This is a genomic window from Bacillus sp. OV166 (assembly GCF_900177675.1).
In the GTDB taxonomy this organism is placed as follows: domain Bacteria; phylum Bacillota; class Bacilli; order Bacillales; family Cytobacillaceae; genus Neobacillus.
The window spans coordinates 5,343,946-5,401,616 of sequence record NZ_FXWM01000001.1 but is presented as its reverse complement, the minus strand read 5'-3'; the positions used below and the strand labels follow the sequence as shown (position 1 = coordinate 5,401,616).

At 40.2% G+C, this 57,671-nt stretch carries 50 protein-coding genes, 21 tRNA genes, 2 rRNA genes, 1 riboswitch and 1 other annotated feature (2 of these 75 only partly in view); of the genes, 55 read left to right on the top strand and 18 right to left on the bottom strand.

The window, feature by feature from the left end; all coding sequences use genetic code 11:
• The 28 genes from CCK98_RS26660 to CCK98_RS26525 form a co-directional block, all read left to right on the top strand.
• Positions 1 to 2,247 (top strand): 23S ribosomal RNA (locus CCK98_RS26660); it begins 689 nt to the left of the window's first position.
• 127 nt (positions 2,248 to 2,374) lie between these two features.
• A 5S ribosomal RNA gene (gene rrf / locus CCK98_RS26655) occupies positions 2,375 to 2,491 on the top strand.
• 9 nt (positions 2,492 to 2,500) lie between these two features.
• A tRNA-Val gene (locus CCK98_RS26650) sits at positions 2,501 to 2,576 on the top strand.
• Positions 2,577 to 2,608: 32 nt separating this feature from the next.
• A tRNA-Thr gene (locus tag CCK98_RS26645) sits at positions 2,609 to 2,684 on the top strand.
• 56 nt (positions 2,685 to 2,740) lie between these two features.
• Positions 2,741 to 2,816 (top strand) — tRNA-Lys (locus tag CCK98_RS26640).
• A gap of 13 nt (positions 2,817 to 2,829) precedes the next feature.
• Positions 2,830 to 2,914: transfer RNA gene (locus tag CCK98_RS26635), tRNA-Leu, on the top strand.
• 14 nt (positions 2,915 to 2,928) lie between these two features.
• Positions 2,929 to 3,003: transfer RNA gene (locus CCK98_RS26630), tRNA-Gly, on the top strand.
• Between the two features lie 10 nt (positions 3,004 to 3,013).
• Positions 3,014 to 3,102, top strand: a tRNA-Leu gene (locus tag CCK98_RS26625).
• A gap of 22 nt (positions 3,103 to 3,124) precedes the next feature.
• A tRNA-Arg gene (locus tag CCK98_RS26620) sits at positions 3,125 to 3,198 on the top strand.
• Between the two features lie 6 nt (positions 3,199 to 3,204).
• Positions 3,205 to 3,281: transfer RNA gene (locus CCK98_RS26615), tRNA-Pro, on the top strand.
• A 17-nt stretch (positions 3,282 to 3,298) separates the two neighbouring features.
• Positions 3,299 to 3,371 (top strand) — tRNA-Ala (locus tag CCK98_RS26610).
• Between the two features lie 21 nt (positions 3,372 to 3,392).
• Positions 3,393 to 3,469: transfer RNA gene (locus tag CCK98_RS26605), tRNA-Met, on the top strand.
• 8 nt (positions 3,470 to 3,477) lie between these two features.
• Positions 3,478 to 3,554 (top strand) — tRNA-Ile (locus CCK98_RS26600).
• 19 nt (positions 3,555 to 3,573) lie between these two features.
• Positions 3,574 to 3,666, top strand: a tRNA-Ser gene (locus tag CCK98_RS26595).
• 22 nt (positions 3,667 to 3,688) lie between these two features.
• Positions 3,689 to 3,762: transfer RNA gene (locus tag CCK98_RS26590), tRNA-Met, on the top strand.
• Positions 3,763 to 3,764: 2 nt separating this feature from the next.
• Positions 3,765 to 3,841 (top strand) — tRNA-Asp (locus tag CCK98_RS26585).
• A gap of 159 nt (positions 3,842 to 4,000) precedes the next feature.
• Positions 4,001 to 4,076 (top strand) — tRNA-Phe (locus CCK98_RS26580).
• Positions 4,077 to 4,103: 27 nt separating this feature from the next.
• Positions 4,104 to 4,179, top strand: a tRNA-His gene (locus tag CCK98_RS26575).
• 17 nt (positions 4,180 to 4,196) lie between these two features.
• Positions 4,197 to 4,270 (top strand) — tRNA-Gly (locus CCK98_RS26570).
• A 6-nt stretch (positions 4,271 to 4,276) separates the two neighbouring features.
• Positions 4,277 to 4,353, top strand: a tRNA-Ile gene (locus tag CCK98_RS26565).
• 31 nt (positions 4,354 to 4,384) lie between these two features.
• A tRNA-Asn gene (locus tag CCK98_RS26560) sits at positions 4,385 to 4,459 on the top strand.
• Positions 4,460 to 4,462: 3 nt separating this feature from the next.
• Positions 4,463 to 4,553: transfer RNA gene (locus tag CCK98_RS26555), tRNA-Ser, on the top strand.
• An 8-nt stretch (positions 4,554 to 4,561) separates the two neighbouring features.
• Positions 4,562 to 4,633 (top strand) — tRNA-Glu (locus CCK98_RS26550).
• 588 nt (positions 4,634 to 5,221) lie between these two features.
• Complete coding sequence (gene glgB, locus CCK98_RS26545; protein WP_088089349.1) at positions 5,222 to 7,165, top strand: 1,4-alpha-glucan branching protein GlgB; 1,944 nt, start codon at positions 5,222 to 5,224, stop codon at positions 7,163 to 7,165.
• Positions 7,113 to 8,258 carry a glucose-1-phosphate adenylyltransferase gene (locus tag CCK98_RS26540; RefSeq protein ID WP_088089348.1) on the top strand — a complete coding sequence of 382 codons (1,146 nt, stop codon included), beginning with the start codon at positions 7,113 to 7,115 and terminating at the stop codon, positions 8,256 to 8,258. Before glgB ends, CCK98_RS26540 begins: the two co-directional genes overlap by 53 nt.
• 22 nt (positions 8,259 to 8,280) lie before the next feature.
• A complete protein-coding gene (locus CCK98_RS26535) occupies positions 8,281 to 9,312 on the top strand; it encodes a sugar phosphate nucleotidyltransferase (protein WP_088089347.1) in 1,032 nt (343 codons plus the stop codon).
• Positions 9,309 to 10,760, top strand: a complete 1,452-nt coding sequence (gene glgA, locus CCK98_RS26530) for a glycogen synthase GlgA (RefSeq protein ID WP_088089346.1) — start codon at positions 9,309 to 9,311, stop codon at positions 10,758 to 10,760. The genes CCK98_RS26535 and glgA overlap by 4 nt, the downstream gene beginning before the upstream one ends.
• Positions 10,750 to 13,146 (top strand): glycogen/starch/alpha-glucan phosphorylase, encoded by a 2,397-nt coding sequence (locus tag CCK98_RS26525; RefSeq protein ID WP_088089345.1) that lies wholly within the window; start codon positions 10,750 to 10,752, stop codon positions 13,144 to 13,146. The genes glgA and CCK98_RS26525 overlap by 11 nt, the downstream gene beginning before the upstream one ends.
• A gap of 256 nt (positions 13,147 to 13,402) precedes the next feature.
• Here CCK98_RS26525 and CCK98_RS26520 read toward each other — a convergent pair.
• Together CCK98_RS26520 and CCK98_RS26515 are read right to left on the bottom strand one after the other, a co-directional pair.
• A protein-coding gene (locus tag CCK98_RS26520; RefSeq protein ID WP_088087180.1) for an IS3 family transposase occupies positions 13,403 to 14,733 on the bottom strand; the annotation gives its coding sequence in 2 pieces (ribosomal slippage) (positions 13,403 to 14,361 and positions 14,361 to 14,733; 1,332 coding nt in all).
• Positions 14,734 to 14,868: 135 nt separating this feature from the next.
• Positions 14,869 to 15,804, bottom strand: coding sequence for a 1,4-dihydroxy-2-naphthoate polyprenyltransferase (locus tag CCK98_RS26515; RefSeq protein ID WP_088089344.1), 936 nt, complete (start codon positions 15,802 to 15,804; stop codon positions 14,869 to 14,871).
• A gap of 357 nt (positions 15,805 to 16,161) precedes the next feature.
• Between CCK98_RS26515 and CCK98_RS26510 the strand changes: the two genes are divergently transcribed.
• The 6 genes from CCK98_RS26510 to menC all read left to right on the top strand — a co-directional run bounded on the left by CCK98_RS26510 (position 16,162) and on the right by menC (position 23,653).
• Positions 16,162 to 17,562, top strand: coding sequence for an isochorismate synthase MenF (locus CCK98_RS26510; RefSeq protein ID WP_088089343.1), 1,401 nt, complete (start codon positions 16,162 to 16,164; stop codon positions 17,560 to 17,562).
• Between the two features lies 1 nt (position 17,563).
• Positions 17,564 to 19,312, top strand: coding sequence for a 2-succinyl-5-enolpyruvyl-6-hydroxy-3-cyclohexene-1-carboxylic-acid synthase (gene menD, locus CCK98_RS26505; RefSeq protein WP_088089342.1), 1,749 nt, complete (start codon positions 17,564 to 17,566; stop codon positions 19,310 to 19,312).
• On the top strand, positions 19,313 to 20,125 hold the full coding sequence (gene menH / locus CCK98_RS26500; RefSeq protein WP_088089341.1) for a 2-succinyl-6-hydroxy-2,4-cyclohexadiene-1-carboxylate synthase: 813 nt from the start codon (positions 19,313 to 19,315) through the stop codon (positions 20,123 to 20,125).
• Between the two features lie 18 nt (positions 20,126 to 20,143).
• Positions 20,144 to 20,962 carry a 1,4-dihydroxy-2-naphthoyl-CoA synthase gene (menB, locus tag CCK98_RS26495; RefSeq protein ID WP_088089340.1) on the top strand — a complete coding sequence of 273 codons (819 nt, stop codon included), beginning with the start codon at positions 20,144 to 20,146 and terminating at the stop codon, positions 20,960 to 20,962.
• A gap of 91 nt (positions 20,963 to 21,053) precedes the next feature.
• Positions 21,054 to 22,547: an o-succinylbenzoate--CoA ligase gene (locus CCK98_RS26490; protein ID WP_088090550.1), complete on the top strand. Its 1,494-nt coding sequence runs from the start codon at positions 21,054 to 21,056 to the stop codon at positions 22,545 to 22,547.
• Positions 22,547 to 23,653, top strand: coding sequence for an o-succinylbenzoate synthase (menC, locus tag CCK98_RS26485; protein ID WP_088089339.1), 1,107 nt, complete (start codon positions 22,547 to 22,549; stop codon positions 23,651 to 23,653). Before CCK98_RS26490 ends, menC begins: the two co-directional genes overlap by 1 nt.
• Before the next feature lie 237 nt (positions 23,654 to 23,890).
• Here menC and CCK98_RS26480 read toward each other — a convergent pair whose 3' ends face one another.
• Positions 23,891 to 24,826 (bottom strand): metal ABC transporter solute-binding protein, Zn/Mn family, encoded by a 936-nt coding sequence (locus CCK98_RS26480; protein WP_088089338.1) that lies wholly within the window; start codon positions 24,824 to 24,826, stop codon positions 23,891 to 23,893.
• A 214-nt stretch (positions 24,827 to 25,040) separates the two neighbouring features.
• Here CCK98_RS26480 and CCK98_RS26475 point away from each other — a divergent pair, with 214 nt between their 5' ends.
• The gene (locus CCK98_RS26475) at positions 25,041 to 25,613 is read left to right on the top strand and encodes a carbonic anhydrase (protein ID WP_088089337.1); all 573 of its coding nucleotides are present in this window, start codon (positions 25,041 to 25,043) and stop codon (positions 25,611 to 25,613) included.
• Here the strand turns inward: CCK98_RS26475 and yidD are convergent.
• A complete protein-coding gene (gene yidD / locus CCK98_RS26470; RefSeq protein WP_088089336.1) occupies positions 25,610 to 25,837 on the bottom strand; it encodes a membrane protein insertion efficiency factor YidD in 228 nt (75 codons plus the stop codon). The genes CCK98_RS26475 and yidD overlap by 4 nt on opposite strands.
• Positions 25,838 to 25,978: 141 nt before the next feature.
• On the opposite strand from yidD, the gene CCK98_RS26465 reads away from it, so the two are divergent.
• Positions 25,979 to 26,452 carry an S-ribosylhomocysteine lyase gene (locus CCK98_RS26465; RefSeq protein ID WP_088089335.1) on the top strand — a complete coding sequence of 158 codons (474 nt, stop codon included), beginning with the start codon at positions 25,979 to 25,981 and terminating at the stop codon, positions 26,450 to 26,452.
• 61 nt (positions 26,453 to 26,513) lie between these two features.
• Here CCK98_RS26465 and ytzI read toward each other — a convergent pair whose 3' ends face one another.
• Positions 26,514 to 26,687: a YtzI protein gene (gene ytzI, locus CCK98_RS26460; RefSeq protein ID WP_088089334.1), complete on the bottom strand. Its 174-nt coding sequence runs from the start codon at positions 26,685 to 26,687 to the stop codon at positions 26,514 to 26,516.
• A 111-nt stretch (positions 26,688 to 26,798) separates the two neighbouring features.
• The gene (locus CCK98_RS26455) at positions 26,799 to 27,056 is read right to left on the bottom strand and encodes a DUF6154 family protein (RefSeq protein ID WP_066258317.1); all 258 of its coding nucleotides are present in this window, start codon (positions 27,054 to 27,056) and stop codon (positions 26,799 to 26,801) included.
• 201 nt (positions 27,057 to 27,257) lie between these two features.
• Here CCK98_RS26455 and CCK98_RS26450 point away from each other — a divergent pair, with 201 nt between their 5' ends.
• Together CCK98_RS26450 and ytkD are read left to right on the top strand one after the other, a co-directional pair.
• Positions 27,258 to 27,575 (top strand): hydrolase, encoded by a 318-nt coding sequence (locus CCK98_RS26450; protein ID WP_088089333.1) that lies wholly within the window; start codon positions 27,258 to 27,260, stop codon positions 27,573 to 27,575.
• Between the two features lie 88 nt (positions 27,576 to 27,663).
• Positions 27,664 to 28,146 carry an RNA deprotection pyrophosphohydrolase gene (ytkD, locus tag CCK98_RS26445; protein WP_088089332.1) on the top strand — a complete coding sequence of 161 codons (483 nt, stop codon included), beginning with the start codon at positions 27,664 to 27,666 and terminating at the stop codon, positions 28,144 to 28,146.
• Positions 28,147 to 28,353: 207 nt separating this feature from the next.
• Here the strand turns inward: ytkD and CCK98_RS26440 are convergent, their stop codons facing one another.
• From CCK98_RS26440 to CCK98_RS26430, 3 genes are read right to left on the bottom strand one after another with little or no spacing between them, the layout of a single operon-like run.
• Positions 28,354 to 29,160: an ABC transporter permease gene (locus tag CCK98_RS26440; RefSeq protein WP_256942466.1), complete on the bottom strand. Its 807-nt coding sequence runs from the start codon at positions 29,158 to 29,160 to the stop codon at positions 28,354 to 28,356.
• Complete coding sequence (locus tag CCK98_RS26435; protein WP_088089330.1) at positions 29,141 to 29,917, bottom strand: ABC transporter ATP-binding protein; 777 nt, start codon at positions 29,915 to 29,917, stop codon at positions 29,141 to 29,143. Before CCK98_RS26435 ends, CCK98_RS26440 begins: the two co-directional genes overlap by 20 nt.
• A gap of 20 nt (positions 29,918 to 29,937) precedes the next feature.
• Positions 29,938 to 30,954 (bottom strand): ABC transporter substrate-binding protein, encoded by a 1,017-nt coding sequence (locus CCK98_RS26430; RefSeq protein WP_088089329.1) that lies wholly within the window; start codon positions 30,952 to 30,954, stop codon positions 29,938 to 29,940.
• A 124-nt stretch (positions 30,955 to 31,078) separates the two neighbouring features.
• On the opposite strand from CCK98_RS26430, the gene CCK98_RS26425 reads away from it, so the two are divergent.
• Both CCK98_RS26425 and CCK98_RS26420 read left to right on the top strand, forming a co-directional pair.
• Positions 31,079 to 31,873 (top strand): S9 family peptidase, encoded by a 795-nt coding sequence (locus CCK98_RS26425; RefSeq protein ID WP_088090549.1) that lies wholly within the window; start codon positions 31,079 to 31,081, stop codon positions 31,871 to 31,873.
• Between the two features lie 37 nt (positions 31,874 to 31,910).
• The gene (locus CCK98_RS26420; protein ID WP_088089328.1) at positions 31,911 to 32,153 is read left to right on the top strand and encodes a DUF2584 domain-containing protein; all 243 of its coding nucleotides are present in this window, start codon (positions 31,911 to 31,913) and stop codon (positions 32,151 to 32,153) included.
• A 44-nt stretch (positions 32,154 to 32,197) separates the two neighbouring features.
• Here the strand turns inward: CCK98_RS26420 and pckA are convergent, their stop codons facing one another.
• A complete protein-coding gene (gene pckA, locus CCK98_RS26415; RefSeq protein WP_088089327.1) occupies positions 32,198 to 33,784 on the bottom strand; it encodes a phosphoenolpyruvate carboxykinase (ATP) in 1,587 nt (528 codons plus the stop codon).
• A gap of 251 nt (positions 33,785 to 34,035) precedes the next feature.
• A riboswitch (SAM riboswitch) is annotated at positions 34,036 to 34,175 on the top strand.
• 200 nt (positions 34,176 to 34,375) lie between these two features.
• Here pckA and metK point away from each other — a divergent pair.
• Positions 34,376 to 35,575, top strand: coding sequence for a methionine adenosyltransferase (metK, locus tag CCK98_RS26410; protein ID WP_088089326.1), 1,200 nt, complete (start codon positions 34,376 to 34,378; stop codon positions 35,573 to 35,575).
• Between the two features lie 280 nt (positions 35,576 to 35,855).
• On the top strand, positions 35,856 to 37,760 hold the full coding sequence (gene asnB / locus CCK98_RS26405; protein ID WP_088089325.1) for an asparagine synthase (glutamine-hydrolyzing): 1,905 nt from the start codon (positions 35,856 to 35,858) through the stop codon (positions 37,758 to 37,760).
• 41 nt (positions 37,761 to 37,801) lie between these two features.
• Here asnB and CCK98_RS26400 read toward each other — a convergent pair whose 3' ends face one another.
• Entirely contained in the window at positions 37,802 to 38,314 is a 513-nt protein-coding gene (locus CCK98_RS26400) for a gamma carbonic anhydrase family protein (RefSeq protein WP_088089324.1), read from the bottom strand.
• A 147-nt stretch (positions 38,315 to 38,461) separates the two neighbouring features.
• On the opposite strand from CCK98_RS26400, the gene CCK98_RS26395 reads away from it, so the two are divergent.
• A complete protein-coding gene (locus tag CCK98_RS26395) occupies positions 38,462 to 39,265 on the top strand; it encodes an alpha/beta hydrolase (RefSeq protein ID WP_088089323.1) in 804 nt (267 codons plus the stop codon).
• A 5-nt stretch (positions 39,266 to 39,270) separates the two neighbouring features.
• Positions 39,271 to 40,365, top strand: a complete 1,095-nt coding sequence (locus CCK98_RS26390; RefSeq protein WP_088089322.1) for a tetraprenyl-beta-curcumene synthase family protein — start codon at positions 39,271 to 39,273, stop codon at positions 40,363 to 40,365.
• A 21-nt stretch (positions 40,366 to 40,386) separates the two neighbouring features.
• Here the strand turns inward: CCK98_RS26390 and CCK98_RS26385 are convergent, their stop codons facing one another.
• Positions 40,387 to 40,959, bottom strand: a complete 573-nt coding sequence (locus CCK98_RS26385) for a class I SAM-dependent methyltransferase (RefSeq protein ID WP_088089321.1) — start codon at positions 40,957 to 40,959, stop codon at positions 40,387 to 40,389.
• Positions 40,960 to 40,964: 5 nt separating this feature from the next.
• Entirely contained in the window at positions 40,965 to 41,921 is a 957-nt protein-coding gene (locus CCK98_RS26380; protein WP_088089320.1) for a TIGR01212 family radical SAM protein, read from the bottom strand.
• A 319-nt stretch (positions 41,922 to 42,240) separates the two neighbouring features.
• Here CCK98_RS26380 and CCK98_RS26375 point away from each other — a divergent pair, with 319 nt between their 5' ends.
• The 8 genes from CCK98_RS26375 to CCK98_RS26340 all read left to right on the top strand — a co-directional run bounded on the left by CCK98_RS26375 (position 42,241) and on the right by CCK98_RS26340 (position 50,929).
• Positions 42,241 to 42,510, top strand: a complete 270-nt coding sequence (locus CCK98_RS26375) for a YtzC family protein (RefSeq protein WP_088089319.1) — start codon at positions 42,241 to 42,243, stop codon at positions 42,508 to 42,510.
• The gene (locus tag CCK98_RS26370; protein ID WP_088089318.1) at positions 42,507 to 42,686 is read left to right on the top strand and encodes a glycogen biosynthesis protein GlgD; all 180 of its coding nucleotides are present in this window, start codon (positions 42,507 to 42,509) and stop codon (positions 42,684 to 42,686) included. The genes CCK98_RS26375 and CCK98_RS26370 overlap by 4 nt, the downstream gene beginning before the upstream one ends.
• A gap of 370 nt (positions 42,687 to 43,056) precedes the next feature.
• Positions 43,057 to 43,857, top strand: coding sequence for a hypothetical protein (locus CCK98_RS26365; RefSeq protein ID WP_088089317.1), 801 nt, complete (start codon positions 43,057 to 43,059; stop codon positions 43,855 to 43,857).
• 103 nt (positions 43,858 to 43,960) lie between these two features.
• On the top strand, positions 43,961 to 44,473 hold the full coding sequence (locus CCK98_RS26360; RefSeq protein WP_088089316.1) for a NapC/NirT family cytochrome c: 513 nt from the start codon (positions 43,961 to 43,963) through the stop codon (positions 44,471 to 44,473).
• Positions 44,474 to 44,475: 2 nt separating this feature from the next.
• Positions 44,476 to 45,927, top strand: a complete 1,452-nt coding sequence (locus CCK98_RS26355; protein WP_088089315.1) for an ammonia-forming cytochrome c nitrite reductase subunit c552 — start codon at positions 44,476 to 44,478, stop codon at positions 45,925 to 45,927.
• A gap of 605 nt (positions 45,928 to 46,532) precedes the next feature.
• A complete protein-coding gene (locus CCK98_RS26350; RefSeq protein WP_088089314.1) occupies positions 46,533 to 47,726 on the top strand; it encodes an MFS transporter in 1,194 nt (397 codons plus the stop codon).
• Positions 47,727 to 47,883: 157 nt separating this feature from the next.
• Positions 47,884 to 48,105 (top strand) — a binding site (T-box leader).
• A gap of 43 nt (positions 48,106 to 48,148) precedes the next feature.
• Positions 48,149 to 50,566 (top strand): leucine--tRNA ligase, encoded by a 2,418-nt coding sequence (gene leuS, locus CCK98_RS26345; protein ID WP_088089313.1) that lies wholly within the window; start codon positions 48,149 to 48,151, stop codon positions 50,564 to 50,566.
• A 48-nt stretch (positions 50,567 to 50,614) separates the two neighbouring features.
• Positions 50,615 to 50,929, top strand: a complete 315-nt coding sequence (locus CCK98_RS26340; RefSeq protein ID WP_088089312.1) for a rhodanese-like domain-containing protein — start codon at positions 50,615 to 50,617, stop codon at positions 50,927 to 50,929.
• 51 nt (positions 50,930 to 50,980) lie between these two features.
• Here the strand turns inward: CCK98_RS26340 and CCK98_RS26335 are convergent, their stop codons facing one another.
• The 3 genes from CCK98_RS26335 to CCK98_RS26325 are packed head-to-tail and all read right to left on the bottom strand — an operon-like array spanning position 50,981 to position 52,798.
• Positions 50,981 to 51,502: a ferric reductase-like transmembrane domain-containing protein gene (locus CCK98_RS26335; protein ID WP_256942588.1), complete on the bottom strand. Its 522-nt coding sequence runs from the start codon at positions 51,500 to 51,502 to the stop codon at positions 50,981 to 50,983.
• Between the two features lie 7 nt (positions 51,503 to 51,509).
• Entirely contained in the window at positions 51,510 to 52,388 is an 879-nt protein-coding gene (locus CCK98_RS26330) for an FAD:protein FMN transferase (protein WP_088089310.1), read from the bottom strand.
• Complete coding sequence (locus tag CCK98_RS26325) at positions 52,388 to 52,798, bottom strand: hypothetical protein (protein WP_088089309.1); 411 nt, start codon at positions 52,796 to 52,798, stop codon at positions 52,388 to 52,390. The genes CCK98_RS26330 and CCK98_RS26325 overlap by 1 nt, the downstream gene beginning before the upstream one ends.
• A 151-nt stretch (positions 52,799 to 52,949) precedes the next feature.
• Between CCK98_RS26325 and CCK98_RS26320 the strand changes: the two genes are divergently transcribed.
• The gene (locus tag CCK98_RS26320) at positions 52,950 to 53,135 is read left to right on the top strand and encodes a sporulation protein Cse60 (protein WP_088089308.1); all 186 of its coding nucleotides are present in this window, start codon (positions 52,950 to 52,952) and stop codon (positions 53,133 to 53,135) included.
• 7 nt (positions 53,136 to 53,142) lie between these two features.
• Here the strand turns inward: CCK98_RS26320 and CCK98_RS26315 are convergent, their stop codons facing one another.
• Positions 53,143 to 54,417: an NAD(P)/FAD-dependent oxidoreductase gene (locus CCK98_RS26315; protein WP_088089307.1), complete on the bottom strand. Its 1,275-nt coding sequence runs from the start codon at positions 54,415 to 54,417 to the stop codon at positions 53,143 to 53,145.
• A gap of 204 nt (positions 54,418 to 54,621) precedes the next feature.
• Here CCK98_RS26315 and CCK98_RS26310 point away from each other — a divergent pair, with 204 nt between their 5' ends.
• Together CCK98_RS26310 and CCK98_RS26305 are read left to right on the top strand one after the other, a co-directional pair.
• On the top strand, positions 54,622 to 56,232 hold the full coding sequence (locus tag CCK98_RS26310) for a polysaccharide biosynthesis protein (protein ID WP_088089306.1): 1,611 nt from the start codon (positions 54,622 to 54,624) through the stop codon (positions 56,230 to 56,232).
• A gap of 28 nt (positions 56,233 to 56,260) precedes the next feature.
• Positions 56,261 to 56,980, top strand: coding sequence for a 16S rRNA pseudouridine(516) synthase (locus CCK98_RS26305; protein WP_088089305.1), 720 nt, complete (start codon positions 56,261 to 56,263; stop codon positions 56,978 to 56,980).
• A 194-nt stretch (positions 56,981 to 57,174) separates the two neighbouring features.
• Here the strand turns inward: CCK98_RS26305 and CCK98_RS26300 are convergent, their stop codons facing one another.
• Positions 57,175 to 57,671 carry the final stretch of a DUF4309 domain-containing protein gene (locus tag CCK98_RS26300; RefSeq protein ID WP_088089304.1) on the bottom strand. Its footprint extends 790 nt past the window's final position, so 497 of the gene's 1,287 nt are visible here — the last part of the coding sequence; its start codon lies beyond the right edge, outside the window; it ends in the stop codon at positions 57,175 to 57,177.

The following is a 57,671-nucleotide window of genomic DNA, read 5'->3' as shown; positions in this document are numbered from 1 at the left end:
ATAGGGCGTATGAGTATGTGGTCGTAGACCCGAAACCAGGTGATCTACCCATGTCCAGGGTGAAGTCCAGGTAACACTGGATGGAGGCCCGAACCCACGCACGTTGAAAAGTGCGGGGATGAGGTGTGGGTAGCGGAGAAATTCCAATCGAACTTGGAGATAGCTGGTTCTCTCCGAAATAGCTTTAGGGCTAGCCTCACGTAGTAAGAGTCTTGGAGGTAGAGCACTGTTTGGACTAGGGGCCCTCATCGGGTTACCGAATTCAGACAAACTCCGAATGCCAAAGACTTATCCGTGGGAGTCAGACTGCGAGTGATAAGATCCGTAGTCAAAAGGGAAACAGCCCAGACCACCAGCTAAGGTCCCAAAGTATACGTTAAGTGGAAAAGGATGTGGAGTTGTTTAGACAACCAGGATGTTGGCTTAGAAGCAGCCACCATTTAAAGAGTGCGTAATAGCTCACTGGTCGAATGACTCTGCGCCGAAAATGTACCGGGGCTAAACGTATCACCGAAGCTGTGGATTGACATCTTAGATGTCAGTGGTAGGAGAGCGTTCTAAGGGCGTTGAAGCTAGACCGTAAGGACTGGTGGAGCGCTTAGAAGTGAGAATGCCGGTATGAGTAGCGAAAGATGAGTGAGAATCTCATCCACCGAATGCCTAAGGTTTCCTGAGGAAGGCTCGTCCGCTCAGGGTTAGTCGGGACCTAAGCCGAGGCCGAAAGGCGTAGGCGATGGACAACAGGTTGATATTCCTGTACCACCTCTTTATCGTTTGAGCAATGGGGGGACGCAGGAGGATAGGGTAAGCGCGCTGTTGGATATGCGCGTCTAAGCAGTTAGGCTGAGAAGTAGGCAAATCCGCTTCTCACATAAGGCTGAGCTGTGATAGCGAGGGAAATTTAGTACCGAAGTTCCTGATTCCACACTGCCAAGAAAAGCCTCTAGCGAGATAAAAGGTGCCCGTACCGCAAACCGACACAGGTAGGCGAGGAGAGAATCCTAAGGTGAGCGAGAGAACTCTCGTTAAGGAACTCGGCAAAATGACCCCGTAACTTCGGGAGAAGGGGTGCTTTTTGAGGTGAATAGCCTCGAAGAGCCGCAGTGAATAGGCCCAGGCGACTGTTTAGCAAAAACACAGGTCTCTGCGAAGCCGCAAGGCGAAGTATAGGGGCTGACGCCTGCCCGGTGCTGGAAGGTTAAGAGGAGGGGTTAGCTCACGCGAAGCTCTGAATCGAAGCCCCAGTAAACGGCGGCCGTAACTATAACGGTCCTAAGGTAGCGAAATTCCTTGTCGGGTAAGTTCCGACCCGCACGAAAGGCGTAACGATCTGGGCACTGTCTCAACGAGAGACTCGGTGAAATTATAGTACCTGTGAAGATGCAGGTTACCCGCGACAGGACGGAAAGACCCCGTGGAGCTTTACTGTAGCCTGATATTGAATTTTGGTACAGCTTGTACAGGATAGGTAGGAGCCTGAGATACGTGAGCGCTAGCTTGCGTGGAGGCGTCGGTGGGATACTACCCTGGCTGTATTGAAATTCTAACCCGCACCCCTGATCGGGGTGGGAGACAGTGTCAGGTGGGCAGTTTGACTGGGGCGGTCGCCTCCTAAAGAGTAACGGAGGCGCCCAAAGGTTCCCTCAGAATGGTTGGAAATCATTCGCAGAGTGTAAAGGCACAAGGGAGCTTGACTGCGAGACCTACAAGTCGAGCAGGGACGAAAGTCGGGCTTAGTGATCCGGTGGTTCCGCATGGAAGGGCCATCGCTCAACGGATAAAAGCTACCCCGGGGATAACAGGCTTATCTCCCCCAAGAGTCCACATCGACGGGGAGGTTTGGCACCTCGATGTCGGCTCATCGCATCCTGGGGCTGTAGTCGGTCCCAAGGGTTGGGCTGTTCGCCCATTAAAGCGGTACGCGAGCTGGGTTCAGAACGTCGTGAGACAGTTCGGTCCCTATCCGTCGTGGGCGCAGGAAATTTGAGAGGAGCTGTCCTTAGTACGAGAGGACCGGGATGGACGCACCGCTGGTGTACCAGTTGTTCTGCCAAGGGCATCGCTGGGTAGCTATGTGCGGACGGGATAAGTGCTGAAAGCATCTAAGCATGAAGCCCCCCTCAAGATGAGATTTCCCATAGCGCAAGCTAGTAAGAACCCTGAAAGATGATCAGGTTGATAGGTCAGAGGTGGAAGCGTGGTAACATGTGGAGCTGACTGATACTAATCGTTCGAGGACTTAACCAATTTTTAAAGGCAGCTCGTTTTTACAAACTTCTTCTGCATTATCTAGTTTTGAGGGAATGAAAAAAAAAAAAATTCCTCTTGAAAAATATGAAAAAGACATTATAATAAAATAGTGTCGAATAAATGGTCTGGCAATAATGGCGAGAAGGTCACACCCGTTCCCATACCGAACACGGAAGTTAAGCTTCTCAGCGCCGATGGTAGTTGGGACACGCGTCCCTGTGAGAGTAGGACGTTGCCAGGCTGTAAATATGGAGGATTAGCTCAGCTGGGAGAGCATCTGCCTTACAAGCAGAGGGTCGGCGGTTCGAGCCCGTCATCCTCCACCATATTTACCTATAAATAATATTAAATACTATTTGCCGGGGTAGCTCAATTGGTAGAGCAACTGACTTGTAATCAGTAGGTTGGGGGTTCAAGTCCTCTCGCCGGCACCATACTTCTTGCTTCATTGGTTTATATTAGCCGAAGCAATAGAGAATCATCTTACGATGAGCCATTAGCTCAGTTGGTAGAGCATCTGACTTTTAATCAGAGGGTCGAAGGTTCGAGTCCTTCATGGCTCACCATTTAAATGAATATGCGGGTGTGGCGGAATTGGCAGACGCACCAGACTTAGGATCTGGCGCCGCAAGGCGTGGGGGTTCGACTCCCTTCACCCGCACCATTTAATTTCCATATGCGGAAGTAGTTCAGTGGTAGAACATCACCTTGCCAAGGTGGGGGTCGCGGGTTCGAATCCCGTCTTCCGCTCCAATTATTTTAAGCCGGGGTGGCGGAACTGGCAGACGCACAGGACTTAAAATCCTGCGGTAGGTGACTACCGTACCGGTTCGATTCCGGTCCTCGGCACCATTTAGGTTAATTAAATTTATATGCGCCCTTAGCTCAGCTGGATAGAGTGTTTGACTACGAATCAAAAGGTCGGGAGTTCGAATCTCTCAGGGCGCACTTTAACGGGAAGTAGCTCAGCTTGGTAGAGCACTTGGTTTGGGACCAAGGGGTCGCAGGTTCGAATCCTGTCTTCCCGACCATTCTTCTTACTTCTTATGGGGCCTTAGCTCAGCTGGGAGAGCGCCTGCTTTGCACGCAGGAGGTCAGCGGTTCGATCCCGCTAGGCTCCACCTTAATTAAATAGTATATTTGGCGGTGTAGCTCAGCTGGCTAGAGCGTACGGTTCATACCCGTAAGGTCGGGGGTTCGATCCCCTCCGCCGCTACCAAATTTTGAGGACCTTTAGCTCAGCTGGTTAGAGCAGACGGCTCATAACCGTCCGGTCGTAGGTTCGAGTCCTACAAGGTCCACCATTAGTTTCATAATGTACACGGAGGAATACCCAAGTTTGGCTGAAGGGATCGGTCTTGAAAACCGACAGGCGGGTCATACCGCGCGGGGGTTCGAATCCCTCTTCCTCCTCCATAATTTTAATAATTTTTATTGTCGCGGGGTGGAGCAGTCTGGTAGCTCGTCGGGCTCATAACCCGAAGGTCGCAGGTTCAAATCCTGTCCCCGCAATTGGTCTGGTAGTTCAGTTGGTTAGAATGCCTGCCTGTCACGCAGGAGGTCGCGGGTTCGAGTCCCGTCCAGACCGCCATTTTCATTTGGCAAAGTAATATAGCTCAGTAGCTCAGTCGGTAGAGCAGATTGCTCACATCACTGCAAAAGCTTCTATGGCAATCTGCGAGAAAGAACGAAAGTTCTTTTGAGCAAAGGACTTACAGTAATATAAGATTAGGGTACCATCCTTATTTTTGGCTCAGTAGCTCAGTCGGTAGAGCAAAGGACTGAAAATCCTTGTGTCGGCGGTTCGATTCCGTCCTGAGCCACCATTTTAATTAAATAGAATTTTTATTGTGGCGATTGTGGCGAAGTGGTTAACGCACCTGATTGTGGTTCAGGCATTCGTGGGTTCGATTCCCATCAGTCGCCCCATAATAAATATATTATATGCGGGTGTAGTTTAGTGGTAAAACCTCAGCCTTCCAAGCTGATGATGAGAGTTCGATTCTCTTCACCCGCTCCAATTTATGGGCCTATAGCTCAGCTGGTTAGAGCGCACGCCTGATAAGCGTGAGGTCGATGGTTCGAGTCCATTTAGGCCCACCATATATCTTTTCACAGCAGCAACTTTAATTGTTCCGCAGTAGCTCAGTGGTAGAGCTATCGGCTGTTAACCGATCGGTCGTAGGTTCGAGTCCTACCTGCGGAGCCAAACGGGGAAGTACTCAAGTGGCTGAAGAGGCGCCCCTGCTAAGGGTGTAGGTCGGGTGACCGGCGCGAGGGTTCAAATCCCTCCTTCTCCGCCATATATTAAGGCCCCTTGGTCAAGCGGTTAAGACACCTCCCTTTCACGGAGGTAACACGGGTTCGAGTCCCGTAGGGGTCATACAAAAAAACTGATAACAACATGTTATCAGTTTTTTTGTTGATCTATTAAAGAAAGCTATAGAATACGTTTATGATTTCAAAGAGCTATAGGATACAATTTAAAGACTTTTTATCGAACTAATGATGCCAATAAGTCCCTTTGGCTCGATTTTACAGAAACTCTCCGCTTTTTCCATGAGATGTCTAAACCTATAAATCCGCTTGAATGTCCAAATTCTTAGAACCATAAGAGGACGCCTTTTATACAAAGAAAGTTATATTGATATAACTTTTAGTATCCTCCTCTCCTTAGTGAAAGCCCTGATAACGCTTACATCCGCGACAATTCCCCCTATTTTTGATCTATCATTAAAATAACATTTTTTGAATGAAAATCATAAAAAAACTAAAAAAAATTTATATATTTTTGGCGATTACTGATAGAAAAATTGGTGTATAGTGTCGAAGTTTGTCGCACCATAGGTTTTTATGGCATATCGCCTCAATTATTGTCAGAAAAGATAAAAAAGTTTTATGAGGAATATTGATTAATAGCCATTATAATTGGTCTTTGAAATACTTATTTTCATTGGGAATGAGGAGAGCCATGACAGTGAATACGTTTTTTCCGACTGACTATCAGTTACATTTATTTCACGAGGGAAATTTTTTCCAAAGTCATCAGCTTTTTGGCGCTCATATCTTTAAGAATTCCGATAAGGTTTATACACGATTTTGCGTATGGGCCCCTAATGCAATGCAGGTTAATCTTGCGGGGGATTTTAATAACTGGAATGGTGAAGGGTATGAATTGCAAAAGGTTAATGATGAGGGAGTTTGGATTCTGATTGTTAATAGGGATCTAACAGGGAAGCTTTATAAGTATGAAATTATCACACATTCAGGTGAGAGGCTGCTAAAATCAGATCCATTTGCTTTTTATTCTGAAATAAGACCGAATACAGCTTCTATTGTTTATTCGTTAGACCATTATGAGTGGCAAGACAATCATTGGATGAATCGAAGAGGAAAAAAGAACCTTCTATCTGAGCCAGTGGTAATTTACGAAGTGCATTTGGGTTCATGGAAAAAGAAGGAAGACGGCGAATATCTAAGTTATAAAGAATTGGCATTGGAACTTATTCCATATGTAATTGAGCACGGATTTACACATATAGAGTTATTACCTCTAGTCGAACACCCTCTCGATGCCTCATGGGGTTATCAAGGAACAGGGTACTTTTCTGTTACATCCAGGTATGGGACACCAGATGAATTTAGAGAATTTGTTGATCTGATTCATCAACATGGTATTGGGGTTATTCTTGATTGGGTGCCTGGTCATTTTTGCAAGGACGCTCATGGCCTTTACCGTTTTGATGGGACTCACATTTATTCCTATAGCACAGCTAGCGACAGAGAGAATGCTGTTTGGGGAACTGCCAACTTTGACCTTGGAAAAGGAGAGGTACAAAGTTTTCTAATCTCAAATGCCCAGTTTTGGATTGACTATTTCCATATTGATGGTTTCCGAATGGACGCAGTAGCTAATATCATTTACTGGCCGAATGGCTCAAATGAGATGCGTGAAAACCCATTTGGAATTAACTTTTTGAAAAAATTAAACCAACATGTTCATGAGTATGAACCATACTTTTTAATGATTGGTGAAGATTCAACAGAATTTCCTAATGTCACAACACCAGTTACATACGGTGGGCTTGGCTTTGATTATAAATGGAATATGGGCTGGATGAATGACATGCTTGAATATATGGAAACTCCACCTTACTCGCGCTCACATGTTCATTCTAATGTAACGTTTTCATTTTTATATGCCTTTTTAGAAAACTTTATGCTGCCATTTTCTCACGATGAAGTGGTACATGGAAAAAAATCACTGCTCGATAAGATGCCAGGCGATTATTGGGAGAAATTTGCACAACTTAGACTCTTGCTAGGGTATATGTTTGCTCATCCTGGAAAAAAACTTTTATTTATGGGTTTTGAACTGGGCCAGTTTTCTGAATGGAAAGATAAAGAACAGCTCGATTGGAACTTAATGGACTATGAGATGCATCAAAAATTAAATGCCTACGTAAAGTTTTTAACTAAATTCTATAAACGTTCAAAGGCACTTTATGAACTCGATCATTTACAGGACGGATTCGAATGGATAGATGCCAATAATAGCCACCAATCTGTTTTCTCTTTTATGAGAAAAGGGAAAAAGTCTGAAGAAACATTAGTGGTTATTTGCAATTTTACTGGTGTCAATTACCCAATGTATAAAATTGGTGTTCCTAAATCCGGTGAGTATCGAGAAATTTTCAATAGTGATCATATAGAATACGGTGGAGCTGGATTGGTTAATAAAAAGACTATCATAGCAGAAGAAGAACCATTCCATGGCCAGCCATTTTCATTAAATCTAGCAATTCCCCCATTTGGATTTCAAATCATCAGACCAGTTAAAAAGAGGAAGGAGCGAAAAGGAAATGGCAAAGAAGAAGTGCGTAGCCATGTTATTAGCAGGAGGGAAAGGAAGTAGGCTTAATTCGCTGACAAAGGATCTTGCGAAACCAGCTGTTCCTTTTGGAGGTAAATATCGAATTATTGATTTTGCATTGAGCAATTGCGCCAATTCTGGCATCGATACGGTTGGGGTATTAACACAATACCAACCATTGTTATTAAATTCCTATATTGGGATTGGAAGCGCATGGGATCTTGACCGAAAGGATGGCGGGGTAACTGTATTACCACCGTATGCTGAATCTTCCGAAGTAAAATGGTACACAGGCACTGCAAGTGCGATTTATCAAAACCTTAATTACCTTAAACAATACCAGCCTGAATATGTGCTAATCCTATCAGGTGACCATATTTACAAAATGAACTATGAGAGTATGCTTGAATATCATATTGAAAAAAGGGCAGACGTAACTATTTCTTTAATTGAAGTTCCTTGGAATGAAGCCAGTCGTTTTGGGATCATGGATACAGACGAAGAACTAAGAATTGTCGATTTTGACGAAAAACCGGCGAATCCAAAAAATAATCTTGCTTCGATGGGCATTTATATTTTTAACTGGAATATACTTAAAGAATATTTAGAAATGGATGACCGTGTTCCTGAATCGAGTCATGATTTTGGTAAAGATGTGATTCCGATGCTTTTAGAGGAAAATAAAAAATTGTTTGCTTATCCATTTAAAGGCTATTGGAAAGACGTGGGTACGGTCCAAAGCCTCTGGGAAGCTAATATGGATCTACTAAGAGAAGAATGTGACTTAGATTTGTTTGATCACGGATGGAGGATTTATTCAGTTAACCCGAATCAGCCGCCACAATATATTTCTCCGAGTGCGGTGGTTAAAGAGTCACTTATTAATGAGGGATGTACAATAGAAGGGGAAGTAGAGAAATCAGTTCTTTTTCAAGGGGTTACTGTTGGAAAGGGATCAACTATTTTAGAGTCGGTCATAATGCCGGATGCGATCATTGGTAATAATTGTTTGATTGAAAGGGCCATAGTACCTTCTGAAGTGAATGTTCCTGACGGGACAGTTATCCGCTCGTTCGATGAAGAGATTATTCTAGTTACTAATGAAATGTTAAGCGGGTTATACCCTGCTTTTTAATATAATACAGGAGGGACTTGGATTGAAAAAAAAGCTACTAGGAGTCATTGATGCCACAACATACCATGAAGATTTGGAAGATTTATTAACACATCGCTCACTTGCTGCCCTGCCTTTTGCAGGAAGATATCGTATTATTGATTTTGTGCTATCGAATATGGTGAATTCAGGTATTCGAAGTGTGGCAATATTTCCAAAAATGCAGTACCGTTCACTGATGGATCATCTAGGTTCAGGGAAAAACTGGGATTTGGATCGAAAACGGGATGGCCTTTTCTTTTTCCCATCTCCAATAGTTGATTACGATGGAAATACAATTGGTTCTTTTGAGAATTTTGCAGCAAATTTAGACTTCTTTTATCGCAGCACGCAAGAGTATTCGATTATTTCCAATTGCTATACGGTTTTTAATATGAACTTTAGACCAATCTTAGATTGGCATATCAATTCAAGATGTGACATTACCGAAATCCATCAAAAGGATGGAGCTTCGATGGAGATGTACTTAATCAAAACATCCCTACTTATTAAGCTGATTGAAACGCGTAATGAAACAGGGTATACCTGTATGAAGGATGTTGTAAATGATATTGAAAATATTTACTCGATTTGTAACTATGAATATGACGGTTATTCCGTGATGATAGATTCGATCGAAAACTATTTTTCTACTAGTATGAATTTGCTACAGTCGGATGTCTGGAAAAAACTTTTTATTAAAGAACAGCCGATTTTCACAAAGGTAAAGGATGAGCCGCCAACGAAATATAATAAAGGGTCTGTTGTAAAAAATGCAATGATTGCCAATGGATGTTTAATTAGCGGTTCAGTAGAAAATAGTATTATATCCCGAGGTGTAAAGATTGGAAAAGGTGCAGTTATTAAGAACTGTATCATTATGCAAAAGTGCCAGATCGAAGATAATTGTTATCTGGATTCCGTTATTTTAGATAAAGATGTGAAAGTTGAAGCAGGAACTAAATTAACTGGAACAGCGGGGTCACCATTTGTGGTTCGTAAAGGGACAAAACAAGGAGCGTTGATGAACTCGTGAAAGTACTATTTGCCGTTTCGGAATGTGGACCATTTGCAAAATCGGGTGGACTTGCCGATGTTGCTGGTTCCCTTCCAAAAGAATTAAAGAGTTTGGGAACTGATGTCAGAGTTATTCTACCTAAATACGGAACAATTTCAGAAGAATTTAAGAGTGAGATGAAAAAGGTTAAAGAATTTACTGTTTCTGTTGGCTGGAGAAATCAGTATTGCGGAATTGAGGAGCTCACACACCAGGGAGTTACATTTTATTTCGTAGATAATGAATACTATTTTAAACGAGAAAATTTATATGGATATTTTGATGATGGGGAAAGATTTGCTTATTTTAATAGGGCTGTCTTAGACACACTTGCCCAGCTAAACTTTTTTCCAGATGTGTTACATTGCCATGACTGGCACACGGCGATGATTCCTTTTCTGTTACGAACTGAATATTATAAAAGAAAAGGTTACGGCTTAATGCGTACTGTTTTTACGATTCATAATCTTCAATTCCAAGGGATCTTTCCAAAAGAGGTGTTGGGAGACTTGTTAGGAATGGATTACAATTCCTTTCACACTGGTCACTTAGAGTTTTTCGGAAATATCAATTATATGAAGGGTGCTCTTGTATCTGCAGACAAAATTACGACAGTTAGCCCAACCTATAAAGAAGAAATTCAAACACCTGTATTTGGTGAAAAGTTAGACGGTCTCTTAAGAGAAAGAAATGATGACTTAATTGGGATTTTAAATGGGATTGATGAAGATTTCTATAATCCTGTTTCCGATCCATTAATATATCAAACATATACGGCTGATAATCATCAAAAAAAATCAATCAACAAAAGTGAGATTCAAAAACATTTTGGATTACCACAATCTGAGCTTACACCTTTATTAGTCATGATTACAAGACTGACAAGGCAAAAAGGACTTGATTTAGTTAAATATGTCCTTCGTGAAATTTTGCAGGAGGATCTGCAGGTCATTATCCTTGGAACAGGTGATTATGAATACGAAGAACATTTAAGACAGGCCGCACGTATTTATCCTGAAAAATTAAGGGTTCATACCGGTTTTAATGAAGGGCTTGCCCATAAACTTTATGCCGCTGCAGATTTATTTTTGATGCCATCCCAATTCGAACCATGCGGGCTTGGACAGTTGATTGCAATGAAATATGGTGCGATCCCGATCGTTAGGGAAACTGGCGGCTTAAATGATACAATAAAACCTTGGAACGAATTTACTGGAAAAGGAAATGGATTTTCTTTTTCAAATTTTAATGCCCATGATATGCTCTATACAATTAAAAGAGCACTAGGCGTTTATCACGATTCAAAATCGTGGAAATCGATTGTAAAACAAGCAATGGAAATGGATTATAGCTGGGCACAGTCAGCATATAGCTATAACCAGTTATATGCAGAGATCGTTGCAAGGAGTGAAACACATGTTTTCTAATACGGTCGAGTTTAAGGAAACTTTTCTAAAAAGGATTGAGATGGTATGTGGGAAGAGTTTCCCTGAAAGCTCAGCCAGGGATCACTATCAAACCCTTGGAACAATGATTAGCGAATTTGTAAGTAATGATTGGATTACTACAAACGAGCTCCATTTGGCGGCAAAGGGGAAGCAGGTTTATTACCTCTCTATTGAATATCTTTTGGGGAAATTACTAAGACAAAATCTAATTAACCTTGGTGTGGAAGAGACGGTGCAAGCAGGCCTAGAGGAATTAGGAATCGATCTAGGTGAATTAGAGGAATATGAGGCAGATGCAGGCTTAGGAAACGGCGGCTTAGGAAGATTAGCTGCCTGTTTTCTAGACTCACTTGCATCACTTAATCTGCCGGGTCATGGTCATGGCATTCGTTACAAACATGGCTTATTTGAACAAAAAATTGTTGATGGCTATCAAGTAGAATTGCCGGAACAATGGCTAAGGAACGGAAATGTTTGGGAAATCCGTAAAACCGATAGTTCCATCAAAATCCCATTTTGGGGTAAGGTGGAAACAAAGATGGAAAATGGCCGACTTGTGTTTCATCATCTACATGCTGAAACGGTCACCGCAGTACCTCACGACATGCCGGTCATCGGCTATCAGTCAAAAACCATCAATACACTAAGACTTTGGAATGCAGAGCCTTCCCAATTTCCCTTACACGAGGATATTTTAAAATATAAACGCGAAACGGAAATGATTTCTGAGTTTTTATATCCTGATGATACCCATGATGAAGGAAAGGTATTAAGATTGAAACAGCAATACTTTTTGGTATCTGCTAGTATACAATCTATTTTAAAGACCTATCGGAAACAACACAGCAGCTTAAAACAACTCCATGAACATATCTGTATTCACATTAATGATACACACCCTGTCCTGGCCATTCCCGAGTTAATGAGAATCCTAATTGATGACGAAGGATTTGATTGGGAACAGGCATGGCACATTACAAAACATACTATTTCTTACACCAATCATACCACCTTGTCAGAAGCGTTAGAGAAATGGCCAATACATATTTTTCAACCGTTGCTTCCAAGAATATTTATGATTGTAGAAGAAATCAATGAACGATTTTGCCATGAACTTTGGGAGCAAACACCAGGTGATTGGGAGCGGATTAAGGGACTAGCCATCCTTGCCGATGATTATGTAAAAATGGCTCATTTGGCTATCGTCGGAAGCTTTAGTGTGAATGGTGTGGCGAAACTGCATACTGAAATATTAAAGAAACGCGAGATGAATCAATTTTATCAATTGTTTCCTGATAAATTTAACAATAAAACGAACGGAATTGCCTACCGCCGCTGGCTGTTAAAAGCGAACCCAAAACTATCTTCATTGATTACAGATACGATTGGGTCTGCATGGACATATAAAGCTACGGAGCTTTCCCAATTACTTAATTATCAAAACGACACTTCGTTTTTAGAGCAATTGTTAAAAATAAAGAAAGAAAACAAACAAACACTTGCCAAGATTATTTTCGATAAGACGGGAACTGCCGTTGATACTGGTTCAATCTTTGATGTACAAGTGAAGCGGCTCCATGCTTATAAGCGGCAGCTTTTAAATGTCTTACATATTATGCATCTCTATAATCGGATCAAAGAAGATTCAAGCTTCAAGGTTGTTCCAAGGGTGTTTATTTTTGGAGCGAAAGCATCTCCAGGATATTATTATGCGAAGAAAATCATTAAGTTAATAAATACAGTTGCTGAAAAAGTTAACAATGACCCATTTATCAATGACAAAATTAAAGTGATTTTTCTTGAAAATTATCGTGTTTCTCTTGCGGAGAAGATCTTTCCTGCAGCAGATGTCAGTGAACAAATCTCCACGGCTAGTAAGGAAGCTTCTGGAACAGGTAATATGAAGTTTATGATCAATGGGGCATTGACGGTGGGGACCTTGGATGGGGCCAATATAGAAATTCGTGAATTAGTCGGTAATTCCAATATATTCACGTTTGGACTAACTGCAGATGAAGTTCTTCACTACTATCAACATGGCGGATATCAATCCGATGAATATTACCATCACGATTATCGAATTCGTCAAGCCGTTGACCAGCTTGTAAATGGCTTTTTCCCTGGTGTTTATAATGAATTTGAACCAATATTCGATTCACTCCTTCAGGAAAATGATCAATATTTTGTTTTAAAGGATTTTGCTTCCTATGCAGAAACACAAGGTTCCATTGGAGAAGCGTTTATTGACCGATTACGTTGGCAGCAAATGAGTCTAAATAATATCGCCCAGGCTGGTTATTTTTCAAGCGATCGTACGATTCAGGAATACGCAGACGATATATGGGGAATAAAGCCTCTACAATAAGAAAAGCGCAAGCGCCCTGTTCAGCGGCGTATGGCCTGGAGCGCTCCAACTGAGATAAAGGAAACACGAAGAGCCGAAGGTGATTCGATGTTGACTTATCGTAGGGCGGAGAGCGAAGGACACTAGCCGCTAAGGCGCTGGAGCTGGACAATTTTCAAAGTCGAAATTTATATTTTCTTATCTTATAAAAAAAACTTCTGCCAGTCTATTGAACTGTGACCCATAAAATGGACAGTCTAAAAAAAGACCGAATATTTTAAGCTGCTAATAAGTGACTCCGGTATTGTGCCGGAGTCATTTTATTTAGGCTCCATTGATATCTGTTGGTGTTGTACTCCTCAATATAGGTTCCTATCAATCCCTGTAATTCCTCAAAGCTCTGACATGAAGAATAATCTACTTCATCCTTTAAATGACCAAAGAATGATTCCATTGGGGCGTTATCCCAGCAATTTCCCTTACGGGACATAGACTGAGTAAGCTTTAGCTTTTTCACTCTTTTTTGAAATTCTGGATGCGTGTAATGGAATCCCTGGTCTGAGTGAATCATAGCTTCCGGATGAACTAGATCACCAAGTGCTACAGAGAGTTTATCCAATGTACAATAAACAAGATCCATCTTTAATGTTCTGGACAAATGATAAGCAACAATTTCCCTTGTCGAGGAGTCCTTTACACAAGACAAATAAGCCGGTTGCGCTGCTCCATAGTACACATAAGTAATATCCGTTAGCAATACTTTTCCAGGCTCACCTTGGTCAAATTCTCGATTTAATAGGTTAGAGAGAGTCTTATGTTCTTGGGTAGCTTTAGCCATTTTTTTGTAAGGATTAATTTGGCGAACCTTTGCCACTAAATTAAACTTCCTCATAATCCGTCGGATTTTTTTGTGATTCATTTCCACAAAATAGTCATTCTCTAAAATCATTTTGATAGTAAGTGCTCCAGCGAAACCCTTTTTCTTATCAAATATTTCCTTGATTAACTCATAATCATTCCAATCATTCTCTTCTCGATCAGACCGCATGCTTTCAGCCTTTACCCAAGCATAATATCCACTTCTGCTTACCTCTGCCTTCTTACAGAGGAATTTCACCATATGTATAAGCCCAAACTTTCTAATAGTTTGTTCGATAAGCATATACTTCTCTGAAACGGTTACTTTTTCTTCTTCTTCGCCTGCCTTTCTAGTTCGTCTAACTTTTTTAAGAATTCAAGCTCCGCTTCTAGGAATTTAATTCGTGCTTCAGCTTTCTTTAAGTTATCCTCAACTGAAAGAGGCTTTGAAGAGGGTCTACCAGTGCTTGCTTTTCCACGCCTTTCTGTGAAGAAACCATCCTCCCCAAACTGCTCAAATGTTTTCCTCCAGCGTTTTAAACATTCACTAGGTTTATCAGACCCAATCATTTCTAAGTCAAATCCATGTTCAATAAAAATTTGGGCAGGTCCTTTACCATTTGAATTTTCTTTAATTGCTTCTACCTTAAATTCAGGCTTATATGCGATAGAACGATCCGATACGTGTTGTACATTTGGATTCTGTTCTAGTAGTTTCATTTGAATTTCATTAAAAATAATTTTACTCATTATATGTCCTCCGCTCACATCATTGAGTTTGATTATAAACGGGTTTTTGTGAAATGGACACAGAAAAACCCGAATAAGGGACTTTTTATAAAGTGTCCATTATTCGGGTTATAGTTCATATGGCAGAAGTTTTTTTTATAAGTAATGCCCAGCGAAAATTCCGATTGCTAATAAAAACCCAAATATCGTATTGGTTTGGGCTGTTGCTTTCATCGCTGGTGCCATTTGAATCGGCAGGGTATTTTCAATAAATCCTTTGGTTGCTTTAACAGCCTTTGGGGCGCTAAGAATTACAAGTGCTGTCCAAATTGGTAAAACACCAATAATGATGAGTCCCAAAACCCAAAGAAATGAAAAAGTGAACATCCCTGTTAATAAGTAAATAGCACCTTTCTTACCTAATAGAATAGCAACTGTTTTACGGCCGTTTTCTTTGTCGCCATCCAAATCACGGATGTTATTCGATAACATAATCATACCAACCAATATCATACTTGGAACTGAAACGAGAATACTTGTGCTGCTGACTGTTCCCGTTTGAATAAAGAAGGCGATTAAAATAATCAGCATCCCCATAAAGAAACCTGAAAGAATTTCACCAAATGGTGTATAGGCGATCGGGAAAGGACCTCCAGTATAAAAATATCCCACAGCCATACAAATTAGACCTACAACAGCTAACCACCAGCTGCTATTTGCGCAAATATAGATCCCTAATAATAGGGCAATTCCATAAAAGCCAAACGCAAGATTTAGGACTGTTTTGGGTTTGATTCCGTCACGAACAATCGTACCGCCAATCCCAACGGATTGGGCAGTATCCAGACCGCGTTTGAAATCGAAATATTCATTAAACATATTGGTTGCAGCTTGAATCAATAAACTCGCTAAAAGCATGGCAAAAAATAGACCAAAATGAATTTTCCCATACTTAAGGGCTAATGCCGTACCAAGCAGAACTGGTACGAATGCAGCGGTTAATGTATGTGGGCGGGTCATTTGCCACCAAATTTGAAAGCCGCGGTTTGATTCAACTACAGGATTCGAGCTTTGCTGTATATTTGGTTGCATAGTATCTCTCCCTTTTTAGTTTTTTTCTCTCTATTTAAAGGTTTAGAATCGATTATTTGATGGGCTTTGCCCAAAACTAAGTGTATGAAATTCAAGGAATAGTGTCAATTAATTTTTCTTATCAAATTTGGAAGATTATACCTGTTTGATTATTATTGGATGGTTGGTGGGAAAATGAAACTAATTAAATGAGAATACTTATTTTAACAGTAAGATGAAAACTTAAGATATAATACGGAATGATGAAGGTTTGCTAGTGACAAGTATTACTGACTTCTTTACAATGAGAGTAGTATGTTAAAATTTGCATTAATATGAATGGATAACAGTCATTTCGGCTGTTTTGGAGGGATTTGTTTGGTTACCATTCAAGAATTGGAAATAATGGAACGAGGTCTTTTGGCGGTTAATAGGGCAAAAGAACTTGGCCGGCCCATTTTAATTAGTGAAGTTCATAAAATGGACACGATTAACCCACTATCATTTTTTAATATAGGAAAAGAACATTATCGCGGGGAACGATTTTTCTGGAAGGACCCAACGGACGAAACGGTGCTAATTGGGCTTGGGATTTCGAAACAAATTCAGACGGATCAGGCTTCTGACCGCTTTTTTCATGTTGAAAAGGAATGGGAAAAATTTTTAGAGGACTGCCTCATTTTTAATCCATATACAGAAGTTGGTATAGGACCTGTCATGTTCGGGGGCTTCTCTTTTGACCCCTACAAGGATAAAACAGACCTATGGTCCAAGTACGCTGATTCATTGTTCCACATACCCAAATTTTTATTGAGTATCATTCGCGGTCAAACGTATTTAACCACGAATACAGTTTGTACTCCACATGAGGATCCTTATTTATTTAAGAAAGTGAGCAAAGAGAGAAATCAGCTATTAAATTCGCTCCATCAGAATGAACGGATGAGTACAGCGTCACTTCTAGAAACGCGAGAGATTGAACCAGAGGAGTGGAAAAAAGCTGTTGACGGAGTTGTGAAGGAATTAACAGAAGGCCCGCTTAAGAAGGTCGTTCTCGCCCGAGAATTGCGGCTTGTATTTGACGATCAGGTAGAGGCAGAGGATGTATTGAATAATTTATATATGCAGCAGCATGAAAGCTTTATTTTCGCATTTGAATCGAATGGTGATTGTTTTATTGGGGCATCTCCAGAAAGACTAGTGAAAAAACATGGCAATGAGGTTTATTCTACCTGCCTTGCCGGTTCTATTTCACGGGGGAAAACCGAACAAGAAGATTTGAAATTAGGTCAAATGTTATTAAATGATCAAAAAAATCTGATTGAGCATGGTTTCGTTGTTGAAATGATTAAAGCAGCACTTGAAGAATCATGTGAAGAAATTATCCTGCCTGACAAGCCGCAGTTGATGAAGATACGGGATATTCAGCACCTATATACACCTGTTATCGGAAAATGCCATAAGGATGCTTCCTTGTTGTTATTAGTCGAACGACTTCACCCAACACCAGCACTCGGCGGACTGCCTAAGGATGAAGCAGTTGTAAAGATTAGACAAGTAGAGGAACTGGACCGTGGATTCTATGCTGCTCCTTTAGGGTGGGTGGACTACAGAAAAAATGGCGAATTTGCTGTTTCGATTCGATCTGGACTGATCCAGGGGGATGAAGTATCGTTGTTTGCAGGTTGTGGAGTAGTAGCAGATTCTGACTCAGAAAGTGAATATTTGGAGACGAGCTTGAAATTTAAACCAATGCTCAGAGCCCTTGGAGGAAATTAATATGAATCATCAAGAATCATTAACAGCCTATATAGCCGCCGTAGTTGCTGAACTTATTTTTTCGGGAGTTACGGATGTAGTTGTTAGCCCTGGTTCAAGGTCAACTCCAATGGCGATGATCATGGCAGAACATCCTGACTTGAAAGTCCATATCCATGTAGATGAACGGTCAGCGGCTTTCTTTGCGTTGGGAATTGCAAAGTCGTTAAATAAGCCAGTTGCCATACTTTGTACTTCAGGTACAGCCGCAGCAAACTATTTTCCTGCGATTGTTGAAGCGCGTTATGCTCGGGTACCATTGATTGTACTTACAGCGGATCGACCACATGAACTGAGAGAGGTTGGTGCCCCACAGGCAATCGACCAAATCCATTTATATGGGAAGCATGTGAAATGGTTCTCCGAAATGGCATTGCCTGAAAAAAGTGATGAAATCATCCGCTATGCCAGGACCGTTTGTGCCCGGGCAGTTGCGATTGCCACTAGTGCCCATTCTGGTCCTGTACATTTGAATTTTCCTTTCAGAGAGCCGCTAATTCCAAAGATGGATGATGAGCTCTTCCAGCTTAATGAACGACCAAATGGGTATATAAAAGTTCAAAACGGGGACTTAACCCTTTCAGATGAACATTTTCAGGAAATAGCTGAAAGGCTTAATAAGACAAATAAAGGTGTTATTATTTGTGGAAACATGGGAGATGCTGAATTTCCTAACACGGTTACGCAATTAGCTGAGAAATTAAATTTTCCAATCATTGCAGACCCCTTATCACAATTAAGAAGTGGGCAACATAGCCTTAAAAATATCATTGAAACTTATGATACCTTCCTAAGGAATGAAGATGCAAAAACCTTCCTTAAACCAGAAGTTGTTATTCGATTTGGTGCGATGCCAATATCAAAAGCATTAACGATCTTCTTAAAAGAAAATGGAGATGCTGAACAATTTGTGATTGATGGCGGCGGAGGCTGGCGTGATCCTTCATCCTTGTCAACCAGTATGATCTTTTGTGATGAATCGGTATTCTGCAAGAAGCTATTGTCATATACGAATGAGAACCCCTCATCCCAATTTTTAACGAAATGGAAAAAGGTAAACGGGTTAACCAAAGAAAATATGAATGCTCTAAGAGATATAACAGAATTAAGTGAAGGCAAACTATTTTATCAATTAGCCGATATGGTACCAGAGGGTGCTACCCTTTTTGTTGGCAATAGTATGCCAATTCGCGACTTGGATAGTTTTTTTATTAACAATAATAAAGCCATCAAAGTAATGGCGAACAGGGGAGCCAATGGGATCGATGGTACTGTTTCGACCGCTTTAGGTGCAGCTTTATACTCAAAATCCTTATACCTTGTCCTTGGCGATTTAACTTTTTTCCACGACTTAAATGGTCTGATTGCAGCAAAGTTGTACAATATTGATATTAATATTCTTCTGGTTAACAATAATGGAGGCGGAATTTTTTCCTTCCTTCCTCAATCGGAGCATCCTAAGAATTTTGAACTGCTGTTTGGAACCCCACTAGATCTAGAATTTGAGCATTCGGTTAAGATGTTTAAGGGTGAATTTACGAAGATTGAAGATTGGGACCATTTAGGGTCAGAAATGATGAAGGCTACGAATCAAACGGGGTTAAAAGTATATGAACTTAGAACAAACAGAGACGTTAACCGTGACGAACACCGCGGATTTTGGAACTTTGTTTCCCGGGAAATATCGAACTTTGTCAAAGGTGAACATTAAATGAAGATTGTTAGCGACGGGATTCAATATCATGTCGAAGTGTACGGGGAAGGATCTATCCCGCTTGTTCTTTTACATGGATTTACCGGGGACAGCTCGACATGGACTCCTTTCTATGATGCTTGGGAGAAGCAAATGAAACTAATTAATCCTGACATCATTGGACATGGAAAAACGGAATCACCCGATGTACTTAGTCGATATCAAATAGAGTCAGTTGCGAAGGATCTAAAAACGATCCTTGAACATTTAGATGTTAAGCAAGTAGATCTACTTGGTTACTCAATGGGTGGAAGACTTGCCCTTACTTTTGCCCTGCTTTTTCCTGAGCGGGTCCGTAAATTAATACTTGAAAGTGCCTCACCAGGTCTGGCAACAGAAAATGAAAGTCAACTTCGCCGTATGAAAGATGCGGAACTTGCTAAATTTATTAAAGAACAGGGGATAAGCTCGTTTGTAGATTATTGGGAAGGGATCCCCCTTTTTCAAACGATGAAACGATTGCCTTCAGCACAAAAGCAGGTCATAAGAGAACAACGTTTAAACAATTCGCCTACTGGGCTCGCGAACAGCCTGCTTGGGATGGGAACCGGATCTCAGCCTAACTGGTGGGGGAAATTAAACGAACTAACTTGCGAGGTCATGCTGTTAACGGGTGAAGAAGATAAAAAGTTTTGTGATATTGCGGATAAAATGATGAAAGAGCTAAAAAATACCTCTTGGGTGGTTATTGAAGGTAGTGGGCATGCAATTCATGTGGAAGAACCAGAAAAGTTTGGTACAATAGTAAGTGACTTTTTGTCAAAAGAATAAATAAGGGAGGATTTCATTTTGACAGTAGAATGGATTGCAGGACGCAAATATGAGGAAATTCTATATGAAACATACAATGGTATTGCGAAAATCACCATTAATCGTCCACATGTACATAATGCATTTACACCGAGAACTGTTTCGGAATTAATTGATGCTTTTGCCTTCGCACGAGATGATTCTAGCGTAGGAGTTATTATTTTAACTGGAGCAGGAGATAAGGCATTTTGTTCAGGTGGTGACCAAAAAGTTCGTGGCCATGGGGGATATGTTGGAGAGGATCAAATTCCTCGTCTAAATGTTCTTGACCTTCAGCGCCTTATTCGTGTTATTCCAAAACCTGTTATCGCAATGGTAAAAGGATATGCCATCGGTGGTGGTCATGTGCTGCACATTGTGTGTGACTTAACGATTGCAGCGGATAATGCTATTTTCGGACAAACTGGACCGAATGTTGGAAGCTTTGATGCTGGATACGGCTCAGGCTACCTAGCTAGAATTGTTGGACATAAAAAAGCTCGGGAAATCTGGTTCCTATGTCGTCAATACAATGCCCAAGAGGCACTTGATATGGGCTTGGTGAATACGGTTGTTCCGCTTGAAAGAGTAGAGGAAGAAACGATTCAATGGTGTAGTGAAATACTTGAGAAAAGTCCAACTGCCCTTCGTTTCTTGAAAGCAGCCATGAATGCTGATACAGACGGATTAGCTGGTCTTCAACAATTTGCTGGCGACGCAACCCTGCTTTACTATACAACCGATGAAGCCAAAGAAGGCCGTGATTCATTTAAAGAAAAGCGTAAGCCTGATTTTGGTAAATTCCCTCGTTTTCCTTGATAGTTTTTACCAGCAGCTTGATGGTTTCCATCAGGCTGTTTTTAATAGAAAATCTGGGAGAAAGCAAGGCAGATTAGGAAAGGTGACAATTATGCAAAGCGAAATGATGCCTAATTTTTTGAAGAAAAGAGCGTTTCTAACCCCTGAACGAACAGCGGTGTATTTTCAGGAACAAACCATAACCTTTGGCGAACTCTACCAACGTTCTTATCAAGTTGCAGGACAGCTACAAGGGTTAGGAATGCGAAAAAGCCAATATGTTGGTGTTTTATTAAAAAGCAACCTAGATACAGTTGTCATATTATTTGCCCTTCAACTATTAGGGGTTCGGGCTGTAATTTTGAACAACCGCCTTTCTCCGTCGGAACTAGTATGGCAGCTAATTGATGCAAAGGCCGTCTCTTTAATAATTGAAGATACTTTTTCTGAAACAAAAACGTTCATAAATAGTCAAATTCCATCAATTTGTTCGCTGACAAAGGCAGAGATATTTTTCGGCAGTCAAAACGCGCCCATTATTCAGGAAGAAATCAGCTTATCAGAAATTTGTACGATAATGTATACGTCCGGAACCACTGGAAATCCCAAGGGGGTAATCCAAACCTATGGAAATCACTGGTGGAGTTCCGTTGGTTCAGCCTTAAATTTAGGATTTATTGAAGGGGATTCCTGGCTTTGTAACGTTCCGCTTTTTCATATTAGCGGCTTTTCAATTTTAATGCGCAGTGTCATATATGGAATGCCGATCGTTCTCCACGAGCACTTTGATGTTGAAGAAACCATTCATGATATTCATGATAAAAAAGTGACCATCATGTCAGTTGTTGGTACTTCCCTGCGACGAATAGTTGATGATCTTCGAGAGAGGCGCCTGCCTAATCATTTTCGGTGTATGCTTCTGGGAGGAGGACCTGCACCATTACCATTACTCCAAGCGTGTATAGAAAAAGAAATTCCTGTCTTCCAAACCTATGGAATGACCGAATCCTCCTCGCAAATCGTGACACTTTCTCCAGAATATAGTCTGACGAAGCTAGGCTCGGCAGGAAAGCCATTGTTCACCTCGCAGCTTCAAATAGTTGCAGAAGATGGTGGTCTGGCTCCCTCAGGTATGCCAGGTGAAATTGTCATAAAAGGACCCAATGTTACCCCAGGGTATCTATTCCTTCCTGAAGTAACAGAAGAAAAGTTTATTAATGGCTGGTTCCACACGGGAGATGTGGGCTACTTAGATGAAGAAGGCTTCTTATATGTACTCGATCGGCGTTCTGACTTAATTATTTCAGGGGGAGAGAATATTTACCCTGCAGAAATTGAGGCAGTTTTGTTAGCCCATCCGGATGTTTCAGAGGCTGGTGTGACAAGTTTAGAGGATGCTGAGTGGGGACAAGTGCCGATTGCTTATATTGTAAAAAGAGAAGGAACAAATCCTTCGGTTGGAGCACTTGAGCAATTTTGTAAAGAGCGTTTAGCCAAATATAAAGTCCCTAAAGCATTTTATTTTACTAAGGAACTGCCTAGAAACGCATCTAAAAAAATACTCCGCCGAGAGCTCCGGGAGTGGGTGAAAGAGGAGACCCGGTAATGAAGATAGCAGCAGTAGAGTTAAATGTCATTCAAATGCCATTAAATGACCCGTTTCTGACCCATTTAGGAGCCGTGAAGAACCGTGAGGGAATAATCATTAAGATAACCAATTCCGATGGTGTATCAGGGTTTGGAGAGGGCGTTGCCTTTTCTACTCCGTGGTACACAGAAGAAACGGTTAAAACAAGTTTACATATGTTAACTGATTTTTTGATTCCACTCCTTCAAAAAACACCCATAAACCATCCTGAGGAGGTCTCTCAGCTGTTTAGCTCGGTAAGAAGGAACAATATGGCTAAGGCTGCCTTAGAAACAGCTGTATGGGATTTATTTGCGAAGAGTCATTCGCTGCCACTATCAAAACTCCTTGGGGGAACACGGTCTTTGATTGTGTCAGGGGTTGTAGTGGCCACAGATTCCACTAAAAATGCACTCCAGCAAATTGAGCAATATCTTGAGGACGGTTATCAAAGAATTAAAGTTAAAATAAATCCACAGCAGGATTATGCTTTTCTTTCTGAAATTCGCCGTTTTTATCCTGAACTGCCTATCATGGCAGATGCGAATTCTGCCTATACGATTAAGGATATCGAACGAATAAAAGCACTTGATGACTTTAACTTGCTGATGATCGAGCAGCCGCTGGGCTATGATGATATTCTTGAACATGCCTTGCTTCAAAAAGAAATTAAAACACCTATATGTTTGGACGAAAGCATTGTCAGCTATGATGATGCTCGAAAAGCCATCGAGTTCGGAAGTTGTCAGGTAATTAATATTAAAGTGGGCAGGGTAGGGGGCTTGTATGAAGCGAAACGAATTCATGACTATTGCTTCGAAAAGGGCTTACCGGTTTGGTGTGGGGGTATGATCGAGTTTGGGGTTTCTCGCGCCCATAATATTGCACTCGCCTCATTACCAGGATTTTCGATCCCAGGAGATATCTCTGCTTCTAATCGCTTTTGGGAGGAAGATATTATAACTCCTGAAGTAACCGTTGAAAACGGATTTGTCAAAGTCCCATCCAGTCCTGGGATTGGATTTGAAATAAACGAAAAAAGATTACAGGAAACCTTGCTAATGAAAGAAACATTTGTTTTATAAAAATGTTTTTATAAAGCTTATAGTTAATTTTGGAACAATGTTGATTGGAGCAGAAGGCGCGAAGACTCCTGCGGGAGGACGGGGCAGGGGAGACCCCGCAGGCGCTTAGCGCCGAGGAGGCTCCCCGGACCGCCCGCGGAAAGCACGCGCCTGGAGTGGAAATCAACATCCAATTTTAATAGAGAATTAAAAAAATGAACCAGGTTAAAAGCGGCCTGGTTCATTTCATCTTCAAATTTAGTTATTTAAGGCTATTTCTAATGATTCAAGATTTTTATTCATTAAAGAAAAATAGGTTTCCTTGTTTTTGATGTTGTCGTTAGACAAAACAGCAAGATTATGAATGTGTAATGCTTTTGCCCCAATTTCTTTTTGAACAATTTTTCCAAGTTTTGATTGGACATTTTGTTCGAAAAGCATATAGTGTAAACCATCATGTTCAGCTACAGAAATAATTTTTTCTAATTCCTTTTGGGTCGGCTCATTAGCAGTCGAAAGACCTGATATGCTGATTTGTTCAATTCCATAACGTTTTTCCCAATAACTGAACGCCGCATGTGTAACGATAATCTTTTTATGCTTCGCATGTGTAAGTGTCTGCTTATATTTAGTATTTAGTTCATCTAACTTTTGGGCAAGTTGTTTAAAATTCTCATTGAATAGTTTTTTGTGCTGCGGCATTTGTTTAATTAAAGAATCACGGATGACAGCAGCCATTTCCTTAGAATAAATGGGGTCAAGCCATACATGTGGGTTGACATCCGAATTGCTATGGTCATGTTCTTCTTCATGTGAATCGTCGCTTTTTGGGAGTTTTAGTTCCTCAGCCGTTGGGATTAATGTTACATGTTCATTTTTCAATGTTCCTTTTGCTTTTTCCACAAATCCTTCAAGTCCAAGTCCAATGTAGAAAAATAGGTCGGAATCGGCTAAATTCATCATATCCTTTTGGGATGGTTCAAATGTGTGTTCATCTGCCCCAGGTGGATAGATCGTTTTTACATTTACATATTTTCCACCAATTTGTTGAGTAAAATATTGAAGTGGGAATACTGTTGTATAAATAGTTAACTGGTCCTTCTTTTTTTGTTCATGGTCTTTACCATTTGAACACGCGGACAACAGAAGACTTATTGGTAACAGAAAAGAAAGGAAAAGGATGATTTTTTTCATAAAGACTCCTTCAATATATTATTAAATCGGATTAATTACGATTTATTATCGAAATTTTTTTTGAATTCTGAATGATTATGAATGCATAATACGGAACGATTCCGATTTCCATTAGTATCTTACAAAAAAATTTCCTCAAAAGCAAGTATAATATTTGGTTTCATCATTAAAAATTAGGTATGCTAAGAAAGAAACAAAAGAAAGGATGGTTATCATGAGTAACCCTACATTATTGAATGAGCTGTTAGACTATAATAAAAAATTTGTGGAAAACCACGAATATGAAAAGTATGAAACAACTAAATTCCCTAATAAACGCATGGTGATTCTTACATGTATGGATACCAGACTATTGGAATTATTGCCGAAAGCATTGAATTTGGGAAATGGTGATGCAAAGCTCATAAAAGACGCTGGCGGCCTAGTGTCACACCCTTTTGGAAGTGTGATGAGAAGTATACTGGTTGCTGTTTATCAATTGAAGGCTCAAGAGGTTTTAGTCATTGCCCATTATGATTGCGGCATGAGCGGTCTTAAAGCTGAACCAGTGATTGAGAGTATGATGGAGCGTGGAATATCAGAAGAAACGATAGACACTCTTACATATTCTGGAATCGATATTAAAAAATGGCTTCATGGATTTGATAATGTGACCGAGAGTGTTGAGCACAGTGTAGATATCATAAAAAATCATCCATTAATGCCAAAGGGTGTTCCTGTTCATGGATTGGTTATCGACCCAAAGACAGGAAAGCTTGATTTAATTGTTGATGGCAATAAGAATTAAAGCTTCTCTTTTTCAGGAACAGGATCCAAGCCACCAGGATGAAAGGGATGACATTTTGATATCCTTTTGATAGTGAGCCAGCCGCCTTTTAAAGCACCAAACCGCCCAATCGCTTCCATACCATAATGGGAACAAGTAGGATAAAAACGGCAGGTCGGCGGTTTTATAGGTGAGATAATAATTTGATAAAAACGTATAATCGCTAGGAAGACTTTTTTTAACATGTCAATCTCTCCTTAACTACAATTAACTACAAGATACCATAAATAAATAATATCGTCTAAATTGTTAATTGTATGTAAGTGGATGAAAAAACTCGGAATTTATTGTATGATAAATGGTAGATAAAAAAAGGAGTGATATCGATGCCTTCAGTTGAAAGCTTTGATTTAGATCATAACGCTGTTAAAGCCCCTTATGTGAGACATTGCGGGGTCCACAAAGTTGGAAGTGACGGTGTTGTTAATAAATTTGATATTCGCTTTTGCCAGCCCAATAAACAGGCGATGAAACCTGATGTCATTCATACACTAGAGCACTTGCTTGCCTTTAATCTTCGTGAGCACTCCGAGAAGTATGATCACTTTGATATTATCGATATTTCACCAATGGGCTGCCAAACCGGCTATTACCTTGTTGTCAGCGGCGAGCCGACTGTGGAGGAAATCATTGATCTTCTTGAGGATACGATGAAGGCTGCAGTTGAAATCGTCGAAATTCCTGCTGCAAATGAACGACAATGCGGCCAAGCAAAACTGCATGATTTGGAAGGCGCTAAACGTTTAATGCGTTTCTGGCTTGAACAAAACAAGGAAGACCTTAAACAGGTATTTGCTTAATTAGAAAAGCAGAAGCTAGACAAATAATAAAAATTCCTATTCTACTTGAATAGGAATTTTTTTAAGCTTTATTTTGGTCCTGATTATGTTCTTGGTCCTTCTCTTGGTCAAGATATGGATTATTTTCTATTGGGTCCACAGTATGTTTATATGTGTAGGCTTTAGAAGTGGTGCCCACGGCTAGAAGCAGGACAACGATAACAATAATAATACAAATAACAGCTACTACATACATTCGTGTAAATGCCTCCTTTTTTCTTAATTGTAGCATGAATGGATGCTTTTTTGAGAAAAGAAAAAGGGAAGCCCGCTGTTTGAGCTTCCTTCCTTATGTTTTTATGTACAATCAATGAATATTTCGAGGATGGTAAGTATTTGTGCGATGTTGTCCGTACTCTTCTTGGGCAAATTTACCTTTCAAACTTTCAATTAAATAAATACCCATTAAATTGTATAATTCCTGCTTATCCATTTCTTGGATTAAAGCAAGTAGATCCTCATGTGACATCTCTTCTAAAAAGGCAAATGCCAGCATGTCGATATCCTCTTCATCACCGGTTAGCTTGTTTCGGTACATTTCGTACAACTCATCAACTAATTTCATTTCGATACACCTCCTAGTTATTCTTTTCCCTTATAAACATAAAATAATTCTAACTTAACCGTTTGTAAATTAACAGAAAAATCTGTTTCTTTGATTGTATGTTTATTATAGCGTATTCATTTATAAAAAATGAATCGAAATTTGACAAAGAATAAATTTTTTCTATTTGCAAATTACTAATGAGTAAAAGGGGATGACATAATGGATCAGCAAAAGAAGACCTATTATATTGATGTTGGAAGCGGTGAAATATCTCAAAGTGCAACAAGTTCAACCTGGAGCTATAAAATACAGGCAGATAATGAAGAAATAACCCAGCTGCGCGAGCTTTTTGACCAAAACTATTCCACCGAGTGGAAAAACTTCTTTAGAGCCCATGTGCCATATGTTGAGTATCATTATGACCGTGAAAACGATGCATATGACAGTACGATTCAGCAAGTTTATGGGATGTTGCATAAGCTTGGTGACGCGGAAGCAAAAAATCATATTGAAAGTATGAATATACTACCAAAATAAAATTTTCACCCTGTAAGAAAAATCCTAACTTTAGGATTTTTCTTTTTTTTATTATAATTAAGTATAAAATAGTTGAGGCGGAAATTAAATGATGCGTTTTTTAGATGAAAATGGGAATCCTGTAGAATTGTCTTTTTTACCAAATGCTTTCGAAGAGGCAGCAAAGCATGTGTTAGTCATTTGCCAGTATGGGGAAGAGTGGCTATTGACGAACCATAAAAAAAGAGGACTTGAATTTCCCGGTGGAAAAATGGAATCAGGGGAAACTCTTGAAGAGGCAGCCCAACGAGAAACCTATGAGGAGACAGGCGCAATCCTAGGTGAGCTAAAATTTATTGCTGAGTATAAATTTACCGACCCGATGAGGTCTTATGTGAAGGCTGTCTTTTGGGGAAAGGTCGCTAGGGTTGAAGAAACGACAAGTTACCACGAAACCAATGGTCCTGTTGTTGTTAAAGGAGATATATTGCATCAGCGATTTGGGGATGATTACAGCTTTATTATGAAAGACCAAGTCGTCGAGCAATGTGTTAAACTCATTCAAAAGGTACAAAACGAAAGGCTTTGTTAAAGCTAAATGGAGTTTTAAACACTCTGTTGATTGGAGCGGAATGCGCGAGACTCCTGCGGGAGTACTGGGCAGGGGAGACCCCACAGCCGCTTAGCGCCGAGGAGGCTCCCCGGAACGCCCGCGAACCGCACGCGCATGGAGCGGAAATCAACAGACAAATTAACACAGCCAAACAAAAAAGAATAGCAGAAAGTATATGACAATCCACTATTCTTTGATAATTTTTTTCTCTAATAATTCAACAAGCTGGTACATAATGGTAGCAAATATTGCGATAACCAAAAGAGATAAGAAAACAAGTGTAAAATTAAATACTTGGAAGCCATAAATGATCATGTATCCAAGTCCTCTAGAGGATACAAGGAATTCACCTACGATCACACCGACCCAAGACAGACCGACATTTACCTTAAGAGTAGAAATAATCGTTGGAAAACTAGCGGGTAGGATCGCTTCTTTGAAGCATTGCCAACGAGTTGCTCCGAAAGTTTGGAGTACTTTAAGATAATTCGGATCCACCTCTTTAAATGAGGTATATACCACAATGGTAGTAATGATAATTGAGATAATTGCGCCCATGGCAATAATCGATGAATACCCAGGACCTAGCGCCACAATCAAAATGGGCCCTAATGCGACTTTCGGCATGGCATTTAAAATAACAAGATAAGGATCAAGCACCCTTGAAATTATTGGCGACCACCAGAGGATAGCAGCTAATATCGTACCCAGTAAGGTGCCTAGAATAAATCCTAGGACGGTTTCCGTTAAGGTTACGCCAATATTGCTAACTAAAGTTCCATCCTGAATTTTTTCCAGGAGTAAGTTCCATATCTTTGAGGGAGAACTGAAAAGAAGCGGGTCAATCCACTGCTTTTGACTAAACAATTCCCAACTAGAGAAAAAGACGATAAAAATGATCGCCTGATAAAATCCGACCCATCTTTTTTCAACCTGCAGTGATTGAATATAATTTTTATGGAGGAGTTCCAGCTTATTCTTTTTCTGGGTCAAGAGACTCCAACTCCTTCCATATGGTTTGAAAGATACTTGAAAATGCCTCATGATTTCTTGCTTCAAAGGGGGATATATTTCTTAGTTCCTCCGGCATTGTAAATGTTTTATAGATTCTTCCAGGGCTTGGTGAAAGCAGAAAAACGCGATCGCTCATGGCAATAGCCTCACCAATATCGTGAGTAACGAGAATAGCTGTTTTTCCAAAATCATCTAATGTTTGTGATACTAAATCCTCCAATTTAAGCTTGGTTTGATAATCAAGAGCGGAAAAAGGCTCATCAAGCATAAGCAGTTTTGGTTCTGTGGCAAGCGTCCGGACGAGAGCCACCCGCTGCCTCATACCCCCAGATAATTGCCTAGGAAGCTGTTTTTCCACCCCGGTTAATCCGATTTGGCTTAACAGGCCAAGGGCAGCCAATCTCGTTTTTTGATTCAACTGCTTTGATAACTTCAAACCAATCAGGATATTCTCTTCAATCGTTTTCCAAGGGAACAAATAATCTTGTTGGAGCATATAACCGATTTGGTTTTTCGCGGTAGTTACCGGCTTTTTTTCTAACAAGACAGTACCTTGCGTTGGTTTAAGCAAACTAGAAATAATGGAAAGCAGAGTCGTCTTACCACAGCCGCTGGGGCCGAGGAGGGAGACAAACTCGCCCTCCTCCACTGTTAATGAAATATCGGAGAGGGCCGTGGTGGCAGAGGCTTTAGTGAAATAGGTGTGATGAATATTTTGAACGGTCAAAAAGCTCATAAGGACGGCCTCCCTTTCCTTTATTCTTTTATTATCTTGTCAGCTATCTCTGTATTTACAAGTGTTTGATGATCTACTTCTTTTGGCAGTACTCCTGCTTCGTTCATGATGTTTTGTAGATTGTTCCACTCCTCTTGGTCTAAGATAGGATCTGTTGCAAAAGATCCTTGATTTTTATAACGCTCAATAACAGTGGTCATAATTTCTAAATCTGTATCTGGGAAAAACGGTTCCACCGCTTTGGCAATTTCCTCAGCACTGTGCGACGCTACCCATTGTTGAGCTTTGTAAATTGCTCGTGTGAACTTTTCAACAGTTCCCTTATTTTCTTTCATATAGCTTTCCTTGGACATAAACGTAGTATATGGTACGTGGCCAGACTCTTTACCGAAGGAAGCAACAATATGACCTTTTCCTTCTTTTTCAAAAATACTTGCCGTTGGCTCAAATAATTGCACAAATTCGCCCGTTCCAGAAGCAAATGCATTGGCGATATTGGCGAAATCAATATTCTGGATTAAGTTCAAATCCTTTTGTGGATCAATCCCATGCTTCTTTAAAACAAATTCACCAACCATCTGTGGCATGCCGCCTTTACGTTGGCCTAAGAAGGTTTTTCCTTTTAGGAGATCCCATGAAAAATTATCAATCTTTTCTCTAGCAACGAGGAAAGTACCATCAGTCTGGGTTAATTGTGCAAAATTGATGACTGGGTCGTTTGCTCCTTGGGCATAAACGTAAATCGATGTTTCTGAACCAACTAGGGCAACGTCGGCCCCCCCAGAAATCAGAGTAGTCATGGTTTTGTCTCCGCCGGGTGTTGTTGTTAGCGTGACGTCTAAACCTTCAGCTTTGAAAAAGCCTTTGGCTAGGGCAACATACTGCGGGGCATAGAAAATCGACCGGGTAACTTCAGCGATTCGAACTTTCTCAAGTTTCTTTGTTTCATTTTTTGTGGAGCTATTACAAGCGACAAGTGAAAACATAAGTATAGTGATGAGCAGAAAGGAGAAACTGAACTTTAACGATTTTTTCATGAAGCGAGCCTCCTTATTTATCATAAAAAATCTGGGCTAATTGCCTAAGATATCGTATGAAGAGGAGAAAAATGTGTGAATGCCTAGAGAGAATAAATTTTATAAAAAAAGGGAAGTTTTGCTGATGAGCCAATACAATGATGGAAAGATTGTTGATATCACGCGCTTTCCTTCTCCAAATCCCAATATTGAATTAAAAGTAATCACTTACCTTTCCAATGGATTACGGGTGAAAGGAATGCTTGCGGAACCGATTGGGGAAGGTGAGTATGATGGATTCCTTTATTTACGCGGCGGCATTAAAAATGTTGGTAAAGTTCGACCAGCAAGGATTGCCCAGTTCGCAGCGGAGGGCTTTGTTGTTTTTGCGCCTTATTATCGTGGAAATCAAGGTGGGGAAGGCAATGAGGATTTTGCCGGGGACGACAGGGAAGACGCCTTTTCCGCCTTTTTGCTGTTAAAATCTATGCCCAGATTACGTGAAATACATATATTTGGGTTCTCGCGGGGTGGTGTAATGGCGCTTTTGACAGGAATTGAGTTCCCTGAGACCGCGTCTGTTGTCAGCTGGGGCGGGGTCAGTGATATGTCCCTCACCTATTTGGAACGTAAAGATTTACGGAGAATGATGAAGAGAGTCATTGGCGGAACTCCTCAGAAATTTCCGGAACGGTATCAAGACAGGACCCCTCTTTATCAAATAGAAAAGATGACAGCCCCTGTCCTGATTATCCATGGTGTTAAAGACGGAAATGTTTCGGTGGAGCATGCGTATCGTCTTGAAAGAAGGCTGAGGTTAGTAGAAAAACCAGTCGATGCATGGTATTTTAACGAATTTACACATTACTTCCCACCAGCAGTAAATAGAAAAGTCGTGAATGATTTAACGAAGTGGATGAAAAGTCATCGCAAAAGATGATAATATATAGATATTACAAGTAGAGGAGCGGATGTTTATGGGTATGCCTCTTGAGTTAAATACGATGATAGTAACTAAAGGTAGAGAGAAACGAGTGGAAGAAAACGTCTTTTTGCTAGAAAAAGAAGGGTACAGACTTTATCCAATTGAGATTCCGATTGATGTAAGAAAAACAATCGATAGTGATTCAAGTGGTACCGCATTGATAAAAAAAGTTGAGTTGCAAAAGAACAGCACGACCATAACCTATCAATTAATTTCATTAAATTCGACTAACTGATAATGTAAGAAAGCCCATATCGAATCGATATGGGCTTTCTTACATTATGCTATTGGACCGCCTTTTTCTTCAATATCACGTGAAACATTAGTGAATTTTTTAAAGTTTTCGCGAAACTTTGCGGCTAATTCTATTGCTTTCTTTTCATATGCTTGCGAATCCGACCAAGTTTTAATCGGCTGTAGGACTTCGTCTGGTACACCTGCAATATGGAGCGGGATATTTAATCCAAAGATCTCTTCCTTGACAGTCTCTACATGGTTTAATTCTCCCTCAAGAGCGGCTTCAACCATAGCGCGCGTGTAGGAAAGTTTCATTCGATTACCGACCCCATATTCGCCGCCGGTCCAGCCAGTATTGACTAGAAAAACATTGGCATTGTGCTCAAGTATTTTTTCACCGAGCATTTTTGCGTAACGAGTCGCAGGCAGCGGCAGGAATGGAGCACCAAAGCAAGTGGAGAAGGTAGCTTGTGGTGAAGTTATTCCACGCTCTGTTCCGGCTAGTTTTGAGGTGTAGCCACTTAAAAAGTGATACATTGCTTGTTCCCTTGTTAATTTTGAAATTGGAGGCAATACTCCGAATGCATCAGCGGTTAAAAAGACAATCGTATTTGGGTGGCCAGCGATACTTGGTTGAACAATATTATCAATTGCGTCAATCGGATAAGCGGCACGTGTATTTTCGGTCAACGTTCCATCATCATAATCAGGGATTCTTGATTCCTGGTTCAATGTTACGTTTTCTAGGACAGTTCCAAAGCGGATGGCATCAAAAATTTGCGGCTCCTTTTCACGAGAAAGATTGATACATTTTGCGTAGCAGCCCCCCTCGATATTAAAGACACCATTGGAGGACCAACCGTGCTCATCATCCCCAATTAATCGACGATTGGAATCGGCTGATAAGGTTGTTTTGCCAGTTCCAGACAAGCCAAAGAATAAAGCAACATCGCCTTCAATCCCAACATTTGCAGAACAATGCATCGAAAAAATATTGTTTTCAGGCAGTAAATAATTCATTACAGAAAAAATCGACTTTTTCATTTCACCTGCGTATTCTGTACCACCTATTAAAACAATTCTTTTTTCAAAAGAAATCATAATAAACGCTTCCGAGTTGGTGCCATCGATAGCCGGATCTGCCTTGAAATTAGGTGCAGAAATAACGGTAAATCCAGCATCATGGGCAAGTAGTTCATCATCCGACGGGCGAATAAATAACTGGTGTACAAATAAATTTTGCCAAGCTAATTCATTTACCACTTTGATGGATAAACGTGATTTTTTATCAGCACCCGCAAATCCTTTAAAAACAAAGATCTCATTTTTCTGTTGTAAATAATTTATGACCTTTTGATAAAGCTTTGTAAAAACCGGTTCTGAAATTGGTTGATTGGTCGTGCCCCATTCAATTTTGTCTTTAGTTGAATCTTCTAAAACAATGAATTTATCCTCTGGAGACCGGCCAGTATATTTTCCAGTAACGACACTAATTGCTCCCGTAGAAGTTAGTGCTCCTTCATGTCGGGTTAAGACTTTCTCAACTAATTGAGGAACAGATAATTGCACATGAACATGACTTTCATTTAACAATTGATTTAATTCATTAGGAGTATCAACAGAATTCATTTAATGAGACCTTCCTTTATTTTAGTTTTTATGTTGTTAATAATATAAAAAGTATAACACATTAGTCGAATTGATGTATCCTATTTAACTAAATTTATATATTATAAAACTTTAATTGAAGATATAAAAAATATTTATAAATAGAGACTAACTTACTTCGTATTATTCCCATTTTGTTGTGAAAAACATTTCTTAAAAAATTCATTGACATTGTTGGGAAGTGTGATATTATTCTAATTTGAACGGATACTCTCTTATCCTGAGCTGGTGGAGGGACAGGCCCAATGAAACCCAGCAACCTGCAGTATGAAAAGATTGACCACTTAAAAGGTCCTTTTCAGGATGCGAAGGTGCTAATCTGACGCAAGGCTTTGACCTTGAACGATAAGAGCGAAAGGCCCGGAACAACCTTTCCTCTCTGGTAAGGTTTTTTGTTTTGTATAAGTCCTTTATGAAAAGAGTCTCTAATAAAAATCCTTTGTTTATTACATACTAAGGGAATGAGTACCGTATCAAATTCTCGAAGTTTAAGGAAGTATTCCTGTAACCTTCCTAAAACCTCGATTATCTCATATTATAGGAGGAATTCAGATGTCAACAAAACGTCGTTTGTTCACTTCTGAATCAGTTACTGAGGGTCATCCTGATAAGATCTGTGACCAAATTTCTGATTCCATTTTAGATGCTATTTTAGCAAGGGATGCTAATGCCCGTGTTGCGGCTGAAACTTCAGTAACAACAGGACTAGTTCTAGTAGCAGGAGAAATCACCACATCTACCTACGTGGATATTCCAAAAATTGTTCGTGAAACGATTAAAAACATCGGCTACAATCGCGCGAAATTCGGTTTTGACTCAGAAACCTGTGCTGTTTTAACATCTATTGATGAACAGTCTCCAGATATCGCGATGGGTGTTGACCAAGCTTTGGAAGCGCGTGAAGGTCAAATGTCCGATGAACAAATCGAAGCAATTGGTGCAGGGGACCAAGGTTTAATGTTTGGTTTTGCTTGTAATGAAACAAAAGAGCTTATGCCTCTTCCCATTTCACTAGCGCACAAACTTGCTCGCCGTTTAACAGAAGTACGTAAAGATAAGGTTCTTGATTACTTACGTCCAGACGGAAAAACACAAGTAACGGTTGAATATGATGAGAACGATAAACCAGTACGCATTGATACGATTGTTATTTCCACTCAACACAATCCTGAAGTTGAGTTAGAGCAAATTCAACGTAACTTGAAGGAATATGTTATTAATCCGGTAGTTCCAAAAGAATTAATCGATGAAAAGACAAAATACTTTATTAATCCAACCGGCCGTTTCGTTATTGGCGGACCACAAGGAGATGCTGGCTTAACAGGCCGGAAAATCATCGTAGATACGTATGGTGGATATGCTCGCCATGGCGGTGGTGCCTTCTCTGGTAAGGATCCTACAAAAGTGGACCGATCAGCTGCCTACGCAGCACGTTATGTTGCTAAAAACATCGTTGCTGCTGGCCTTGCTGATAAGGTAGAAGTTCAACTTGCTTACGCTATTGGTGTAGCAAGACCTGTTTCGATTGCTGTTGATACGTTTGGTACAGGTAAAGTAAGCGAAGATGTGTTAGTTGACCTTGTAAGTGAAAACTTTGACCTTCGCCCTGCAGGTATCATTAACATGTTGGATCTTCGTCGTCCAATTTACCAACAAACAGCAGCTTACGGTCACTTTGGCCGTACTGATGTGGATCTTCCTTGGGAGCGCACAGATAAAGTAGAAACATTACGCCAACAAGCAAATCAATAAAACGTTATGGGGGTTACATTCTACATGTAGCTCCCGTTTTTATTTCTCCGTCTATTTACCTGTATAGTAATTCAATTAGTGAATAAAATGTAATGTTTAAGCAGGTCAAAAGAAGTGAAAAATGATGATATTAAATTTGCCTATTGTTCACAGTGCAATTTTTATATAAAAAGTGGTAGTATTAGAGAGTATGTTTTTCTGTCTAGCTCCAGCGCAAGGCGTTTGCGATTTGGAGCAATACGTCCTTTTAAAGGATATTTAGAATGAGGTGAAGTACATAATGTGTGGTTTTATCGGTTGTGTACACGACAAAACACAAAACTATAGTGATGAGCAAAAACAACAATTTAAAAATATGAACGATATTATAACTCATCGCGGGCCGGATGATGATGGTTTTTATTATGATGATCATATCCAATTTGGTTTCCGCCGTTTAAGTATCATTGATATTGAGAGTGGTCATCAACCGCTTACGTATGAAAATGAACGCTACTGGATTATCTTTAATGGTGAAGTTTATAACTATGTTGAACTGCGCGAGGAACTATTGAGTGAAGGATTAACCTTTTCAACAAGCTCCGATACCGAGGTTATTATTGCACTCTACAGCCATTTGAAGGAAAAAGCCGTCGAAAAACTACGCGGAATGTTCTCCTTTGTCATATGGGATAAACAAGAACAAACTCTTTATGGCGCGCGTGATCCGTTCGGGATTAAACCGTTTTTTTACTTTGAAGATGGTGAAAGAACATTTTTTGCCTCTGAGAAAAAAAGTATTCTATTGGGTCTCGAAAATGATGTTCTTAATTATGATTCCTTGCAGCATTATTTGACCTACCAATTTGTTCCTGAACCAACCACCATGTCTGTTGGTATTAAGAAATTAGAGCCAGGTCATTTTTTTACCAAAAAGATTGGCTCACCAATGGAAATCAAAAGATATTGGAAAGCACACTTTAAACCAATTCACAAATCAGAACCTGATTTTATCAAGGAAATTAAAGATGTCCTGTTCGATTCTGTAAAAATGCACATGCGCAGTGATGTTCCAGTAGGCTCATTCCTTTCTGGCGGGATTGATTCTTCGATTATTGCATCGATTGCAAAAGAATATCACCCTGCGATTAAAACCTTTTCGGTAGGTTTTGAGCATAATGGATTCAGTGAAATTGATGTCGCAAAAGAGACAGCAGAGAAGCTTGGTGTCGAAAATATCAGCTATGTGATTTCACCGCAGGAATATATGAATGAAATTCCAAAAATCATGTGGCATATGGATGATCCGCTGGCAGACCCTGCTTGTGTCCCGCTTTATTTTGTTGCCCGTGAAGCGAGAAAACACGTAACCGTTGTTCTTTCAGGTGAAGGTGCGGATGAATTATTTGGCGGCTACAATATTTATCACGAGCCGCAATCCTTAGAGGTGTTTAATAAAATTCCGAAAGTAGGAAAAGTGCTTTTAAAAGGGATCGCGGGTATGATGCCTGAGGGAATGAGAGGAAAAAGCTTTATCGAACGCGGTGTAACTCCAATGGAAGAACGTTACATTGGTAATGCGAAGATGTTTATGGAAGAAGAAAAGCGCGAACTACTAAATGTCTATCGCGAAGGATTAGATTATACTGATATTACGAAGTCGCTTTACGCCGAATCTCGTGGTTATGATCCTGTTGACCGGATGCAGTATATTGATATCCATACATGGATGCGCGGCGATATTTTGCTGAAGGCCGATAAAATGACGATGGCTCATTCCTTAGAACTTCGTGTGCCATTCCTTGATAAAGCGGTCTTCGAAGTGGCATCAAAAATTCCGACCAGCCTGAAAACAGTGCATGGAACGACGAAGTATATCTTACGTAAAGCAGCCGAAGGTGTCGTACCTGCCCATGTACTTGATCGGAAGAAACTTGGGTTCCCTGTACCAATCCGTCATTGGTTAAAGAATGAAATGAACGAATGGGCGAAGAAGATCATCCGCGAAAGCAACACGGATCATTTAATCAATAAATCATATGTGCTTCAATTGCTTGAAGACCATTGCCAGGGTAAAGCCGATAACAGCAGGAAGATTTGGACTGTGCTGATGTTCATGGTATGGCATCAAGTATATGTTGAAGATGTCTATTCCTTTCAACGTGATTATGCACTAGAAAAGGCCCTGCAAACATCGAAAAATTAATCGTAAAAGCACCCAAAATTTCTTGGGTGCTTTTGCTTTTTTTATTTTTGAAGTGACTTATAATATTGTCCCTTTTCTGCATATTCTTTAGAGATTCTTACCATATCTTTTATGTCTTCTGGTGTTAATTCTCTAATAACTTTTGCCGGTCTGCCAAATGCTAAGGTATTAGGGGGAATTTTTTTCCCTTGCGGAACCAGACTGCCGGCTCCAATAAAAGCACCCTCGCCGATTTCAGCATTATCAAGAATGATGGAACCCATTCCTATTAACGCTTTTTTTCGAATGATACAACTGTGTAGAATAACCTGATGGCCAATCGTTACTTCATCTTCTAAAATTAGCGGGTTATTGGGGCTTTGGTGTAAGATAGAATTATCTTGTATATTTACTTTCTTACCAATAATGGTTGGGGCTACGTCCCCTCTGATAACGGTGTTAAACCAAACACTTGATTCATCGCCAATTTCAACATCACCGGTAATCGTCACATAGTCGGCAATATAAGCAGTATCAGCTATGAGGGGGTACTTCCCTTTAAATGGATAAATCATTATTCTCGCTCCTTTTGTATGATGATTCTATTTTATCGAAAGTATGAAGTGATTCACAAAAAATTTGTCTTTTTTATTAAAAAAGGACTAAAGATAGTTTGAAATTTTTCCAACAATAGTTAATAACTAATTCCAGGGGGGAAAACTATGTGGAAGTGGGAAGCAGAAGGAGAAGCGAAGGCTGTAATCGTGATCGTCCATGGCGCTATGGAACATCATCGCCGTTATGGCTGGCTGATTGAAATGTGGCGTTCGGCTGGATTCCATATCATTATGGCAGATCTTCCGGGGCAAGGGATGACAACAAGAGCAAACCGCGGCCATATTAATTCCTTCGATGAATATATTTTCGAGGTGAAAGATTGGATACAGGCTGCTTACCGTTATGATTTACCAGTTTTTTTACTTGGTCACAGTATGGGTGGCTTGATCTCAATCCGTCTCTTACAGGAAGAAAGACTGAATGTCGCTGGAGTCATTCTTTCTTCCCCGTGTTTGGGGTTAATTCATACTCCTTCCAAATTTTTAGATATTTTATCGCATGGTCTGAATTTGGTTTTCCCTTCACTTCGAATGAATTCCGGATTGACGGTTCAAATGGCGACAAGAAACGAAGAAGTAAGGGAAGCCGATTCAAATGATACTCTCTATATTACCAAGGTATCGATCAGATGGTATCGGGAACTGGTAGGGGCGATAAAAGAGGCATTTCAAGACCTTGAAAAAATACAGGATATTCCCATGCTTGTCATGCAAGGTGGAGATGACAAAATTGTAAATAAAGGCACCGTAAAAGAATGGTTCAATCATGTTCCATTATCTGAAAAAAGATTTAAGGAATGGCCGAAATGTTACCATGAAATCTTTAATGAACCAGAGCGGGAAGAGGTATTTGAGTATGCAAAGGATTTTGTTTTAAGTCAATTAAAAGCAATAGGTTATATTGTTTAGAAAGGTTGTCGGTTTCAATGATGCCAATCACCCTTATGTCTAGGGTCTATCGCAAAATACTTCCAGCAGTACACAAAGAATTGGCTTATTGGAAAAGCCGTGCTGAAAACATTCCGAATGCGGAGCTAAGAACCCAAGCTCTTGCAAGCATTGAGCATAAAACATTCCATTGTGAAGGTGGAGCCATCCTAGCACTAACTGCTAAAGAGGACTATAAAAAAGCCATAAAATTTATCGTTGCCTATCAAACCATCAGTGATTATCTAGATAATCTTTGTGACAGAAGTACCTCTCTTGATCCTGAGGATTTTGCAACACTCCATGAATCGATGTCAGATGCATTTGTTCTACAGGCTGGCAAAAAAAACTATTACCGGCTCCGCGCGGATCAGGATGATGATAATTATTTGAATGATTTATCGGAAACCTGTCGTTCTGTCCTTAGGGAAGTAAATAATTATGATGGAATCAAAGATTATTTGCTTGAGCTTTGCCAATACTATTGTGATTTACAAATTCACAAGCATGTAACTCAAGAGGAGAGGGTCCCTCGTCTTGAAAAATGGTTTCAAAACAACAAATACCAGCTGCCTGAAATGGAATGGTATGAATTCTCGGCATGTTCCGGTTCTACCTTAGGAATTTTTTGCCTCATATCCTATGCGCTTCGTGATGATTTTCAGCTGAGTGATGCAGAAAATATCAGGAAGGGGTACTTTCCATATATTCAGGGCCTACATATTCTATTGGATTATTTTATTGATCAAGAGGAGGACATCGCGGGAGGGGACTTGAATTTTTGTTCCTATTATCAAAGTGAGGAAAAACTTTTTCAGCGGTTGAAGCATTTTGTGGTTGAAGCTGACCGACACACGGAATACCTTCCGCATAAGAACTTCCATCGCCTGATTAATCGCGGTCTGTTAGGAATTTATTTATCAGATGCCAAGGTCCGCAAACAGAAAAATGTTCGTAAACTGGCAAAAGGCATTATCAAGTCGGGCGGCTGGATTAGCTATTTCTTTTATTTCAATGGTCTTGCCTACCGTTCTATGCAAAAATCAGTACCAGCATTTGTCACAAGGTTAATCACAAAATAAACCAGGCGCGAGCCTGGTTTGTTATATTTTTTCAATCGCAATAATAAATGCTGGATGATTTTGTTGATTAATAAATTGGTATTGGAGCACATGTGCCGTTTTCTGGTCCATTTGCTGGCAATAGGCAAGCAAAGAATCCCGCTCCTCGGCACCGCCTTTGTGACCATGATAAATAACAAGCACGATGATTCCTTCAGGTGCCATGATCTCCAATAGTTGTTGAATGGCAGCAATCGTTGTTTCAGGACGGGTTACAATTGCTTTATCACTGCCAGGAAGATAACCTAAGTTAAAAATCGCACCTGAAATCTTACCGTGATAGTTGGTTGGAATCAATTTGAAGAGATATTCATGTCCGGAATGAAATATTGTAGCTCGCCCTGACAGGCATTTCTGTTTCAGACGTGCCTTGCTAGCAACAATGGCTTCATTCTGAATATCAAATCCAAATACTTGCCCTGATTCACCAACAAGCTCTGCTAAGAAAACAGTATCATAGCCATTTCCTACTGTCGCATCAATAACGACATCACCAGGTTTAACAGCTTTAATGAGTAAACTTTTCGCAAACGGAAGAATCTTATCTATGTTCATTGTTACTACACCAAGTTCCCCTGATAAAATTTACCCTGCCAACTGTTCCTTTCTTTCAGTTTAGCATCAATCGCATTTAAGACTTCCCACTTGTTTACACTCCACATGGGTCCAACCATTAAGTCAATTGGTCCGTCTCCTGTGATTCGGTGAACAATCATTTCTGGTGGTAAAATTTCTAATTGGTCACATACTAAGTTTACATAGTCTTCTTGGGATAGAAACTCAAGCATTCCTTTTTCATATTGCTTGACCATGGGCGTTCCTTTTAACAAATGAAGCAAATGAATCTTTATTCCTTGCACATCTAACTTGGCAACTTCATGCGCTGTTTCCATCATCATGTCATATGATTCAAGCGGCAGGCCATTAATGATGTGGGAACAGATGCGAATGCCATGTTTCCTAAGCTTAGTAACGCCGTCTTTATAGCACTGAAAGTCATGGGCACGATTGATAAGTGAGGCTGTCCGTTCGTGCACTGTTTGAAGCCCTAATTCAACCCATAAATAGGTGCGTTCGTTTAATTCCGCTAAATACTCGACCACATCATCGGGCAGACAATCAGGACGAGTGGCGATTGATAAACCCACTACGCCTTCCTGATTTAGAACTGATTCGTATTTTTCGCGGAGAACATCTACAGGTGCATGGGTATTTGTAAATGCCTGAAAGTAGGCCATATATTTGCCATCTTTCCATTTCGTGTGCATTTTTTCTTTTATTTCATTAAATTGTGTTTCCAAGGTCTCCACGCGATTACCAGCAAAATCACCTGATCCGGACGCACTACAAAATGTGCAGCCCCCGTGTGCCACCGTGCCGTCACGGTTCGGGCAGTCAAATCCCCCGTCAAGTGCAACCTTAAACACTTTATGACCAAATTGCCCACGAAGGTGGTAATTCCATGTATGGTAACGTTTATCATCAGAAGCATATGGAAAAGGTTTAGTCTGAATCAATCAGAAAACCTCCTTTATTAAAAGTAGTCTCTGTTATAGAGCATTGTTGATTTTGCTAACAGTTGATTGGAGCGGAAAGCGAGTGCCTGAAGCGGAAATCAACAAACTAGTTTAACAAAGCCAAAAAGTAAAAGAGCATAACATCAATTTTATCATGATATGACAAGCTTATCCAAATGTAATTATTAACGGACATGATTGGTAAAATTTATCCAACTGTTTGTGTTATAGGAAAAAGAATGAAGAACACAATAAGAAATGAAGCATTATGCTTCTAGACATGCATGGGAATGAGTTATTACAGAAGGGGGTTCTAAAGATGGCTACTCGCGACTCAATGGACAACTTAATGCAGCAGGTTGAGGATGCAATTCGCTATGCCGAGGAACAGTACAAACAAAGCAGCCTTCAAGAGCATTATAATGATGATGATTACACAAAGGCACTGCAACAGCTTGAAGATACTTATCTGGACATTGCAAAAATGGCCCAAAGTGCTAATTCGCAGCAAAGGGACCAACTCCATAGAATGAGACTCCAGCTTCAGCAGCTTCAGAACACAATGATTCTAGAGGGGGAAAACCTTTGAAAAAACGTTCCAAGCAACAAAACCCTGAACAGAAAACACGGAATGGAATTAATAATCAAGATCTGGAACTCGGACAAGATTTCGATCTTGTAAAACAAGCAAAGAAAAACTATGAAAAAACAGGCGGGCAGCCGGTGAAATCCAAATTTCACCAAGAAAAGGACCAGTCCTCCTAAAAATACAGAAGGAACCCTCATTTTTTTTCATTGAGGGCTCCTTTTTTTTTTCGCGAAAAATATTCCGGAAATTTACTAAAAAGTGTTAAAAATCACTTGAGATACTAATTTTTCAACAAAAGCACCTTGAAAATAGAAGGAAAACCTCGTTCATAATTTGGTAACAAGTGTTGTTTTATTTGTGATGTGCGTCACAGTTTGACCATTCATATCATGGTTTAAATAAGGTATGGATTAACAAAATTCATCTCAAAATCTCCACTTTTTGTTAGATAACACGGAATAAGCATGGTTCGGCCTAACATACTTTTTTGGATTTTATGTGAACGAATTCACATTTTTTTACCTTGTAGGGAAAGGAAGTAATTAAATGAATAAATACATAATGATTATCAGTATAATCCTTGCCATACTATTTCCCGCTAAGAGCTTTGCTGAAAATAAAAGCATTTTAAGTGTGGAGGAATTATCGATTCAAGTAATGCCGGAATTGGCTTATCATCCAAACGATAAACAGAAGGATCATGTACCACTATTAATCGGGTATCAAGGATCGATGGTAAATAATTCGGACCAACCGCAGACAGGAAAAATTGAAATACCGCTGCCAATGAAAGAGAAGGACTTTCGGATTGGCTATGTGGCAGATTACTCAAGTGATTTAAGCAAGGCATATGAAATCGAATACATAATTGACCATGAAAAAGAAATCATTTCCTGGACAACAAGCGAAGAAATCGGACCTAAAGAGCGATATAAATTTGTTATTGAGTTTTATTCAGATAGCTTAAATGTAAAAAAAGATAGGAAATCTCTCAAGTACAAATTTAAAAGTTTTGCTGACATCGACTTGGTCAATGTGACCATTACACCGCCTAGTAAAGCGGAAAAAGTGAAGCTCTCACCTGCTCCTTCAGAAAAACAGAATCATGGTGGAGAGGAAAATACATACTCTTATCTTTATCAAAATGTTAAAGAAGGGGAAGAAAAAAACTTTACCATTACATATGTACGCAGTGAATCCAAGCCAACCTCTGAGCTTATAAATTCACAAACCAAAGAGATAAAGGACAAAAAATCAAATAGTCTTGCGATCGGAGCCTTTAGTGGGGTCAGCATCCTTTCAGCAGGCGCACTAACATTTTTGTTTAGGAAGAGGAAAAGAAATTAATAGGCATTTGTGAAAAAGAAAAATCCATTTGGGATTAAGGTACAGAAAAGTACTTTAACTATATAAAAAGAGAGAGAAGAATTTTCTATGGGAGGTGAAGTAAATGTTTAAAAAACTGCTGAAAATGGACAAAAAGTTTTTAATTGTGTTGGCACTTCTAATTGGTGTGTTTTTATCTTTTTCAACGGTAAAAACAATGGCTTACCTGGATTCACCAGGTTTTTGTCAAAACTGTCATACGATGAAATCGGTTCATAAGTCATTCATGGATTCTACGCATTCGGATTTACAGTGTAATGACTGCCATCTTCCACATAAAAGTGAAGCGGGTAAGTTATTCTTTAAAGGTCGTGCAGGTATGACACATATTTATTTCAACACACTTGGAACAAAGAAGATACCAGATGTGATTGAGGCAACGGATCGAACAGAAAATATCATGAACGATAACTGTATTTCCTGCCACAAGAGTACGCTAGACAATGTATCACATGATGCAAAGGAAAAGTGTATTTCCTGTCACAAAACAGTACCACACGGGAAAGGCTTTAAAGATGCCAGTTATAATAAGCCACCTGTTTCAGGCGAGTTATTAGAAAATAAGGGAGGATTTTAGAAATGGGATGGTTTCGAAATGGGGCATATCTTCTCCTGCTAGCTTTAGTACTGATTATTACTGGATGCAGCAATGATTCCAGTGAGAAAACAGCTTCTGCTGCAGGTAAAAAGACAACAGGCCTCTCAGCCGATGAAATAAGTAATGAAGCATTTAAGGACTTATTTCCGCTCCAATATAACAGTTACAAGAAAAATGAAAAAATGGAAGATACAACTTATGGCGGTTCTGAAAAACGGAGTAAGTATGATGCTGACAAGGAGCCCTTGTTACCAATCCTCTTCAATGGATATGGGTTTGCGACCGAGTATAACGAAGAGCGGGGACATACATACGCATTAGAAGATATTCGTAACGTGAAACGGATCACAGATAAATCAGTGGGTTCTTGTTATACATGTAAATCTACGGCCGTTCCAAAAATGATTGAAGAAATGGGCGACAGTTACTGGGGCGCTAATTTTAATAAAGATATTTGGCCAAAAGGGGAAAAGATGGGTCACTCTCCAATCGGCTGCTCCGATTGTCATGATCCAAAAACAATGGATTTGCGTGTGACTCGTCCAAGCTTTTATAAAGCGTTAGAAGCAAAGGGAGTAGATGTTTCAAACCCTTCAAAAAATGATATGCGGAGCTATGTTTGCGGGCAGTGCCATGTGGAATATTATTTTGCTGCGGATAATAGTGAAGTAACGTTCCCATGGACCAAAGGATTTAAACCAGAAGAAATGTATGAGTATTACAGCACGATTGCCAAAGAGAAAGGTTTTGAAAAAGACTGGATTAGTAATATTTCTGGAACTCCAATGTTAAAGTCGCAGCATCCAGAATATGAAACCCATTCATCAGGAACACATGGTAAGGCCAATGTTTCTTGTGCAGATTGCCATATGCCATATGAGCGTGTCGATGGAAAAAGAAAGATCACGTCACACTGGTGGACTTCTCCACTTAAAACGATGCAAACTTCATGCGGCCAGTGTCACGGTGACCGTGATTTAGATAAATTGAAAGATCGCGTACTTGAAATTCAAGAAGCTAATGTAAGTGCATTACACGAAGCACAAGATATTTCAACAACCTCACACTATTATGTAAATAAAATGATTACCTCTGGTGTAAGTGAAGAAAAAATCAAGCAAGCTCAAGAATTTGTTCGAAAGGGACAATGGTTCTGGGATATCATTGCAGCTGAAAACTCCGCAGGCTTCCATAATCCACAAGGATCGATGGATTCACTGAGAGAATCAGTAGTCCAATCAAACAAGGCAGTCCGTCTTGCCACAGAAGAGCTTGTGAAAAAAGGCGTTAATATGGAAGAACTCGACAAGGAAATTGAAAAAGTGAAAAAAGCGGTTCTCGACGAAAAAGTTAATGAGAAGAAAAAGGACGCAGCGGTCAATAGCTATTTCCCTGCCCAAGCGCCGGTTGTACCAGCAGTACCGAAAAAATAATCCTATCTGTACATTCCTTAGAGGGTTTGGGGTTCAGATGATATATTTAGAAAAACACTGTTTCTTTTTTTGAGACAGTGTTTTTTGTTGTGTATGTGGTACTAGGATTGTTGCGGGAGAATTATAGGGTTTGGCGGAATAAACGGGGATTTGGCGGAATAAATGGCAAGGTTGGCGGAATCGAAACGTAGTTTGGCGGAATAAGTTCGAAAGTTGGCGGAATCCCAGCGCAATTCGGCGGAATCCCAAAGAAGTGAGCTGATCCTAAAACATAGAGAGTCCTGGTCGATAATATTCATAAAAAAGGTAACTTAAAAAGGGTTTGGCGGAATAAACGTGGATTTGGCGGTATAAATGGCAAGGTTGGCGGAATCGAAACGTAGTTTAGCGGAATAATTTCGAAAGTTGGCGGAATCCCGTCCCAGTTTGGCGGAATCGCCTCTAGAATCCTCAGAATTATTTAAAAGTTTCACGAATTTCCTATTTAAATACGCCAGATCATCGCCCGCCAATACTGGAAAAGAAAAAGAATTGCACCCCGCTTGAAAAAGGAATAGAATAAATCTTTGGAAATTGAAAAGTGAAATGTGAAGGGGCGTTTTTTTATGCCACGTGCCTTATGGCTCTTAATAATTGGAATGATCGTTAATGTAACAGGCTCTTCATTTTTATGGCCGTTAAATACAATCTATATTCACGACCATTTGGGGAAGTCATTATCCGTAGCTGGAATTGTTTTAATGTTAAATTCCGCAGCTAGTGTGATCGGAAACCTTTATGGCGGAAGCCTATTCGATAAAATTGGCGGCTACAAATCTATTATTTTAGGAATTAGTATTACGCTTGCAGCTCTTGTTGGCTTAACATTCTGGCACGGCTGGCTAGCATATATTGTCTTCCAAATCATTATTGGATTTGGTACGGGAATTATTTTTCCATCGATGTATGCCATGGCAGGGTCTGTTTGGAAAGAAGGCGGGCGTAAAGCCTTTAACGCCATTTATGTTGCCCAAAACCTTGGAGTAGCCTTGGGTGCATCTCTTGGAGGGATTGTTGCAGCTCATTCCTTTCAACTAATCTTCCTGGCAAATACAGTCATGTACGTCCTCTTTTTACTTATAGCGGTATTTGGCTATAAGGGAATCTTAGTGGATTCAGGAAAACAAGGAACGATCGATATAAATGTTCCAACCGTTACGAATAGAAAAAATCTGTATGCCTTATTGATACTGTGCACAGGTTATTTGCTGTGCTGGGTGGCCTATGTACAATGGCCAACGACGATTGCGTCGTATACACAAGAAATCCATATCTCTTTAACGCAATATAGCTTATTATGGTCGATAAACGGAGCCCTCATTGTCGTTGGCCAACCGCTATTAAATGGTGTGTTGAAATATTTTACCGCCTCACTAAAGCTGCAGATGATTATTGGAATTGGTATTTTTATTGTTTCATTTTTAGTCGCAGGGAAGGCCACGATGTTCTCAGGTTTTCTTGTTGGGATGATTATCCTAACAATTGGTGAGATGTTCATTTGGCCGGCAGTGCCAACAGTTGCTTTCGACTTAGCTCCAAAGGGCCGTGAAGGTTTCTATCAAGGTATCGTCAACAGTACAGCAACAGGTGGAAGAATGGTAGGGCCCATAATGGGTGGAATGATCGTCGACATGTATAACATGTCAGCACTATTCATAGTTTTAATTGTGTTATTCCTAATCGCAATCATAACAACATTACTATATGATCGAAGTTTAAAAACGAAAATGGTGTCAGGCACCATCCATGGACAAATATAGGATTTGTCCATGTGGAGAGTACAGTGGGGGTTCATATGCTCTCACTTTTTTTTGTTTAAAAGGTGGATATTTTGTCTATCATGAATCTAGGCGATTGTTTGGGTTGCATACTTACTGAAAATTTAATACAATAACCGTAATACTTTATATTAATATTGAAAAGACAGTGATCAGGAGTAGTAATGGTTCATACCCGCAAATAGAGAGTTGACGGCTGGTGGAAGTCAACCGGGTACATCATGAACTCGCCTTTGAGTTGCAAGCGTGAAGGAATAGTAAGGCTTGCCGTTTTCCGCGTTAAGGATGAATGAAGCGAGTGCAGTCAGCACTAATGTGGGTGGTACCGCGGGAAGATACATACAATCCTCTCGTCCCTTTTTGGGATGAGGGGTTTTTTATTTTTTTTTAGGAGGAAGAGCATTATGAGTTTCGACCATAATCAAATCGAACAAAAGTGGCAAAAGAAATGGGAAGAAGAAAAAACATTTAAAACAAGCGAAGAATTTGATAAAAGAAAATTTTACGCTTTAGATATGTTTCCATATCCGTCAGGGGCAGGTCTACACGTTGGACACCCTGAAGGCTACACAGCAACCGACATTCTTTCCCGCTTAAAGCGGATGCAGGGATACAATGTTCTTCATCCAATGGGCTGGGATGCGTTCGGCCTACCAGCGGAACAATACGCATTGGATACGGGTAACGATCCAGCGGAATTTACAGAACAGAATATCAATACGTTCCGCCGGCAAATTAAATCATTAGGATTCTCGTATGATTGGGATCGTGAAGTCAATACGACTGACCCTGAATACTACAAATGGACCCAATGGATTTTCCTGAAATTATTTGAAAAAGGCCTAGCTTATATTGATGAAGTAGCGGTAAACTGGTGCCCTGCACTTGGAACGGTACTAGCAAATGAAGAGGTCATTGATGGCAAAAGTGAACGCGGCGGGCACCCTGTTGAACGTCGTCCGATGAAGCAGTGGATGTTAAGAATCACCGCTTACGGTGACCGTTTACTAGAAGACCTTGAAGAACTTGATTGGCCTGAAAGCTTGAAGGAAATGCAGCGCAACTGGATCGGCCGTTCAGAAGGTGCGGAAGTTACCTTCTCAATCGAAGGACATGAGGAGACATTCACTGTCTTCACTACTCGCCCTGATACTTTATTTGGTGCTACGTATGCCGTGCTTGCACCTGAACATTCCTTTGTTGAAAAAATAACAACAGCTGAACAGCGTGCTGCGGTTGATGCCTATTTAGACAAAGTTAAGACGAAAAGCGATTTGGAACGTACGGATCTTGCCAAAGAGAAAACAGGAGTATTTACTGGCGCCTATGCCATCAATCCTGCCAATGGGGAGAAGATGCCAATTTGGATTGCTGATTATGTGTTAGTAAGCTATGGAACTGGTGCGATTATGGCAGTTCCTGCACATGATGAGCGTGACTATGAATTCGCAAAAGAATTTAACCTTCCTATTAAAGCAGTTGTCGCAGGTGGAGATATTGACAAAGAAGCCTACACAGGCGACGGTGAACATATTAACTCTGAATTTTTAAATGGCTTGGATAAAACGGAAGGCATTCGAAAAATGATTGCTTGGTTAGAAGAAAAAGGAATAGGAACGAAGAAAGTAACCTTCCGCCTAAGAGATTGGCTGTTCAGCCGTCAACGTTATTGGGGTGAACCGATTCCGATTATCCATTGGGAAGATGGCACAATGACAGCAGTTCCGGAAGACCAGCTTCCACTGATGTTACCAAAAACAACTGAAATTCGTCCTTCAGGGACAGGAGAATCACCACTTGCAGTTATTTCTGATTTCGTGAATGTTGTGGATCCGGAAACAGGTAAAAAGGGACGCCGCGAAACGAACACAATGCCGCAATGGGCAGGCAGCTGCTGGTATTATTTACGTTATATTGATCCGAAAAATGATCAAGCACTTGCTTCACAGGAAAAGTTAAATCATTGGCTTCCAGTTGATATCTACATTGGCGGTGCCGAACATGCCGTATTACATTTACTTTATGCACGTTTCTGGCACAAATTCTTATATGATATCGGTGTGGTTCCTACCAAAGAACCATTCCAAAAGCTATTTAACCAAGGAATGATTTTAGGCGAAGGAAATGAAAAAATGAGTAAATCAAAAGGGAATGTAGTAAACCCTGATGATATCGTTGGCAGCCACGGTGCTGATACCCTTCGCCTGTATGAAATGTTCATGGGACCGCTTGATGCATCGATTGCTTGGTCGACAAATGGGTTGGATGGTTCCCGCCGCTTCTTAGATCGTATCTGGCGCTTATTGGTTGAGGAAAACGGTGAACTAAATCCAAAGATTCAAGCAACTGATGAAGCCTCAACACTGGAAAAAGTGTATCATCAAACCGTGAAAAAAGTGACGGAGGATTATGAAGGCTTAAGATTTAATACGGCTATTTCACAAATGATGGTATTCATTAATGATGCCTATAAAGCAACGGTACTGCCAAAAGAGTACATTGAAGGATTCGTTAAAATGCTTGCCCCTATTTGCCCGCATATCGCTGAAGAGCTATGGGAAAAGTTAGGTCACAGTGGAACGATAGCTTACCAAACATGGCCTGCATTTGATGAGGCGAAACTAGTCGATGATGAAGTTGAAATTGTCATCCAAGTTAATGGTAAAGTAAAAACAAAGCTTATGGTTCCAACTGATGCAAGCAAAGAGTCACTAGAAGGAATCGCTATGGAAGATGCCCACATAAAGGAACAAATTGAAGGAAAAACAATTCGCAAGGTGATAACTGTTCCGGGAAAACTTGTTAATATTGTTGCAAATTAAAAGAACGGCCCCTCTCCGGGGCTGTTTTTCCTAAAGGGGATGGACTTGATGGAAGAAATTCAAACGATTACACCAGAAGAATTACAAAAAAAGCTTGAGGCAGGGGAAAAACTTGAGCTTGTGGATGTAAGGGAAGATGAAGAAGTAGTATTCGGGATGGTACCAGGGGCCAAGCATATTCGCATGGGGGACATTCCGGCTAATCTTGACTATTTTGATAAGGATAAAGAATATATCTTTATCTGCCGCTCAAGTGCCCGCAGTGGGAATGTCTGCTATTATCTGCAGGACCAAGGCTTTAAGGTCCGCAATATGGTTGGCGGCATGCTCGCATGGACAGGAGAAACGGAATACACAGAATAACCGATTCCACCATGGAATCGGTTTTTTTATGAAAATAAGCGCTTTTCTTTGTTAGTGAGTAATCCCCACCTTAGGTCTATCTCTCATCAACATACCTCCTAAAAGGATAGGCGGCAGGATATTGACTCCCGCAAGCACAGCCGCTTGAATATCTGTACCAATCAATAAACCGTGTATCGTAACAAATATATATAGGATCGGATTCAATGCGTGTAATTTCCGCCATTTTTGATAGCCGATTTTTTTTCGTGCTTTGGATGTAACGATGGTCATAATTAAGAAATAAAGGGAAAGTGCCCCCAGCGCCATTGGCCAGGGCTTATAGTCCGTATTAAACGGTATGAGTACTTCTAACCATTGTAACGAGATATATGAATCGATTAGTAAAAATCCTACGTGGCCAAGGACAAGATAAAGGGTCCAATTAGACAGTGATTCATGCAAAAATAGGGAAGCAGTGACCTTTTGCTTTCGCTTTTTCTGAACTTGAGAGTATAGTCCTATGATGACAGACAAGTAAAGTAAAAGGTAAGCTACCAAACCTGTAGCACGGATCATATACCATTCAAACATTTCCAAGTTACTCTCCTCCTCTCCAAATATCTCCGTCTTTAGTAATTAACACAGCCTGGACACCTTTTCTATTTATCCACTCTTGACCAGCCTGTTTACCAAGTAAAAGAACGGTTTTTGCCCAAACGTCAGCTTCCAAAGCAGTTGGGGCTGTCACTGTTGCCGATACAATCTTCCTTTTACTAGGGTTTCCTGTTCGAGTATCAATCAAATGATGCGTCCACTCCCCATTCATCCGCCATGTTCTTTTCATGGTTGTGGACGTCGCAAGCGCACCATTTTGAACCTGAATCGAAGAAATCATCGTTGTTTCGGCAAATGGACTCTCGATCCCGATATTTAATGGTCGTGGCAACGTGCCGAAAATGCGGATATCACCACCCACGTTGATAAAGCCATAGCCCAACCTATCTAAAAGCAGTGCGGCACGATCAATTACCCAGCCCTTGGCCATTCCCCCAAGATCGATTTTTGATAATAGGGTTACGGACCGTTTACTTTCGTTTAGCATAAAAGGTTGCGAACATATCACAGCCATTGATGAAGGGGGAGTTACTGCTAACTCTTTCCCCTTTATCATTTCAATCGATTTTGAATAGCCGTGGTTTTCAAGCGTCGATAGAACGCTAGGATTAAAAATACCTTCCGTTTCTTCAAAAAATCGAAGAGCGTCTGATAGTATTGAAAACATCTCACTGCTAACGATGACTTCTTTTTCAACTTGTTGATTTAATCGTGACAGTTCACTATCAGAACGAAAACGGCTGCACGTATCCTCAATCAATTCAAATAGCTTGTAGATAGGCATTAAATCGTCAGCAAACAACTCTTGACTAATAGAGATTTGAACATTTGTACTCATTGAAGGAAACCGGTAGGTAAACATCAGGTTCCACCTGTAGTCGTGTCAAAGCCGCTTTGTTGTCCCATTCCAGGTCCGCCGCCATTTGAGAATTGATCCTGTTGATTACTGTTTCCATTGAATTGATCATTATTATTCGAGTACTGATCACTAGAATCAAAATTATTGTTAGAATCATCATTTTGATTGTATTGTGATGAGTTACCGCCATCAAAGGATTGATCAAAACCGCTACCATGGTCAGTACGTTGTTGTGTATTAAAGCCATCCTGTGATTGCTGATTAGAATTGTTATTTGAGGATTGCCCTTGAGTAAGTGCCACTTGGTTGCTCGCTTGATCGCCATTTGATAGACCAAGAAATGATACCATTCCAGCTACTAATGCTAAACTCCCAAAACTAACGCCCCAAGAGATTTTTTGTTTTTTATCCATTTTTAATGCTCCTTTCTATAGGTGAAACTGTATTTCTAAAAAGGAGTTTACAAGTTGAATCTTAAAATAACCTTAATTTTTCAGTCTGCTTATTTTTAAAATTCAGATAAGTTGTTAATAATGGTAGTAAAAAAGAGAGGGAGAGAGAAAAGTGATACAGGTTAAATTGTTTGATCGGGAGCATGAGAAGGATTTAGAAAAGGAAATGAATCGTTTTTTGAAAGGGCTGGATGAAACAAGCTTGCTGGATATTAAATATAATGTGGCAGCAATGCCGGAGGAAGAAGAAGAGGAGCAGATTTATTGTTTTTCCGCGATGATTATTTACAAGGCCTGACAAATAGTCAGACCTTTTTGTTTTTTGCAGACAGGGCTGCATTGGTACCAGCTAATCTTCCAGTTACAAGGGCAGAGGTAATATTATACCCTCCTGTATAACCATGAACATCAAGGATTTCACCGCAAAAATATAAACCGTTCATTAATTTTGAGCCCATCGTTTGTGGCTCGATTTCTTTAACAGACACTCCACCGCCAGTGACAAAAGCTTTTTCAAGAGGCAAGGTGCCATTTACTTTTATCAGGAATTGCTTGCAGCTCTTTGAAAAACTACGAATTTTTTCATTGGAAATCGTGCCACCTTGCTCGGATGGGTCAATCCCATTATGTTCTAATAGAAATAGAAGATATCGTTCAGGGACTAGCCCTTTTAGCGTATTTTTAATGCTTTTCTTAGGCTCACTTTTTACAAGCGCTAGAATTTCTTGAAAAACTACTTCCTCTTTTTTGTCTGGTAAGGCATCAAGGCTCATGGTTACTTCTTTTAAATTCCACTTTTTCATAGCTTTGACTACGAACTGACTGCAGCGCAGCACGGCAGGTCCGCTGATTCCAAAATGGGTAAAAATCATATCCATGCGGTGCGAGATAATCGGCTTACCTTTCGGATTCAAAACACTTAAGTCAATGTCTCTTAGTGATAAACCTTGTAGGGCTTTATTTTTAATAAATGGTTCGCTAGAGGTGATAGGGACTTCAGTTGGAAACAGATCCGTAATCGTATGACCTGCTTTCTTCGCCCAGGCATACCCATCACCAGTTGAACCGGTATGTGGAACTGATTTTCCCCCAACGGCAATCACGATCGATTTAGCTGATAATTTTTGACCATCTTTCAACAAGACGGCAGAAACGGTTCCATTTTCATAGAAAAGGTCCTCTACAGGGCTATTTTTGAAAATCCTGACACGAAGCTTTTCTAACTGATTTAATAAGGCGTCAACAACAGATTGAGCCTTATTGGAAACGGGGAACATCCGCCCGTGATCCTCTTCCTTTAATTCGATACCTAATTTTTCAAAGAACTTAATAATATCTTCATTACTAAAGATTGAAAAGGCACTATATAAAAACTTACCGTTCCCCGGTAGATGCTTGATGATTTCCTCAATTGGCAGGCGATTCGTCACGTTACAGCGACCACCTCCGGAAATAGCTAACTTTCTGCCGAGCTTGTCTCCTTTATCAATTAAAAGTACTTTTGCGCCTTTTTCACCAGCTGCAATGGCCGCCATTAACCCAGAAGGTCCGCCGCCGATGACGATTACATCATAATCCATATTTCCACCAACTTTACTTTAATCCGTCACTCCATTATAAACATTTATCATCAAAATAAAACGAATGTGTCCTTTTTTTCGTAAATTTAACTTGGAAGTTAGTAGCGTCTGAGAGAAAGAAGTTGTAAACTACTAATAGTGTGCAAAAAAAGTCGAATTATTTGTGAAGAAGCGCACGTATTTCTTCGGGTAGGAAGGGATTCTATGCAGTCAAAGCTTTTAAGAGGAACATTTATTTTAACGTTTGGAACAATACTATCTAAGGTTATCGGATTAATTTATGTTATTCCGTTTTATCAAATTGTCGGGAAACACGGGACGCAGCTTTATTCATTTTCATATGTCCCATATACCATTTTTATCAGTATTGCAACGGCGGGTGTACCGTTGGCTGTTTCAAAATTCATTGCAAAATATAATGCACTTGAAGAGTATGCTGTTGGCCGAAAGCTGTTTAAATCGGGACTAGTGGTAATGTTGTTGACTGGGGTTGTGGCATTCTTAGTGATGTATTCCGCTGCACCTATGTTAGCTGAATTAAGTCATCCTGGTAAAGGACAACTGGCCAATGTTACGACGGTTATTCGGGCTGTTAGTTTTGCATTGATCGTTGTGCCAATTATGAGCTTAATCAGAGGTTACTTTCAGGGACATCAATCAATGGGACCTTCGGCTGTTTCACAGGTTGTCGAACAAATCGTACGAATTATTTTTACACTTGCAGGAGCCTATGTTGTTTTGAAATTTTTACATGGCACTATTGTTTCGGCAGTTAGCGTTGCCACCTTTGCAGCATTTGTCGGTGCTATCGGAGGATTAGTTGTTTTATTTTGGTATTGGTATAAAAGAAAACCCTATTTGGACGAACTACTTGAACATGATAAAGGGACCAGCCATATTTCTCTAAAGGAAATCTATAAAGAAATACTATTATACGCAGCGCCCTTCGTTTTTGTCGGAATTGCCAATCCGTTATTTCAATTTATCGATCAAATTACCTTCAACCGGGCGATGTCCGCAATGGGCAATGCAAGGCAGATGGCTGATGCGGCCTTTGGTATATTAAATTTCGAGTCACATAAAATTGTCATCATTCCTGTATCACTTGCAACGGCCTTTTCCTTAACACTCATACCGAGTATTACAAAGGCATTTGTAGAGAATGATCAGAAAAACATGGACCGGCAATTAAACCAAACCTTTCAAGTTTTGCTCTATTTAACATTACCGGCTGCTATCGGGCTTTCGTTATTGGCCGAACCGGTTTACACAGCTTTTTATGAGCATGATAATCTTGGGACACAAGTATTAGGCGCCTATGCACCTGTTGCGATTCTTTTTTCCCTCTATTCTGTCACAGCAGCCATATTGCAGGGAATTAACGAACAGCGCTTTACCATCTTAAGCTTGCTTGTGGGTTTATTAATAAAATTTGCTCTAAACATTCCATTAATTAAAATGTTTGAAACAAGAGGGGCCGTTCTCGCCACAGCGCTTGGTTATACGGCAGCGATTGTCATTAATTTAATTGTGATTAAGACATTCTCCGGCTATCGTTTCCGGCTGGTATGGCGGAGGAGTTTATTGATTATCATCTTCGCAGGATTGATGTGGGCAGGAACAGAAATTGTTTATAAATTACTATTACTATTCCTTTCTCCTGCATCAAAGGGTCAATCCGTCCTGCTTATCGTGATAAGTGCCGGAATGGGCGCCGTCATCTATTTTTACTTAGGCCTGAAATCAGGACTAGTGAACCGTTTATTTGGTGACAGGGTCGATCGAATCAAGCAAAAACTAAGGTTAAGATTTTAAAAATCTTCTTAAAAAGGAGATGGGACAGTTGAGAATTGATAAAATGCTAGCTAATCTTGGCTATGGCAGCCGGAAAGAAGTGAAGCAGCTTTTAAAAAGTAGTGCGGTCAAGGTTGATGATGTGGTAGTCAAGGATGCAAAACAGCATGTGGATACGTCCAAACAAACCGTGACTTTAAATGGTGAGGTTATTGAATACAAAGAATTTATTTATTTGATGATGAATAAGCCGCAAGGGGTATTATCAGCGACAGAAGATAGCACTACCGAAACGGTTATCGATTTATTAGAGCTCGAGGACCAGGTCTATGAACCGTTTCCTGTTGGCAGATTGGATAAGGACACAGAAGGTTTACTGCTGATCACCAATGACGGTCATTTGGCACACAGATTACTTTCACCGAAAAAGCATGTTCCGAAAACGTATTTTGCTGTCATTGATGGTGAAGTAACGGAAAATGATGTCGTGGCCTTTGCTAATGGAGTAACCTTGGATGATGGCTACGAAACAAAGCCAGGTGAGTTGAAAATAATAAAATCCGGTATCCGTTCTGACATTGAGCTAACCATTACGGAAGGTAAATTTCATCAAGTGAAAAGAATGTTTGAAGCTGTTGGTAAAAGAGTGGTTTATCTTCAGCGGATTACAATGGGTCCCTTGCCGTTGGATGAGACACTGGAGTTAGGTGAATACCGGGAACTGACAGACGAAGAAGTAGAATTATTGCGAGGATATCAAGTGAAATAATCTTAAAATGTAAAAAGCAGCTAAAAAAATAGCTGCTTTTTCCTTTTAATAAATATTTCACTATGAAATAACGTTATTAAAGCGTAAATATATGGAATTTTCTTGCCTTTAATAAGTTCAATCAGCGAATTTATGAATCCAATCAGCGAATTTCCTTGTTGAATCAGCGAATCCATATTCTGATATATGGTTGATTATTGATAGGCCTTCACATCTAACATTGTTTCTAAATCGACAATTTCAACATTTCTTTTTTGCAATTCTTCTATAAGGAGTGGTAAGGCTTTTTTGGTCTCACTCTTATCGGAATCGGAGTGCATTAAGATAATGTCACCGTTTCGAAGATTATCGATCACATTGCGAATGATATTTTTTGAATCCATTTGGGACCAATCCAGGGTATCAATCGACCAGAGGACAATGGAATAGCCCTCTTGTTTTGCAACCCCTGCCACCTGTACATTTGTATCTCCATATGGTGTACGAAGGATAGCCGGCTCCTTGCCAATAACTGATTTAATTGCTTTCCCAGCTTGATCAATTTCGAGTCTAGTAGCGTTTTTGCCTAATTTGGTTAATTCTACATGATTAAAGCTATGACTTAAGACTAAGTTTCCATTTTTAAAGGCATCCTTTACAACATCAGGATGCTTATTAACCTTACTGCCAATAAAAAAGAAGTTTCCTTTTA

Coding starts and splice junctions, on each gene's coding strand:
- CCK98_RS26435 (WP_088089330.1), bottom strand. CDS start 29,917: ATGAGCTTTTTGACCGTTCAAAATATTCATCACACCTATTTCACTAAA.
- CCK98_RS26465 (WP_088089335.1), top strand. CDS start 25,979: ATGCCTTCAGTTGAAAGCTTTGATTTAGATCATAACGCTGTTAAAGCC.
- menC (WP_088089339.1), top strand. CDS start 22,547: ATGAAGATAGCAGCAGTAGAGTTAAATGTCATTCAAATGCCATTAAAT.
- yidD (WP_088089336.1), bottom strand. CDS start 25,837: ATGTTAAAAAAAGTCTTCCTAGCGATTATACGTTTTTATCAAATTATT.
- CCK98_RS26540 (WP_088089348.1), top strand. CDS start 7,113: ATGGCAAAGAAGAAGTGCGTAGCCATGTTATTAGCAGGAGGGAAAGGA.
- pckA (WP_088089327.1), bottom strand. CDS start 33,784: ATGAATTCTGTTGATACTCCTAATGAATTAAATCAATTGTTAAATGAA.
- CCK98_RS26385 (WP_088089321.1), bottom strand. CDS start 40,959: ATGAACATAGATAAGATTCTTCCGTTTGCGAAAAGTTTACTCATTAAA.
- metK (WP_088089326.1), top strand. CDS start 34,376: ATGTCAACAAAACGTCGTTTGTTCACTTCTGAATCAGTTACTGAGGGT.
- CCK98_RS26375 (WP_088089319.1), top strand. CDS start 42,241: ATGGCTACTCGCGACTCAATGGACAACTTAATGCAGCAGGTTGAGGAT.
- CCK98_RS26310 (WP_088089306.1), top strand. CDS start 54,622: ATGCAGTCAAAGCTTTTAAGAGGAACATTTATTTTAACGTTTGGAACA.
- CCK98_RS26455 (WP_066258317.1), bottom strand. CDS start 27,056: ATGAAATTAGTTGATGAGTTGTACGAAATGTACCGAAACAAGCTAACC.
- CCK98_RS26450 (WP_088089333.1), top strand. CDS start 27,258: ATGGATCAGCAAAAGAAGACCTATTATATTGATGTTGGAAGCGGTGAA.
- CCK98_RS26355 (WP_088089315.1), top strand. CDS start 44,476: ATGGGATGGTTTCGAAATGGGGCATATCTTCTCCTGCTAGCTTTAGTA.
- CCK98_RS26420 (WP_088089328.1), top strand. CDS start 31,911: ATGGGTATGCCTCTTGAGTTAAATACGATGATAGTAACTAAAGGTAGA.
- menD (WP_088089342.1), top strand. CDS start 17,564: ATGAATCATCAAGAATCATTAACAGCCTATATAGCCGCCGTAGTTGCT.
- leuS (WP_088089313.1), top strand. CDS start 48,149: ATGAGTTTCGACCATAATCAAATCGAACAAAAGTGGCAAAAGAAATGG.
- CCK98_RS26325 (WP_088089309.1), bottom strand. CDS start 52,798: ATGGATAAAAAACAAAAAATCTCTTGGGGCGTTAGTTTTGGGAGTTTA.
- CCK98_RS26515 (WP_088089344.1), bottom strand. CDS start 15,804: ATGCAACCAAATATACAGCAAAGCTCGAATCCTGTAGTTGAATCAAAC.
- glgB (WP_088089349.1), top strand. CDS start 5,222: ATGACAGTGAATACGTTTTTTCCGACTGACTATCAGTTACATTTATTT.
- CCK98_RS26480 (WP_088089338.1), bottom strand. CDS start 24,826: ATGAAAAAAATCATCCTTTTCCTTTCTTTTCTGTTACCAATAAGTCTT.
- ytzI (WP_088089334.1), bottom strand. CDS start 26,687: ATGTATGTAGTAGCTGTTATTTGTATTATTATTGTTATCGTTGTCCTG.
- CCK98_RS26430 (WP_088089329.1), bottom strand. CDS start 30,954: ATGAAAAAATCGTTAAAGTTCAGTTTCTCCTTTCTGCTCATCACTATA.
- CCK98_RS26490 (WP_088090550.1), top strand. CDS start 21,054: ATGCAAAGCGAAATGATGCCTAATTTTTTGAAGAAAAGAGCGTTTCTA.
- CCK98_RS26395 (WP_088089323.1), top strand. CDS start 38,462: ATGTGGAAGTGGGAAGCAGAAGGAGAAGCGAAGGCTGTAATCGTGATC.
- asnB (WP_088089325.1), top strand. CDS start 35,856: ATGTGTGGTTTTATCGGTTGTGTACACGACAAAACACAAAACTATAGT.
- CCK98_RS26475 (WP_088089337.1), top strand. CDS start 25,041: ATGAGTAACCCTACATTATTGAATGAGCTGTTAGACTATAATAAAAAA.
- CCK98_RS26400 (WP_088089324.1), bottom strand. CDS start 38,314: ATGATTTATCCATTTAAAGGGAAGTACCCCCTCATAGCTGATACTGCT.
- CCK98_RS26335 (WP_256942588.1), bottom strand. CDS start 51,502: ATGTTTGAATGGTATATGATCCGTGCTACAGGTTTGGTAGCTTACCTT.
- CCK98_RS26425 (WP_088090549.1), top strand. CDS start 31,079: ATGAGCCAATACAATGATGGAAAGATTGTTGATATCACGCGCTTTCCT.
- CCK98_RS26340 (WP_088089312.1), top strand. CDS start 50,615: ATGGAAGAAATTCAAACGATTACACCAGAAGAATTACAAAAAAAGCTT.
- CCK98_RS26360 (WP_088089316.1), top strand. CDS start 43,961: ATGTTTAAAAAACTGCTGAAAATGGACAAAAAGTTTTTAATTGTGTTG.
- CCK98_RS26525 (WP_088089345.1), top strand. CDS start 10,750: ATGTTTTCTAATACGGTCGAGTTTAAGGAAACTTTTCTAAAAAGGATT.
- menH (WP_088089341.1), top strand. CDS start 19,313: ATGAAGATTGTTAGCGACGGGATTCAATATCATGTCGAAGTGTACGGG.
- CCK98_RS26330 (WP_088089310.1), bottom strand. CDS start 52,388: ATGTTTACCTACCGGTTTCCTTCAATGAGTACAAATGTTCAAATCTCT.
- CCK98_RS26350 (WP_088089314.1), top strand. CDS start 46,533: ATGCCACGTGCCTTATGGCTCTTAATAATTGGAATGATCGTTAATGTA.
- ytkD (WP_088089332.1), top strand. CDS start 27,664: ATGATGCGTTTTTTAGATGAAAATGGGAATCCTGTAGAATTGTCTTTT.
- CCK98_RS26315 (WP_088089307.1), bottom strand. CDS start 54,417: ATGGATTATGATGTAATCGTCATCGGCGGCGGACCTTCTGGGTTAATG.
- CCK98_RS26365 (WP_088089317.1), top strand. CDS start 43,057: ATGAATAAATACATAATGATTATCAGTATAATCCTTGCCATACTATTT.